General features: G+C 36.1%; 51 protein-coding genes and 4 tRNA genes (2 of these 55 cut by a window edge). 46 read left to right on the plus strand and 9 right to left on the minus strand.

Features of this window, described 5'->3' with window-relative positions:
* The 22 genes from tamL to A8L32_RS05460 all read left to right on the plus strand — a co-directional run.
* A protein-coding gene (tamL, locus tag A8L32_RS05355; protein ID WP_233145458.1) for a translocation and assembly module lipoprotein TamL crosses the window boundary here: on the plus strand, window positions 1–1,030 show its 3' portion. It extends 1,328 nt beyond the left edge of the window; the window shows 1,030 of its 2,358 coding nt (coding positions 1,329–2,358); the start codon falls outside the window, past its left edge; it ends in the stop codon at window positions 1,028–1,030.
* Window positions 1,031–1,319: 289 nt separating this feature from the next.
* On the plus strand, window positions 1,320–2,396 hold the full coding sequence (gene fbaA / locus A8L32_RS05360; RefSeq protein WP_066628564.1) for a class II fructose-bisphosphate aldolase: 1,077 nt from the start codon (window positions 1,320–1,322) through the stop codon (window positions 2,394–2,396).
* Between the two features lie 117 nt (window positions 2,397–2,513).
* Window positions 2,514–3,899 carry a sodium-dependent transporter gene (locus tag A8L32_RS05365; protein ID WP_066628567.1) on the plus strand — a complete coding sequence of 462 codons (1,386 nt, stop codon included), beginning with the start codon at window positions 2,514–2,516 and terminating at the stop codon, window positions 3,897–3,899.
* Window positions 3,900–3,999: 100 nt separating this feature from the next.
* Window positions 4,000–5,049, plus strand: a complete 1,050-nt coding sequence (locus tag A8L32_RS05370; RefSeq protein ID WP_083631194.1) for a ComEA family DNA-binding protein — start codon at window positions 4,000–4,002, stop codon at window positions 5,047–5,049.
* Window positions 5,050–5,249: 200 nt separating this feature from the next.
* Window positions 5,250–5,444 (plus strand): 30S ribosomal protein S21, encoded by a 195-nt coding sequence (gene rpsU / locus A8L32_RS05375; protein ID WP_066628573.1) that lies wholly within the window; start codon window positions 5,250–5,252, stop codon window positions 5,442–5,444.
* A 70-nt stretch (window positions 5,445–5,514) separates the two neighbouring features.
* Entirely contained in the window at window positions 5,515–6,393 is an 879-nt protein-coding gene (locus tag A8L32_RS05380) for a tyrosine-type recombinase/integrase (RefSeq protein WP_066628574.1), read from the plus strand.
* Between the two features lie 18 nt (window positions 6,394–6,411).
* Window positions 6,412–6,705 (plus strand): ribosome hibernation-promoting factor, HPF/YfiA family, encoded by a 294-nt coding sequence (gene hpf, locus A8L32_RS05385; RefSeq protein WP_066628575.1) that lies wholly within the window; start codon window positions 6,412–6,414, stop codon window positions 6,703–6,705.
* A 267-nt stretch (window positions 6,706–6,972) separates the two neighbouring features.
* Window positions 6,973–7,055: transfer RNA gene (locus tag A8L32_RS05390), tRNA-Tyr, on the plus strand.
* An 85-nt stretch (window positions 7,056–7,140) separates the two neighbouring features.
* Window positions 7,141–7,213: transfer RNA gene (locus A8L32_RS05395), tRNA-Gly, on the plus strand.
* A gap of 6 nt (window positions 7,214–7,219) precedes the next feature.
* Window positions 7,220–7,291, plus strand: a tRNA-Thr gene (locus A8L32_RS05400).
* A 61-nt stretch (window positions 7,292–7,352) separates the two neighbouring features.
* Window positions 7,353–8,540: an elongation factor Tu gene (tuf, locus tag A8L32_RS05405; protein WP_066628576.1), complete on the plus strand. Its 1,188-nt coding sequence runs from the start codon at window positions 7,353–7,355 to the stop codon at window positions 8,538–8,540.
* A gap of 47 nt (window positions 8,541–8,587) precedes the next feature.
* A tRNA-Trp gene (locus A8L32_RS05410) sits at window positions 8,588–8,660 on the plus strand.
* Window positions 8,661–8,755: 95 nt separating this feature from the next.
* A complete protein-coding gene (secE, locus tag A8L32_RS05415) occupies window positions 8,756–8,950 on the plus strand; it encodes a preprotein translocase subunit SecE (protein WP_066628578.1) in 195 nt (64 codons plus the stop codon).
* Between the two features lie 13 nt (window positions 8,951–8,963).
* Entirely contained in the window at window positions 8,964–9,515 is a 552-nt protein-coding gene (nusG, locus tag A8L32_RS05420) for a transcription termination/antitermination protein NusG (protein ID WP_066628586.1), read from the plus strand.
* A 111-nt stretch (window positions 9,516–9,626) separates the two neighbouring features.
* Window positions 9,627–10,070, plus strand: a complete 444-nt coding sequence (gene rplK / locus A8L32_RS05425; RefSeq protein ID WP_066628589.1) for a 50S ribosomal protein L11 — start codon at window positions 9,627–9,629, stop codon at window positions 10,068–10,070.
* A gap of 19 nt (window positions 10,071–10,089) precedes the next feature.
* The gene (rplA, locus tag A8L32_RS05430) at window positions 10,090–10,785 is read left to right on the plus strand and encodes a 50S ribosomal protein L1 (RefSeq protein ID WP_066628592.1); all 696 of its coding nucleotides are present in this window, start codon (window positions 10,090–10,092) and stop codon (window positions 10,783–10,785) included.
* 27 nt (window positions 10,786–10,812) lie between these two features.
* A complete protein-coding gene (rplJ, locus tag A8L32_RS05435) occupies window positions 10,813–11,331 on the plus strand; it encodes a 50S ribosomal protein L10 (RefSeq protein ID WP_066628599.1) in 519 nt (172 codons plus the stop codon).
* Between the two features lie 38 nt (window positions 11,332–11,369).
* Window positions 11,370–11,747 (plus strand): 50S ribosomal protein L7/L12, encoded by a 378-nt coding sequence (rplL, locus tag A8L32_RS05440; protein ID WP_066628601.1) that lies wholly within the window; start codon window positions 11,370–11,372, stop codon window positions 11,745–11,747.
* 105 nt (window positions 11,748–11,852) lie between these two features.
* On the plus strand, window positions 11,853–15,665 hold the full coding sequence (rpoB, locus tag A8L32_RS05445) for a DNA-directed RNA polymerase subunit beta (protein ID WP_066628603.1): 3,813 nt from the start codon (window positions 11,853–11,855) through the stop codon (window positions 15,663–15,665).
* A gap of 78 nt (window positions 15,666–15,743) precedes the next feature.
* Complete coding sequence (rpoC, locus tag A8L32_RS05450; protein WP_066628607.1) at window positions 15,744–20,018, plus strand: DNA-directed RNA polymerase subunit beta'; 4,275 nt, start codon at window positions 15,744–15,746, stop codon at window positions 20,016–20,018.
* A 90-nt stretch (window positions 20,019–20,108) separates the two neighbouring features.
* Window positions 20,109–20,432 (plus strand): DUF3467 domain-containing protein, encoded by a 324-nt coding sequence (locus A8L32_RS05455; protein ID WP_066628609.1) that lies wholly within the window; start codon window positions 20,109–20,111, stop codon window positions 20,430–20,432.
* 221 nt (window positions 20,433–20,653) lie between these two features.
* Window positions 20,654–21,835, plus strand: coding sequence for an exo-beta-N-acetylmuramidase NamZ family protein (locus A8L32_RS05460; RefSeq protein WP_066628612.1), 1,182 nt, complete (start codon window positions 20,654–20,656; stop codon window positions 21,833–21,835).
* A gap of 11 nt (window positions 21,836–21,846) precedes the next feature.
* Here A8L32_RS05460 and A8L32_RS05465 read toward each other — a convergent pair whose 3' ends face one another.
* Window positions 21,847–22,512 carry an AlbA family DNA-binding domain-containing protein gene (locus tag A8L32_RS05465; protein WP_066628618.1) on the minus strand — a complete coding sequence of 222 codons (666 nt, stop codon included), beginning with the start codon at window positions 22,510–22,512 and terminating at the stop codon, window positions 21,847–21,849.
* Between the two features lie 217 nt (window positions 22,513–22,729).
* On the opposite strand from A8L32_RS05465, the gene nuoE reads away from it, so the two are divergent.
* From nuoE to A8L32_RS05545, 16 genes are all read left to right on the plus strand, one after another.
* A complete protein-coding gene (gene nuoE / locus A8L32_RS05470; RefSeq protein WP_066628621.1) occupies window positions 22,730–23,227 on the plus strand; it encodes an NADH-quinone oxidoreductase subunit NuoE in 498 nt (165 codons plus the stop codon).
* A gap of 6 nt (window positions 23,228–23,233) precedes the next feature.
* Entirely contained in the window at window positions 23,234–24,415 is a 1,182-nt protein-coding gene (locus tag A8L32_RS05475) for an NADH-ubiquinone oxidoreductase-F iron-sulfur binding region domain-containing protein (protein WP_066628624.1), read from the plus strand.
* 18 nt (window positions 24,416–24,433) lie between these two features.
* Window positions 24,434–26,221, plus strand: a complete 1,788-nt coding sequence (locus tag A8L32_RS05480) for an NADH-dependent [FeFe] hydrogenase, group A6 (RefSeq protein WP_066628626.1) — start codon at window positions 24,434–24,436, stop codon at window positions 26,219–26,221.
* A gap of 231 nt (window positions 26,222–26,452) precedes the next feature.
* Complete coding sequence (locus A8L32_RS05485; protein ID WP_066628632.1) at window positions 26,453–26,701, plus strand: NAD(P)H-dependent oxidoreductase subunit E; 249 nt, start codon at window positions 26,453–26,455, stop codon at window positions 26,699–26,701.
* A gap of 11 nt (window positions 26,702–26,712) precedes the next feature.
* Window positions 26,713–28,566, plus strand: a complete 1,854-nt coding sequence (locus tag A8L32_RS05490) for a [Fe-Fe] hydrogenase large subunit C-terminal domain-containing protein (RefSeq protein ID WP_066628634.1) — start codon at window positions 26,713–26,715, stop codon at window positions 28,564–28,566.
* On the plus strand, window positions 28,556–29,749 hold the full coding sequence (locus A8L32_RS05495) for a SpoIIE family protein phosphatase (protein ID WP_066628651.1): 1,194 nt from the start codon (window positions 28,556–28,558) through the stop codon (window positions 29,747–29,749). Before A8L32_RS05490 ends, A8L32_RS05495 begins: the two co-directional genes overlap by 11 nt.
* Before the next feature lie 413 nt (window positions 29,750–30,162).
* Entirely contained in the window at window positions 30,163–30,507 is a 345-nt protein-coding gene (locus A8L32_RS05500) for a DRTGG domain-containing protein (RefSeq protein WP_066628655.1), read from the plus strand.
* A gap of 5 nt (window positions 30,508–30,512) precedes the next feature.
* Entirely contained in the window at window positions 30,513–30,932 is a 420-nt protein-coding gene (locus A8L32_RS05505; protein WP_066628660.1) for an ATP-binding protein, read from the plus strand.
* Between the two features lie 8 nt (window positions 30,933–30,940).
* A complete protein-coding gene (locus A8L32_RS05510) occupies window positions 30,941–32,311 on the plus strand; it encodes a [Fe-Fe] hydrogenase large subunit C-terminal domain-containing protein (protein WP_066628662.1) in 1,371 nt (456 codons plus the stop codon).
* Window positions 32,298–32,633 carry a DRTGG domain-containing protein gene (locus A8L32_RS05515; protein ID WP_066628664.1) on the plus strand — a complete coding sequence of 112 codons (336 nt, stop codon included), beginning with the start codon at window positions 32,298–32,300 and terminating at the stop codon, window positions 32,631–32,633. Before A8L32_RS05510 ends, A8L32_RS05515 begins: the two co-directional genes overlap by 14 nt.
* A gap of 9 nt (window positions 32,634–32,642) precedes the next feature.
* Window positions 32,643–33,398 (plus strand): PHP domain-containing protein, encoded by a 756-nt coding sequence (locus A8L32_RS05520; RefSeq protein ID WP_066628665.1) that lies wholly within the window; start codon window positions 32,643–32,645, stop codon window positions 33,396–33,398.
* Window positions 33,399–33,947 carry an ATP-binding protein gene (locus A8L32_RS05525; protein WP_066628667.1) on the plus strand — a complete coding sequence of 183 codons (549 nt, stop codon included), beginning with the start codon at window positions 33,399–33,401 and terminating at the stop codon, window positions 33,945–33,947.
* A 102-nt stretch (window positions 33,948–34,049) separates the two neighbouring features.
* On the plus strand, window positions 34,050–34,457 hold the full coding sequence (locus tag A8L32_RS05530; RefSeq protein WP_066628669.1) for a (2Fe-2S) ferredoxin domain-containing protein: 408 nt from the start codon (window positions 34,050–34,052) through the stop codon (window positions 34,455–34,457).
* Window positions 34,458–34,463: 6 nt separating this feature from the next.
* Window positions 34,464–36,257 carry an NADH-quinone oxidoreductase subunit NuoF gene (locus tag A8L32_RS05535; protein WP_066628675.1) on the plus strand — a complete coding sequence of 598 codons (1,794 nt, stop codon included), beginning with the start codon at window positions 34,464–34,466 and terminating at the stop codon, window positions 36,255–36,257.
* Between the two features lie 21 nt (window positions 36,258–36,278).
* A complete protein-coding gene (locus A8L32_RS05540) occupies window positions 36,279–38,054 on the plus strand; it encodes an NADH-dependent [FeFe] hydrogenase, group A6 (RefSeq protein WP_066628677.1) in 1,776 nt (591 codons plus the stop codon).
* A gap of 15 nt (window positions 38,055–38,069) precedes the next feature.
* Window positions 38,070–38,546 carry an NADH-quinone oxidoreductase subunit NuoE family protein gene (locus A8L32_RS05545; RefSeq protein ID WP_066628684.1) on the plus strand — a complete coding sequence of 159 codons (477 nt, stop codon included), beginning with the start codon at window positions 38,070–38,072 and terminating at the stop codon, window positions 38,544–38,546.
* 69 nt (window positions 38,547–38,615) lie between these two features.
* On the opposite strand, the gene A8L32_RS05550 is transcribed toward A8L32_RS05545, so the two are convergent.
* Complete coding sequence (locus tag A8L32_RS05550) at window positions 38,616–39,173, minus strand: hypothetical protein (protein WP_066628689.1); 558 nt, start codon at window positions 39,171–39,173, stop codon at window positions 38,616–38,618.
* Entirely contained in the window at window positions 39,163–40,755 is a 1,593-nt protein-coding gene (locus A8L32_RS05555; protein WP_066628692.1) for a hypothetical protein, read from the minus strand. The genes A8L32_RS05550 and A8L32_RS05555 overlap by 11 nt, the downstream gene beginning before the upstream one ends.
* A gap of 210 nt (window positions 40,756–40,965) precedes the next feature.
* On the opposite strand from A8L32_RS05555, the gene A8L32_RS05560 reads away from it, so the two are divergent.
* Window positions 40,966–42,558 (plus strand): M20/M25/M40 family metallo-hydrolase, encoded by a 1,593-nt coding sequence (locus A8L32_RS05560; protein WP_066628695.1) that lies wholly within the window; start codon window positions 40,966–40,968, stop codon window positions 42,556–42,558.
* 55 nt (window positions 42,559–42,613) lie between these two features.
* On the opposite strand, the gene A8L32_RS05565 is transcribed toward A8L32_RS05560, so the two are convergent.
* From A8L32_RS05565 to A8L32_RS05575, 3 genes are all read right to left on the minus strand, one after another.
* The gene (locus tag A8L32_RS05565) at window positions 42,614–44,509 is read right to left on the minus strand and encodes a methyl-accepting chemotaxis protein (protein WP_066628697.1); all 1,896 of its coding nucleotides are present in this window, start codon (window positions 44,507–44,509) and stop codon (window positions 42,614–42,616) included.
* A 477-nt stretch (window positions 44,510–44,986) separates the two neighbouring features.
* Complete coding sequence (locus A8L32_RS05570; protein WP_075590197.1) at window positions 44,987–46,309, minus strand: DUF3078 domain-containing protein; 1,323 nt, start codon at window positions 46,307–46,309, stop codon at window positions 44,987–44,989.
* Between the two features lie 253 nt (window positions 46,310–46,562).
* Window positions 46,563–47,042, minus strand: coding sequence for a methionine-R-sulfoxide reductase (locus A8L32_RS05575; RefSeq protein ID WP_083631195.1), 480 nt, complete (start codon window positions 47,040–47,042; stop codon window positions 46,563–46,565).
* Window positions 47,043–47,368: 326 nt separating this feature from the next.
* Here A8L32_RS05575 and A8L32_RS05580 point away from each other — a divergent pair, with 326 nt between their 5' ends.
* The 7 genes from A8L32_RS05580 to A8L32_RS05610 all read left to right on the plus strand — a co-directional run bounded on the left by A8L32_RS05580 (window position 47,369) and on the right by A8L32_RS05610 (window position 54,810).
* The gene (locus A8L32_RS05580; RefSeq protein ID WP_066628702.1) at window positions 47,369–48,241 is read left to right on the plus strand and encodes an electron transfer flavoprotein subunit beta/FixA family protein; all 873 of its coding nucleotides are present in this window, start codon (window positions 47,369–47,371) and stop codon (window positions 48,239–48,241) included.
* Window positions 48,242–48,331: 90 nt separating this feature from the next.
* Window positions 48,332–49,351, plus strand: a complete 1,020-nt coding sequence (locus tag A8L32_RS05585; protein WP_066628705.1) for an electron transfer flavoprotein subunit alpha/FixB family protein — start codon at window positions 48,332–48,334, stop codon at window positions 49,349–49,351.
* Window positions 49,352–49,353: 2 nt separating this feature from the next.
* A complete protein-coding gene (locus A8L32_RS05590; protein WP_066628708.1) occupies window positions 49,354–51,060 on the plus strand; it encodes an acyl-CoA dehydrogenase family protein in 1,707 nt (568 codons plus the stop codon).
* Between the two features lie 356 nt (window positions 51,061–51,416).
* Window positions 51,417–52,133: a DUF6261 family protein gene (locus A8L32_RS05595; RefSeq protein WP_066628711.1), complete on the plus strand. Its 717-nt coding sequence runs from the start codon at window positions 51,417–51,419 to the stop codon at window positions 52,131–52,133.
* Window positions 52,134–52,633: 500 nt separating this feature from the next.
* Window positions 52,634–53,356 (plus strand): hypothetical protein, encoded by a 723-nt coding sequence (locus A8L32_RS05600; RefSeq protein WP_066628714.1) that lies wholly within the window; start codon window positions 52,634–52,636, stop codon window positions 53,354–53,356.
* Between the two features lie 253 nt (window positions 53,357–53,609).
* Entirely contained in the window at window positions 53,610–54,515 is a 906-nt protein-coding gene (locus A8L32_RS05605; protein ID WP_143525023.1) for a hypothetical protein, read from the plus strand.
* Window positions 54,516–54,540: 25 nt separating this feature from the next.
* A complete protein-coding gene (locus A8L32_RS05610; RefSeq protein WP_075590199.1) occupies window positions 54,541–54,810 on the plus strand; it encodes a hypothetical protein in 270 nt (89 codons plus the stop codon).
* Window positions 54,811–54,919: 109 nt separating this feature from the next.
* On the opposite strand, the gene A8L32_RS05615 is transcribed toward A8L32_RS05610, so the two are convergent.
* The 3 genes in view from A8L32_RS05615 to A8L32_RS05625 are tightly spaced (at most 28 nt apart) and all read right to left on the minus strand, a layout consistent with a single transcriptional unit that may run on beyond the window.
* Window positions 54,920–55,810, minus strand: a complete 891-nt coding sequence (locus tag A8L32_RS05615; RefSeq protein ID WP_075590200.1) for a DUF1735 domain-containing protein — start codon at window positions 55,808–55,810, stop codon at window positions 54,920–54,922.
* 28 nt (window positions 55,811–55,838) lie between these two features.
* Window positions 55,839–57,557, minus strand: coding sequence for a RagB/SusD family nutrient uptake outer membrane protein (locus tag A8L32_RS05620; RefSeq protein WP_066628725.1), 1,719 nt, complete (start codon window positions 57,555–57,557; stop codon window positions 55,839–55,841).
* 20 nt (window positions 57,558–57,577) lie between these two features.
* A protein-coding gene (locus tag A8L32_RS05625; RefSeq protein WP_075590201.1) for a SusC/RagA family TonB-linked outer membrane protein crosses the window boundary here: on the minus strand, window positions 57,578–57,671 show its end. 2,708 nt of this gene lie beyond the right edge of the window; only the last 94 of its 2,802 coding nucleotides appear in the window; its start codon lies off the right edge, out of view; the stop codon is at window positions 57,578–57,580.

Below are 57,671 nucleotides of genomic sequence, written 5' to 3' on the forward strand. Positions count from 1 at the left end.
CCGTCAAAGATATAACCCTAAAACATCATTGTCGGTTGCGTATAATTATCAACAAAGACCTGATTATACCAGAACAATAGCTAATGCAAAAATTAGTTATTTATGGAGATCTAATCAAAAAGTATCCCACATTTTTACTCCTTTAGGTATTAATTTCGTAACTATCCCTAAGGTAGATAGTTTGTTTTGGTCTGAAATAGAAAATACTTATTTACGCTATTCATATGAGGATCACTTAATATCAAGCACCTCTTATTCTTATGTTTATAATGAGCAGGAACTTAATAAGCGTAAAAATTTCTGGTACTTTAATTGGACTATAGAGGAGGCAGGAAATTTTCTAAACCTATATGCAAAGGCAATTGGAAAGGATGTGGAGGTTGAAAATGATGATGGTAGCTCGGTTAGTTATAAGGAAGTGTTTGGGGTTAGATATGCGCAGTATATTCAAAGTGATATTGATGTAAGGTATCACCATTACTTAAACCAAATCAATAGTTTTGCTTACCGATTTTATTTAGGTGTAGGTTATCCTTACGGTAACTTGGATGTATTGCCGTTCGAAAAAAGATATATTTCGGGAGGGGCTAATAGTATTCGTGCTTGGCCCGTGAGAGGTTTAGGTCCAGGTTCTTTTTACGATCCTCAAGCAAGTTATTACAACCAAACTGGGGATATTAAAATTGAATGGAATGCAGAGTATCGATTTAAACTTTTTTGGCTGTTAGAAGGAGCTTTGTTTTTGGATGTAGGTAATATATATACCATTAGAGAGGATATTAGTCCAGATGAAAGTGCTTTATTTAAGTTTAAGGATTTTGGAGATAAATTGGCTGTTGGTACTGGTGTTGGTGTTAGGTTTGATGTTAGTTATTTTATTTTCAGACTTGATACAGGTATGAAATTAAGAGATCCTATTGATTATCCGGTTGGAGATAATGGTAGAAGGCCAAATAAATGGCTGATAGGTAATCGGTCATATACTTGGGATGATTTTGCATTTAATTTTGCCATTGGTTATCCGTTCTAAAAACCGCTATCGTTTAGCTGGTTTTAAGCGAATGAAGCTAGAGTAAAAAACTAACAATTATCATGTTTAGATATAAAACCCTTTTGATTTTGCGCTTATAAATTGGTTTTATTTTGTACTTTTGCGCAATAATTTTAAAATAAGTCATTGAAAGATGAGTTGATTTAAAATTGCAAGGTGAAGTTTATCAAAGACTTTGGTGCCTTATTGGAATTGAAATAGTATATTTTTAATAAATATTACCTGTTAACTATGACAGGAGGTCTCTAAATTTTAAATAATAGACGCAATGAAAAAAGTTTTGGATGTTGTTAAGCCAGGTGTAGTAACTGGTGACGACGTAAGCAAGTTATTCCAAGTTGCTAAGGAGAATGGTTTTGCATTACCAGCTGTAAACGTTGTTGGTACTGATTCTATCAACGGAGTTATTGAAGCTGCAAAAGTAGTTAATTCTCCAGTAATCATCCAGTTGTCAAACGGTGGTGCTGCATTTTACGCAGGTAAAGGTATCGGTCTAGAAGGACAACAAGGACAAGTTTTAGGAGCTGTTTCTGCTGCTAAGCACGTTCACATGGTAGCTGAGGCTTATGGTGTGCCAGTAATTTTACATACTGACCATGCTGCTAAAAAATTACTTCCTTGGATCGACGGACTTTTAGATGCAGGTGAAAAGCATTTCGAAGAAACTGGAAAGCCTCTTTTCAGCTCACACATGCTTGACCTTTCAGAGGAGCCTTTAGAGGAAAACCTTGAAATCTGTAAGCAGTACTTCGAGAGAATGAACAAAATCGGTATGACTATCGAGATTGAGTTAGGTATCACAGGTGGTGAGGAAGATGGTGTTGACAACTCTGAAGTTGATAACGCTCTTCTTTATACTCAGCCAGAAGAAGTAAATCAAGCTTATGAAGTATTAAGTCAAGTTGGACCTAACTTCACTATTGCTGCTTCGTTTGGTAACGTACACGGTGTATATAAGCCTGGTAACGTTGTTTTAACTCCAAAAATTCTTGATAACTCACAAAAGTTCATCGCTGAGAAGCATGGTTTGGGTTCTAACCCTGTAAACTTTGTATTCCACGGTGGATCAGGTTCTACTTTAGAAGAAATTCGTGAGTCAATCAGTTACGGTGCTATCAAAATGAACATTGATACTGATACACAATGGGCTACTTGGGATGGTATCCGTGTTTTTGAAGCTGAAAATCGCGATTACTTACAAGGGCAAATCGGTAACCCAGATGGTGACGATAAGCCAAATAAGAAATATTATGACCCTCGCGTTTGGTTACGTAAAGGTCAAGTTTCTTTAGTAGAGAGATTGAAAGTTGCATTTAGCGACCTAAACTGTATTGATGTACTATAGTACAAATCAATAATAATATATAACGAAGCCCTCATCATTTAGATGGGGGCTTTGTTTTTATGCCTTTTTTTTGTTTTTTAGCCCCGAATTTTATTGATAGTATTATTATAAGCTCAAATGGGAGATCAGAATAGAGATTTATTTACAAGTAAGTTTGGAGTAATTGCTGCAGCGGCAGGTTCAGCAGTCGGGTTGGGTAATATTTGGAAGTTTCCATATATCGCTGGAGAGTACGGTGGAGGTGCATTTTTATTTGTATATCTTGGTTTTATTATTGTAATAGGTTTGCCTATTATGATTTCGGAGTTTATGATAGGAAGAAAAGCGCAAAAAAATGCTTTTGGTTCTTTTAAGGCTTTAGCTCCTAATTCTTCTTGGAGAATAACTGGATTATTTGGAGTGATTGCGGCTTATTTAATTTTATCGTTTTATGGTGTTGTGGCTGGTTGGTCCTTTCATTATGCAGCCGAATCTTGTTTAGGAAATCTGGTGGATAAAACACCTCAGGAATTTGAAAGCTTATTTGTATCCTTTATCGAAAAACCTATACTGCCCGTTGTTTGGCAATCTATATTTATGATTGTTACGGCTGGTATAGTATTACTAGGTGTGCAAAAAGGAATTGAAAAATATTCTAAAATATTAATGCCATTGCTGGTTATAATTTTACTTGTTTTGGTAGTGCGATCAGTAACCTTGCCTGGCGCGGAGAAAGGGCTAGCATTTTTATTTAAGCCTGATTTTTCTAAATTCACTATGGATGGTGTTTTAAATGCATTGGGGCATGCCTTCTTTTCTTTAAGTTTAGGAATGGGTACCTTAATTACTTACGGTTCTTACGTGAAAAAATCTAATAACATTGGTAGGACTGCATTTCAGGTATCCATGGCCGATACTTTAATTGCAATTTTAGCGGCTATTGTAATTATGCCTGCCGTTTTTGCCTTCGATATTGCGCCTGGAAAAGGTCCAGGTCTTGTGTTTATAACCTTACCAAATGTATTTCAGCAGATGCCTGGAGGGCAGTTTTTCTCAGTGTTGTTTTTCGTACTTTTAGGTGTTGCGGCATTAACATCTTCTATCTCCATTCTAGAAGTTATTGTCACTTTCTTTGTAGAGGAGTTTAAGATGAAGCGTAAGACAGCTACGCTTATTGCAGGCAGTACGACTGCTTTAGTTGGTGTGTTTTGTTCTTTATCTATGGGTGTATTAAATACTTCAGTGTTTATGGGTAAAAACCTTTTTGATACACTCGATTTTTTCGCATCCAATGTATTTTTACCATTAGGAGGGTTGTTAATTGCGTTGTTTGTTGGTTGGTACTTTGGTAAGCAACGAACAGAAGAAGAGTTGTCGAGTGGTGGTCGATTCAAAGTTAACTATATTAATGTGTTGTTTGTTTCGCTTAGATATATTGCCCCAATTGCTATTTTTATAGTATTGGTTTATGGTATAGTTGAAAACTTAGAGATTTATTTAGAGTTGGATATCATGCCGTGGTAATGTGTTTTTTTAAACTCAACCCTACTTTTTCTTAATTAAAATACTTTTATTCATTCCATATAAATACTAAATTAGGTATGTCAAACATAATACCTAATTTATGTGGAAAAATTTCTTCCTTTATACCCGTAGTGAACAGAAAGGGATTGTTGTCCTTTTAATACTGATTTTTGTATTGCTAATGGTACGGTTTACGATGCCTTATTGGACCTGGTATTTTGTAACAACAACTACGGATGATGAATTTATTACTCGAGTAAAGTCTTTAAATGATAAATTAGTTTCCGAAAATACAGATGTAATTAAAGATACCTTGTTTTTCTTCAATCCAAATCAAGTGGGAGAGGGAGAGCTTGTTCTTTTAGGCTTTTCTAATTATCAACTTAAATCCTTTATGGGGTATAGAGAGAAGATAGGAGACTTCAAGACGAAATCGGATTTATTAAAAGTTTACGGGATGGATTCAACACTTTATTTGAGAGTTGAGCCATATATTAATATTCCTACTAAATCGAAGCGTATTGATCGTAATGTAACTAAAGAAATACATTGGGTTAATTTTAACAAAGTAGGGGATGGGTTTTGGTCTGAGCAAATTAGTTCTGCTGTTATTCGTAAAGAGGCTAAAGAGTTTATAACTAATTATTATATCAAAAAATCATTACCTCTATACAAAGTGGAAGAATATTCCGATACTCAACTACTAGGGTGGCTTCGTAAAAATGGAAGTAAGAAATATGAGGAAAAGCAAAGGGCTAAGTTGCTTATTGAATTGAATACTGCTGCTGTTGATGATTTAAAACGCTTACCAGGTATTGGTGATAAACTGGCAAATAGAATAATAAAGTTCAGGAATGCTTTGGGTGGTTTTCTTAATAAGGAGCAATTTGCGGAGGTTTACGGTATATCGGATGAATTATTTAAGCAGTTAGAGTCGAGCTTAACAGTGAATGGAGCTTTGGTAATAAAGCTGGATATAAGAAATATGAATTTATCGTTAATTTCGAAACATCCATATATCAATTATAAGCAAGCAAAAGAATTAAAAAACCTGTACAGAAAGAATGAAAATGTAAATGAAACCATGGTGCTAAGTCTGGGATCTATAAAAGAGTATGATTGGAGCAGGGTTAAGCCTTATCTGAAGTGAATGGTTAAGTCTTGTTTATAAGTGTTTTTGAGTGGGTTGAGAAAAAAAATAAACGATTATTTGTTGCTATCGATAATCTTTAGTTTCTTTGTACCCGCAAATAATTAAGGTGTTACCGTTTTAGTCTTTGGAATGTTTTGATTATTTGATGGTTAGTAAATGAATTTGTACGCAAATAAAAAAAATAAAAAGAGAAAATTATGATTGTTATTCCAATTAAAGAAGGCGAGAACATTGAGAGAGCATTGAAGAAATTCAAAAGAAAATTCGAAAAGACTGGTGCTATGCGCGAGTTACGTTCACGTCAGGCTTTTACAAAGCCTTCTATTGAAAGAAGAGAGGAAGTAAAGAAGGCTATCTACGTTCAGCAATTACAGCAAAACGAAGAAATGTAGGCTTTGTCTAGGTCGTTTTACTGTAATTTTTGTATATTCGTTTTTACGGAAAAGTAAGATGTGACCTTGGATGATTTCGATTCAATCGTTTTTAAAATATTTAGAGTTCGAGAAGCGCAGTTCGGAGCATACGCTTATATCATATCGCTGCGATCTCGAACAATTTTTATCTTTTTGTGAAGATAAAGAGGTAAGAGAGATAGGTTCTATCACAACAAAGTTTGTGAGGCGATGGGTGGTGAAGTTGGTAGATGATGGAATGGCACCCAAAAGTGTGAGTAGAAAAATTACAGCCTTAAAATCTTTTTTCAGATTTCAAATGAGAGAAGGTGTTGTTGAGGTAAGTCCTGTTGATGGAGTGGTCACTCCTAAGATTCCGAAAAAACTTCCTGTATTTGTACGTGATGCTGAAATGAATCATTTGTTGGATGATATTCCATTTGCAAACGATTTTGAAGGTGTTAGAGATAAATTGATTCTTGAATTGTTTTACGGTTCAGGTATGCGCTTATCTGAGTTGGTTAATTTAACCGATCGATGTTTTGATTTAAAACAAGGCTTGGTTAAAGTAACTGGTAAATTTAAGAAGGAACGTTTAATTCCGATGTATAAGGAGTTGGTTGAATTGGTGAAGAGTTATATTGGAGTACGAGATGCGGAGTTTGGTGAAGTTGGTGCATTTTTTGTAACGGCAAAAGGTGTAAAGGTGTATCATAAGTTGGTGTATCGAGTAGTGAATAAGTATTTAGGCTTAGTTACTACTTTGCATAAAAAAAGCCCTCATGTTTTGAGGCACTCGTTTGCAACTTCATTATTGAATGCAGGAGCAGATTTAAATGCAATTAAAGAGTTATTAGGACACTCGAATTTAAATGCGACAGAAGTGTATACGCATAGTAGTTTCGAGAAAATAACTGATATATATAATCAGGCCCATCCGCGGTCTTAAATAATTGGAGGATTTCATATGAACGTAACAATTCAGTCAGTAAAATTTGATGCGGCAGATAAATTAAAAGAGTTTATCGAGCAAAAAGTAAATAAATTGGATGTTTTTTTTGATGGTATTATTGATGCAGAAGTGATACTTAAGCTAGATAAGTCAGAATCATCAGAAAACAAGGTAGCGGAAATCGGTTTGAAAGTACCAGGTTCGGATTTGTTTGCAAAAAAACAAACTAAATCTTTTGAGGAGTCAATTGATCTTTGTTGTGGAGCTTTAAAAAAGCAGTTGATTAAGAAGAAGGAAAAGGTGAAATAATCTGGTTGATATCAGGTTTGAATTGCATTTTTGTTTGGTGGTAAGGTGTTGTGTGTTAGGATGATTATGGAGGTGGTTAATTATTTACATTGAAGGTGTAAAAAAAAATCTATTTTTATTGTTGTCTTTAAGAAATATATTATACATTTGCACACCGTTTTAGGAATGTAATTTTACTACCTAAAATAAGTTATAGAGTGGCTGGTTGTTGAAAAGTGATCAGCCTCTTGAGTGAAATAAAGTGACCTTTTAATGAAAAGGTGATTTGGGAAGATACCAAAGTGGCCAACTGGGGCGGACTGTAACTCCGCTGACTTTCGTCTTCGTAGGTTCGAATCCTGCTCTTCCCACAAGAACCGGAAATGTTTTAAATTATCCGGGGTTTTGCGAAGTTTTTGATTAATAATTCATTACCTTTGTAGCCCCGAATCAAAAGCGGGAGTAGCTCAGCTGATAGAGCATTAGCCTTCCACGCTAAGGGTCGCGGGTTTGAATCCCGTCTCCCGCTCAATCGGCCGACGTAGCTCAGGGGTAGAGCGTTTCCTTGGTAAGGAAGAGGTCATGGGTTCAAATCCCATCGTTGGCTCTATTCTGGTTCGGATTTTAAAAATATAAGTTAATATCTAATTGTCTAATTATTTCGAGTTATGGCTAAAGAACATTATGACAGGTCAAAGCCTCATGTGAACATCGGTACGATTGGTCACGTTGACCACGGTAAAACTACTTTAACAGCTGCAATCACTAAAGTGCTAGCAGATAAAGGATTTTCAGAAGCAAGAGATTTTGATCAAATTGATAATGCTCCTGAGGAAAAGGAAAGGGGTATTACTATTAACAGTGCTCACGTTGAGTATGCAACAGAGAATCGTCACTATGCGCACGTTGACTGTCCAGGTCACGCCGATTATGTGAAGAACATGGTAACTGGTGCTGCACAGATGGATGGAGCTATCATTGTAGTTGCTTCTACTGATGGTCCTATGCCTCAAACTCGTGAGCATATCCTATTAGCACGTCAGGTAAACGTACCTAAATTGGTCGTTTTCATGAACAAAGTTGATATGGTAGATGACGAGGAGCTTTTAGAGCTTGTTGAGATGGAAATTCGTGAACTGTTAGACTTTTATGAGTTTGATGGTGACAACACTCCTGTTATTCAAGGATCTGCTTTAGGTGGATTGAATGGAGACGAGAAGTGGGTTGAGAAAATCATGGAGTTAATGAATGCTGTTGATACATGGATTCCAATTCCTCCACGTGATGTTGAAAAACCTTTCTTGATGCCTATCGAGGATGTATTCTCTATTACTGGTCGTGGTACTGTTGCTACAGGTCGTATCGAAACAGGTACTATCCACACAGGTGATGAAATGCAAATCATCGGTTTAGGTGCTGAAGGTAAGAAGACTGTATGTACTGGTGTTGAAATGTTCCGTAAGATTCTTGATGACGGACAAGCTGGTGATAACGTAGGTCTTTTATTACGTGGTATCGATAAAGAAGAAATTAAAAGAGGTATGGTTCTTGGTGCTCCAGGACTTATTACTCCACATACTAAATTTAAAGCTGAGGTATATATCTTGAAGAAAGAAGAAGGTGGTCGTCACACTCCTTTCCATAACAAGTATCGTCCTCAATTTTACCTACGTACTCTTGATGTAACTGGTGAGATTTCTTTACCAGAAGGTACTGAAATGGTAATGCCTGGTGATAATGTAACTATCACTGTAGAGCTTATCTACCCAGTAGCTGTTGATCAAGGTCTTCGTTTTGCTATCCGTGAAGGTGGTAGAACTGTAGGTGCAGGTCAGGTAACTGAAATTATTGAGTAATCAATATATATTTAAGTGGAAGAGTTTACTCTTCCACTTTTTTTAATACGGGATTAGCTCAGTTGGTAGAGCACTGGTCTCCAAAACCAGGTGTCAGGAGTTCGAGTCTCTTATCCCGTGCAAAGCCGGATGAAAAATCGTTAAAGCGATTGTTATCCGGCAAAATAGTAAAAGAATCACGGTGCTTTTTTAGTGCCAGTTAAAGAAATAAAGCAGTGAGCAAAATTGTAAATTACTTTAAAGACGTTCAGAACGAGTTAGTGAACAAAACGTCATGGCCAACATGGGCTGAGTTGCAAAATAGTGCTTTAGTTGTAATGGTTGCTTCTGCGATTATTGCTGGCATAGTTTATGGAATGGACGTTACTTTTGATAAGTCTCTAGATTGGATTTATAAGCAACTTTACTAAGAAAGTCGTATACATGGGTAATCTAGATAAAAAATGGTACGTACTAAGAGCCATTGGAGGAAAAGAGAAAAAAGTAAAAGAGTACGTTGAAAATGAAGTTGAGCGCTTAAATCTGCAAGACTATATTGCTCAAGTTCTTATTCCTCAAGAAAAAGTATACCAAATTCGTAACGGTAAAAAAATCAGTAAAGAAAGAAATTACTTCCCTGGTTATGTTATGATTGAAGCTGCTTTAGTTGGAGAAGTACCACATATTCTTAAAAGTATTCCAAATGTTATTGGTTTTTTAGGTGACCGAGATAATAGTGCTGTACCTTTACGTATTGCTGAGGTAAACAGAATTCTTGGTAAAGTAGATGAATTAGCGGATTCTGAAAACGAGGAATTTGATGTTCCTTATTTTGTAGGTGAAACCGTAAAAGTTATCGACGGACCATTCAATGGTTTCAATGGTACTATTGAGGATGTAAACGAAGAGAAAAGAAAGCTTCAGGTAATGGTTAAGATTTTCGGAAGAAAGACTCCATTAGAATTAAGTTTTCTTCAAGTAGAAAAAGAACAATAGGTCACTTTAAGCTTGTATGTTTAAGCTTCCATAAAAGATTTATCTTTTATCACTGCAAGAACTGAAGCGACTGATTTCTTATATATATATTAATTAAATAAGAATTGCTACATGGCTAAAGAAGTAGAAACTTTTATCAAATTACAGATAAAAGGTGGAGCGGCAAACCCTTCACCACCTGTAGGGCCTGCATTAGGTGCTAAAGGTGTGAATATAATGGAGTTTTGTAAGCAATTCAATGCCAGAACTCAGGAAAAGGCAGGTAAAGTTTTACCAGTTGTTATTTCGGTGTATACTGACAAGTCTTTTGATTTTGTTATTAAAACACCACCAGCAGCTGTTCAACTTTTAGATGCCGCAAAGCTTAAAAGTGGTTCTCCTGAGCCCAACCGTAAAAAGGTAGGTTCAGTATCATGGGATCAAGTGAAAGCGATTGCTGAGGATAAAATGGCTGATTTGAATTGTTTTACAGTTAGCTCCGGTATGAAGATGGTGGCCGGAACTGCCAGAAGTATGGGTATTACCGTAAATGGTGATTTCCCTGGTGATAACTAATAAATACCATTTTGGAGATATGACAAAACTAACAAAGAGTAAAAAGTTAGCGTTAGATAAAATCGAAGCCGGAAAGCAATATTCGCTTGAGGAAGCAGCCAAATTGGTAAAAGAAATTACCACAACAAAATTTGATGCTTCGGTAGATGTTGACGTAAGGTTAGGTGTTGATCCAAGAAAAGCCAACCAAATGGTAAGAGGAATTTGTACTCTTCCGCATGGTACTGGTAAAGAAGTTCGTGTTTTAGTTTTATGTACTCCTGATAAGGAAGAAGAAGCTAAAAGTGCAGGAGCTGATTTTGTTGGATTGGATGAATACGTAGATAAAATCAAAGGCGGTTGGACCGATATTGATGTTATTATTACTATGCCTAGTGTGATGGCTAAAGTTGGACAATTAGGACGTGTTTTAGGTCCTCGTGGTTTAATGCCAAACCCTAAGAGTGGTACTGTAACTATGGAAGTAGGTAAAGCTGTAAATGAAGTGAAAGCTGGAAAAATCGACTTTAAAGTTGATAAGTACGGTATAATTCATACTTCAATCGGAAAAGTATCCTTTGATGAGAAAAAAATTGCTGAGAACGCGCAAGAATTTATTAATGTAATTAATAAACTTAAGCCAAGTTCAGCAAAAGGAACTTACATTAAGAGCATAAGTCTTTCAAGTACGATGAGTCCAGGTATTAGTGTTGAAGCCAAATCGGTTGAAGCCTAAACGTTTAACTAACAAAAAAAAGGAATCATGAAAAAGGAAGATAAAAGCTTACTTGTAAAAGAACTTACCGAAAATATAGCAGAGTACAATCACTTTTATGTGGTTGATGCTGGTGATATGGATTCGGGTAAGACGAGTGACCTTCGTAGACTTTGTTTTAACAAAGAGGTGAAGATGATGATGGTAAAAAATACCTTATTCACAAAAGCACTTAAAGAGTCTGAAGGTGATTACGACGAACTATTTGATACGTTAAAAGGTTCAACAGCAGTTTTCTTTTGTAATACAGGTAATGTGCCTGCAAAACTTATTAAAGAGTTTAGCAAAGCAAATAAAAAGCCAGTATTAAAAAGTGCCTATGTTGAGGAGTCTGTATATCTTGGTGCTGAGTCTTTAGAGGCTCTTGTAGGTATCAAGTCTAAGGACGAGCTTATTGGCGATATCGTTGCATTATTACAATCACCGGCGAAAAATGTTATTTCTGCGCTACAGTCTGGTGGTTCTACAATTCACGGTGTGTTACAAACACTAGCAGAAAAAGAGTAAATAAAAGAAAAATAACAATATTTTAATAAATAAATAAAATGGCAGATTTAAAGAAGCTTGCAGAAGAGTTAGTTAACCTAACAGTAAAAGATGTTAACGAACTTGCAGAGATCCTTAAAGAAGAATATGGTATTGAGCCTGCTGCTGCAGCTGTAGCTGTAGCTGGACCTGCAGCTGGTGGAGACGCTGGTGCTGCTGAAGAGCAAACTGAATTTGACGTGATTCTTAAGTCACCAGGATCATCTAAATTAGCTATCGTTAAGTTAGTAAAAGAGATGACTGGAGTAGGTCTTAAAGAAGCTAAAGAATTAGTTGACAAAGCACCTGCACCATTAAAAGAGAAAGTAACTAAAGAAGAAGCTGAAGCACTTAAAACTCAATTAACAGAGGCTGGAGCAGAAGTTGAACTTAAGTAAGTTATTACTACCTAATATAGGGAACGGTTTAGGGACTTATCATTGATAAGTTCCTAGACCTTTTTATGCATTTATGTTATAAGTTCAATTAATTTTTGTTGATAGATGACTCCAAATACCACAAGCGAAAGGATTAGCTTTGCTTCTATTCAAAATCAATTAGATTATCCTGATTTTTTAGAAGTTCAATTAAAATCATTCCGTGAGTTCTTTCAACAGGGAGCAACACCTGAGGAAAGACAAATTGAAGGTTTATATCAAGTATTTGAAGAAAACTTTCCCATCACGGACACAAGAAACAACTTTGTTCTAGAGTTTCTTGATTTCGGTATAGATCCTCCTAGATACTCTATTCAAGAGTGTACGGAACGAGGACTTACCTTTAGTGTACCTTTAAAGGCTAAACTTAAGTTATACTGTACCGACCCAGAACACGAAGATTTTGACACCGTCGTTCAAGATGTTTATCTTGGAACCGTGCCATATATGACAGATAAAGGTAGCTTTATTATCAATGGTGCTGAACGAGTAGTTGTGTCACAGTTACACCGTTCTCCTGGTGTATTCTTTGGTCAAAGTACACACGCAAATGGTACTAAATTATATTCTGCACGTATTATTCCTTTTAAAGGATCGTGGATAGAATTTGCTACTGACATCAACAGTGTGATGTATGCGTACATCGATAGAAAGAAAAAATTACCAGTAACAACATTGCTACGTGCGATAGGTTACGAGAGTGATAAAGAAATTTTAGAGATTTTTGACCTTGCGGATGAAATCAAGGTTTCTAAATCTGGATTGAAAAAAGTAGTAGGTAGAAAACTTGCTGCTCGTGTTCTTAAAACGTGGATCGAAGATTTCGTTGATGAGGATACAGGTGAAGTTGTATCGATTGAGCGTAACGAAGTTATTATTGATCGTGAAACAGTTATCGAAACTGAGCACATTGAAGAGATTGTTGATTCAGGTGCTAAAACAATTCTGTTACATAAAGAAAATCAGAATTTATCTGATTTCGCTATTATATATAACACACTTCAAAAAGATCCGTGTAACTCGGAAAAAGAAGCAGTGTTGCATATTTATCGTCAGTTACGTAATGCGGAGCCACCAGATGAGGCTACGGCGCGTGACGTAATCGATAAATTATTTTTCTCGGATAAACGTTACGATCTTGGAGAGGTAGGACGCTACCGTTTAAATAAAAAATTAGGATTAGAGACGGCAGTTGACACAAAAGTATTAACTAAGCCTGATATTATCCAAATCATCAAATATCTTATTGAATTAATTAATTCAAAAACAGAAGTTGATGATATTGATCACCTTAGTAACCGTCGTGTACGTACAGTAGGTGAGCAATTAGGAAACCAATTTGGTGTTGGTTTAGCACGTATGGCTCGTACTATTCGTGAGAGAATGAATGTAAGAGATAATGAAGTATTTACGCCAATCGAACTGATTAATAGTAAAACTTTATCATCTGTAATTAATAGTTTCTTCGGAACAAATGCTTTATCTCAATTTATGGATCAAACGAATCCATTGGCAGAGATTACGCATAAACGTAGAATGTCAGCTTTAGGGCCTGGTGGTCTTTCTCGTGAAAGAGCAGGTTTCGAGGTTCGAGATGTTCACTATACTCACTATGGTCGTTTATGTCCGATTGAAACACCAGAGGGACCAAACATTGGTTTGATTTCTTCTTTATGTGTTTTTGCTAAGATTAACGATTTAGGTTTTATTGAAACTCCTTATCGTAAAGTTACGGAAGGTAAAGTAGATCTTAGCCTAGAGGGAGTAACTTATCTGAGTGCTGAGGAGGAAGAGGAATTAACTATTGCTCAGGCAAATGCTCCTTTAACGGAGGATGGTAATTTCGCCAATCCAAAAATTAAGGCTCGTTTAGAAGCGGATTATCCGTTGTCTACACCAGAAGAGATTCACTTAATGGATGTTGCTCCTAACCAGATTGCTTCGGTAGCAGCTTCTTTGATTCCTTTCTTAGAGCATGATGATGCGAACCGTGCTTTGATGGGATCTAACATGATGCGTCAGGCCGTACCATTATTACGTCCTGAATCTCCGATTGTTGGTACTGGATTAGAAGGAAAGCTAATTAGTGATTCTAGAACAAACATTGTTGCTGAAAAAGATGGTGTTATTGAGTTCTGTGATGCTGAAGAAATAGTTATCCGTTACGATCTAACTGAAAACGAAAAATTTGTAAGTTTTGATTCTGAAACTAAACGTTATAAAATAACTAAGTTCCAGAAAACAAATCAAAATACTTGTATTGACCTTAAACCAATGGTTGTCACTGGCGAAAGAGTTAAAGCAGGACAGATCCTTACGCAAGGATATTCTACTGAGAAAGGAGAGCTTGCTCTGGGACGTAACCTTAAAGTGGCATTTATGCCTTGGAAAGGTTATAACTTTGAGGATGCGATTGTAATCTCAGAAAGAGTAGTTCGTGAAGATGTATTTACATCGGTACATATCGATGAGTATTCTTTAGAAGTACGTGACACAAAACGTGGATTAGAGGAATTAACTTCTGATATTCCAAACGTTAGTGAAGAAGCGACTAAAGATCTTGATGAGAACGGATTGATTAGAGTGGGTGCTCATGTTGAGCCAGGAGATATCTTAATTGGTAAAATTACTCCAAAAGGTGAAAGTGATCCTACTCCAGAAGAAAAGTTATTACGTGCTATTTTTGGTGAAAAAGCGGGTGATGTTAAAGATGCATCATTGAAAGCTTCTCCATCATTAAAAGGTGTTGTAATTAATAAAAAACTTTTCTCTCGTATCATTAAGGATAGAAAAGCAAGATCATCAGATAAACCATTAATTGCTAAAATTGATGAGGAATTTGATCGTTCAGTAGCTGATTTGAGAAACCGTTTAGTTGACAAATTATTTAGTATAACTAATGGTAAAACTTCTCAAGGTGTTCAAGATTATTATGATGTTGACATCGTAGCTAAGGGTACTAAGTTTACTCAAAAAATATTAGGTGATGTTGATTTTCACAATATCGACCCTAATAAATGGACTACTGATAAAGATAAGAATGAGTTAATTCAAAGATTAATTCATAACTATCTGTTAAAGTTCCAGGAATATGAAGCTAAAGAAAAGCGTCAAAAATACAATTTGACTATCGGGGATGAGCTTCCTGCTGGTATCGTACAATTAGCAAAAGTATATGTTGCTAAAAAACGTAAGATTACTGTAGGTGATAAAATGGCTGGACGTCACGGTAACAAAGGTATTGTATCAAGAATTGTACGTGTAGAGGATATGCCTTTCCTTGAGGATGGTACTCCTGTAGACATCGTTCTTAACCCACTTGGTGTACCATCAAGGATGAACCTTGGACAGATTTACGAAACTGTATTAGGTTGGGCTGGTAAAGAGCTTGGTGTTAAGTTTGCTACACCAATTTTTGACGGTGCTAAATTTGCTGATATGGATGAATGGACCACTAAAGCGAATGTGCCTGATTATGGTAAGAGTTACTTATATGATGGAGGTACAGGTAATAGATTCCACCAGCCAGCAACGGTAGGTGTGATTTATATGCTTAAGTTAGGTCACATGGTTGAGGATAAAATGCATGCTCGTTCAATTGGACCTTATTCTTTAATTACGCAACAGCCATTAGGTGGTAAGGCACAGTTTGGAGGTCAGCGTTTTGGAGAAATGGAAGTTTGGGCATTAGAGGCATTTGGTGCAGCTAATATCCTACAGGAAATTCTAACAGTTAAGTCGGATGACGTAATGGGTCGTGCAAAAGCTTACGAGGCTATTGTCAAAGGTGATCCAATGCCAAAGCCTGGTATACCGGAATCACTTAACGTATTGTTACATGAGCTTAGAGGTCTTGGTTTAAGTGTAAATCTAGATTAAAGCCTTACTATCATTGAGTAGTGCTCTGCATTATTCAATGATTGCCTTATTTGTTTTAAATTTAATAGACGTCGATATATGGCATTCAGAAGAGATACGAAAGTAAAGAGTAATTTTACAAAAATCTCTATCGGGTTAGCTTCACCAGAGGAAATCTTAGAAAGATCAAGTGGTGAGGTTCTTAAACCTGAAACCATCAATTATAGAACTTATAAACCTGAACGTGACGGATTATTCTGTGAAAGAATTTTCGGTCCTGTAAAGGATTATGAGTGTCACTGTGGTAAGTATAAAAGAATTAGATATCGTGGTATCGTTTGTGACCGATGTGGAGTTGAGGTTACAGAGAAAAAGGTACGACGTGAGAGAATGGGACACATTTCATTGGTGGTTCCTGTAGCTCATATCTGGTATTTTAAATCGCTTCCTAATAAAATTGGTTATTTATTAGGGCTACCAACTAAAAAATTAGATTCTATCATTTATTACGAGCGTTATGTAGTAATACAAGCTGGTATCAAAGAAGAAGATGGAATTAAATATATGGATTTCTTAACGGAAGAAGAGTATTTAGATATACTGGATACACTTCCAAAAGAAAATCAATATTTAGAGGATGATGATCCGAACAAGTTTATTGCTAAAATGGGTGCAGATGCACTTCATATGATTTTAGGAAGACTTGATTTAGATGGATTATCATACGATCTAAGACACAAAGCTAATACTGAAACTTCTCAGCAACGTAAGAACGAGGCTTTAAAGCGTCTTCAAGTTGTAGAGTCTTTCCGTGAGTCTGTTGGACGTAACCGTCCAGAATGGATGATTGTTAAAGTTGTTCCAGTTATTCCACCTGAATTACGTCCTTTAGTACCGTTGGATGGTGGTCGTTTTGCAACATCTGACCTTAATGACCTTTATCGTAGGGTAATTATCAGAAATAACCGTTTGAAGAGACTTATTGAAATCAAAGCTCCTGAAGTAATCTTACGTAATGAAAAACGTATGCTTCAAGAATCTGTTGATTCATTATTTGATAACTCTCGTAAAGCTAATGCGGTTAAAACGGATGCTAATCGTCCTTTAAAATCATTAAGTGATAGCTTAAAAGGTAAGCAAGGTCGTTTCCGTCAAAACTTATTAGGTAAGAGGGTTGATTATTCTGCTCGTTCGGTAATTGTTGTAGGACCGGAATTAAGAATGCACGAATGTGGTATTCCAAAAGGAATGGCCGCTGAGTTATATAAGCCTTTCGTTATTAGAAAGTTGATAGAGCGAGGCATAGTAAAAACGGTAAAGTCCGCTAAAAAAATCGTAGATAGAAAAGATCCTGTAGTATGGGATATTCTTGAAAACGTTTTGAAAGGACACCCAGTAATGCTAAACCGTGCTCCTACTCTGCACAGACTAGGTATTCAGGCTTTCCAACCTAAATTAATTGAAGGTAAAGCAATTCAATTACACCCATTAGCATGTTCTGCATTTAATGCGGATTTTGATGGTGACCAGATGGCGGTTCACTTACCATTAGGTAATGCAGCTATTTTGGAAGCTCAAATGTTAATGTTGGGTTCTCAAAATATTCTTAACCCAGCTAACGGTGCACCAGTTACAGTACCTTCTCAGGATATGGTCTTGGGTCTGTATTACATGACTAAAGCGCGTGAGGGAGCTAGAGGTGAAGGTTTAACTTTCTACGATTTAGAAGAGGTTAAAATTGCCTATAACGAGGGAAGTGTAGATTTACATGCTATTGTAAAAGTTAAGGGATACGATTTAAATGAAGATGGTGTACCTGAACTACAAATTATTGAATCTACTGTAGGTCGTATTTTATTTAATGAGTTTGCTCCACGTGAGTCAGGTTTCATTAATGAAGTATTGACAAAGAAAGCCTTAAGAGATATCATTGGTAAAGTTCAAAAGATTTGTGGTACTCCACGTACTGCCGACTTCTTGGATGATATTAAGAACTTAGGTTACAAAATGGCTTTCGAAGGTGGTTTGTCGTTTAACTTAGGTGATGTAATTATCCCACCATCAAAAGATAAGATGGTAGAAGAGGGGTATGCTGAAGTAGAAGAGGTATTGAATAACTATAACATGGGGTTCATTACCAACAACGAACGTTACAACCAGATTATTGATATCTGGACGCATGTAAATGCGCGTTTAACGAATACTTTAATGACACAATTGAGTTCGGATCAACAAGGTTTTAACTCAGTATATATGATGCTTGATTCTGGTGCGAGGGGTTCTAAGGAACAGATTCGTCAGTTATCAGGTATGAGGGGGCTGATGGCCAAGCCTCAAAAGTCTGGAGCTACAGGTGGTCAGATTATAGAAAATCCAATTCTTTCTAACTTTAAAGAAGGACTTTCAGTACTTGAGTACTTTATTTCTACTCACGGTGCTCGTAAAGGTCTTGCGGATACGGCTCTTAAAACGGCCGATGCGGGTTACTTAACACGTCGTTTAGTAGATGTATCTCAGGATGTTATTATTACTGAAGATGATTGTGGTACCTTAAGAGGGTTATCAGCTTCTGATATTAAGAATAACGAAGATATTGTAGCTACATTATATGAGCGTGTTCTAGGACGTATTTCTGTTCATGATGTATTTCATCCATCAACAGGTGATTTAATTGTTAATTCTGGTCAAGAGATTGATGAGCCTAAAGCAAAAGCATTACAAGATTCTCCTATTGAAAGAGTTGAAATTCGTTCTGTACTTACTTGTGAATCAAAAGTTGGAGTTTGTGCAAAATGTTACGGACGTAACTTAGCGACAGGTAACTTTGTTCATATTGGTGAAGCGGTTGGTGTTATTGCAGCTCAGTCGATTGGAGAACCGGGAACACAGCTTACACTTCGTACATTCCACGTAGGGGGTACAGCAGGTAACATTTCTACAGAAAGTAGTATTGTAGCCAAGTATGATGGTATTGTAGAGATTGAAGAACTACGTACTGTTCCTACGAAAGATGAAGATGGAAAAGCATTTGATATCGTAATAGGTCGTTTGGCTGAATTACGTATTATTGATAAAAATACAGGAATTGCATTAGTGAATCATCCAATTAGCTATGGTTCTAAATTATTCATTAAGAATGGTGTAGAGGTTAAAGCTGGGGATTTAATTTGTGAATGGGATCCTTATAATGCGGTAATCGTTTCTGAAAAAGGTGGTTCTGTAAGTTTCGACAACATGCTTGATGGTATTACTTTCAAGGAAGAGTCGGATGAGCAAACTGGATTTAAGGAAAAGGTTATCATTGAAACTAGGGATAAAACGAAGAACCCTGCATTAAAGATTCTTGCTGAGTCTGGTGAAGTTCTTAAAACGTTTAACTTACCGGTAGGAGCTCACGTTTCTGTAGAAGAGGGACAAAAAGTGAAGGTAGGAGAAATTGTTTCTAAAATACCTAGAGCAGTTGGTAAAGCAGGTGATATTACAGGGGGTCTTCCAAGGGTAACGGAGTTATTCGAAGCACGTAACCCATCTAACCCTGCGGTAGTTTCTGAAATTGACGGTGAGGTAGCATTTGGTAAGATCAAGCGTGGTAATCGTGAAATTATCGTTACTTCAAAAGATGGTCAGGTAAAGAAATATCTTGTACCACTTTCTAAGCAGATTCTAGTACAAGAAAATGATTACGTTCGTGCAGGTATTCCATTGTCAGATGGAGCAACTACACCTTCAGATATTCTTCATATTATGGGGCCAACAGCGGTTCAGGAGTATATTGTAAATGAGGTTCAGGATGTATATCGTTTACAAGGTGTGAAGATTAATGATAAGCACTTTGAGATTATTGTACGTCAGATGATGCGTAAAGTAAACATCGTTGATCCAGGTGATACTAAATTCTTAGAGAAGCAAATTGTTGATAAGCTTGAGTTTATGCATGAGAATGATGCAATTTACGCTCAGAAAGTAGTTGTTGATCCAGGTGATTCTGAAAGCTTAAGAGCTGGACAGATAGTATCTGCTCGTAGACTAAGAGATGAAAATTCTCAGTTGAAGCGTAAAGACCTTAAAGGAGTTGAATCTAGAGATGCCATTCCAGCAACATCTAGTCAGATTCTTCAAGGTATTACAAGAGCTGCACTTCAAACTAAGAGCTTTATGTCGGCTGCTTCCTTCCAGGAAACAACCAAAGTTCTTAATGAGGCTGCTATCTCAGGTAAGATTGACCATTTAGAAGGTCTGAAGGAAAATGTGATTTGTGGTCACTTAATTCCTGCAGGTACTGGTCAAAGAGCGCTTAAGAATTTAGTAGTAGGTTCTAAAGATGAGTACGATAGATTGGTTGAAAAACCAGCTGTAGAAGAAGAACAAGAATAGTTTATTCTATCATATAATGAAAAGGGAAGTATTTCGATACTTCCCTTTTTTTATTTCAAGAGGTATTATATTTTTATAAAAAAATACGAGATGGAAGATAAAAAAAATAAGAATCAGCTGAATATTGAGCTGACGGAAGAAGTTGGTCAAGGTGTGTACTCTAACCTTGCAGTAATAACGCATTCTCCTTCAGAGTTTGTAATGGATTTTATTAGAGTTATGCCTGGTTTGCCAAAAGCACAGGTTAAATCGAGGGTAGTTGTTACACCAGAGCATGCAAAGCGTTTAATGATGGCTTTACAAGATAATATCAGAAGATATGAATCGATGCATGGTCCAATTAAGAATATTGATGATGGAAATGCAGGAGGGAATATTCCTATGAACTTTGGAGGTTCTACTCCTCAAGCTTAATTTATATAACCTCAATAATCATCATTATTGAGGTTTTTTAATACCAATTTTTCTTTTGAGTTAGGTTTAAATAGTTTAATGTGTTTAGTATTTAATCAAGGTAAAAAGTTGATGTATAGCTAGAGCTGTGTTGAAGCTTTTAACGAAGAGTAAATGCTACAGAAGGGAATTATAAAGGTTATTCGAATGTAATATTGGTATAAGTATGGTAACTTTGTTTTATGTATAAGATAACTGCTATATTATTTATTGTTCTATTTATCGGACATTCATGCTCCTCGCAGGTTAAGGAAAATAAGACAGAAGTAATTACTCCTGCCGCATATCGATTTTCGGAGTACCTTCCTTTGTTAAAAGGCAAGAAGGTGGGATTGTTAGTCAATCACTCTTCTCTAGTAAACGAAATACACTTATTAGATACGTTATTAAGGCAAGAAGTTGATATCGTTAAGATATTTGCTCCGGAGCATGGATTTAGGGGTAAACACGATGCTGGTGAGAAAGTAGATAGTAAAGTGGATATTAAAACAGGTATTCCTATTGTTTCTCTTTACGGAAAAAATAAGAAGCCGAACGCAGAAATGCTAAAGGGTATTGATGTTGTTATATTCGATATTCAAGATGTTGGAATTCGATTTTATACCTATATCAGCTCCATGCATTATATGATGGAGGCTTGTGCAGAGTCTTCTAAGAAGTTGATTATTCTGGATAGGCCAAATCCAAATGGTGATTATTTTGATGGGCCTATTTTAAAAGATGATTGTAAATCTTTTGTTGGTATGCATCCAATTCCGATAGTGCATGGTTTAACGGTGGCAGAGCTGGCTTTAATGATTAACCAGGAAGGATGGCTAAAAGATAGCCTTAGTTGCGACTTAGAGCTTGTGAAAATGAAAAACTGGAATCATTCGATGCCGTACGATTTACCCGTAAAACCATCTCCTAACCTGCCCAATGCAACTTCTATTCGTTTATATCCTTCTTTATGCTTTTTTGAGGCCACAAATATAAGTGTAGGAAGAGGAACTTACTTTCCATTTCAGGTAATTGGTTATCCTGCAAAAGAAGCTGGAGAGTTTACTTTTAAGCCTGTAAGTATAGATGGTATGTCAAAACATCCTAAACAAGAAAATAAGTTGTGTTATGGTATCGACTTAAGACAGGAACCTTTAGCACATCAGTTTACACTGGAATATTTTATTAGCTTTTATAATAAGTTTTGTAATGATGAAGGTTATGGCCTGAATGAAAGATGGTTTCAGTTGCTTTCAGGGAATAAAAAGTTGTTAGCAGATATTAAGAGGGGATTATCAGAAGAAGAAATCAAACTCTCTTGGCAAGATGAATTACTAGAATATGGAATTTTAAGAGAGAAGTATTTATTGTACCCTAAGAAATAGGTTTGGTTTATCTATCCAAAATTTTTCGGTTCGCTTAAATCAGGATTTTCAGATAAGGTATAGTATATCTGTTTTTCTGTAATATGTATCTTTATAATATTCATACACAGTAGACTCACTAGTATGCGCTCTGCTTTAAATCGTGATATATTAGCCTGTTTATGAAAACGTGTATAAGTGATGCTATTATTCGTGGAAAGATAATCAAGTAAGAATTTCTCTGGTTTATTAAGTTTTAATAAGTGGTTTCTATTCTTTTTTTGAGCCTTCCAAAATTCCAATATTATTTTATTCGCCAGTAAATTTTGATCACCTACCCGCACGTATACCATAAATTTACCTTCCTTATTGGTCGCTTTATGTGGTTTGTCTACACTTTTAGGAACTTTTATTTCTAATACACTTTTGCCCTCGCTTTTCCATTCAAATGTTTCAAAATTAACAGCTGGTTTGCAATACATATTTGCAGCTGCTTCTATCATGTAAAATTCTTCCTCCGAAGATACTCCAACAAGTTTACCATTATCCTTTACCCCTAGTAACAGACTTCCTCCATCCGTATTGGCAAATGCAGCTAGCGAACGCGCAATCTTTTTAGAGTCATTGATGGCGTATTTAAAATCTTGCCTTTGATGTTCACCTTCCTCAATTTTTAGTTGGAGCTGTTTATTAAGCATGAATTATTTCTTTGTGTCAAAAATATATGTTTTGGGCTTTTTCTACAAGTTTGAGCTATAGCTATTGTAAATAAGAATAGAAGATGCGTAAGTGTTGAATATCAATGTGAAGAGGAGATTTGTGTGGCGAATTTATGATATTTATCATGTCTATTGAGGACTAAATATCGTAATTTATTAAAGAAATATTTCTCTAATTATCCTTAAAATACAGCTTATGACCGAAATGAAAAATCTGGTGAAGAGTCTGGCTGATAATTACGGCCGCTATCACGAAAGTTTGTTACCTATCCTTCAAGGGGTGGTAGAAAAAAAAAGGTTCTTGTCCGAAGAAGCCATGGTTGAAGTGGCTCGCGAGATAGATATATCTGCAGCACATGTGTTTGGTACAGCTTCGTTTTACTCATTTTTGAATACTAGCCCCATGGGAGAGTATGTAGTAAGAGTCTGTAAAACGATTACTTGTATGATGCATGGTAAAAATCTCATTATTCAAGAGTTAGAGAAGCAATTAAAAATTAAGTTAGGAGAAACTTCGCACGATGGAAAGTTTACTTTGTTAGAAACTAATTGTTTGGGGCAATGTCATAAAGGACCAGCAATGCTTATTAACGATACACCATACACGAATCTCACACCCGATAAAGTAAGGGATATAATTCAATCATTAAAACAAAATGATTTGGTTAGTAATGCTGCAACCCAAGTAAACTGATGCCTTATGTCAAAGAAAAACCTAAAACGTCTGGACCTCATTTTTAAAAATGAGAATGATGGGGAAGTGATTCTTGTTAAAACCATGGCAAGGCCAACACACGATTTAATCAATGATTTAATTATTTCGGGATTAAAAGGTAGAGGAGGAGCTGGTTACCCAACAGGACTAAAATGGAAATTAGCCTCCGAAGCCGAAGGTGATATGAAATATGTTATTTGTAATGCAGATGAAGGTGAACCAGGAACATTTAAAGATAGAGAAATTCTAACGCAGGTTCCGCATAAAGTGCTTATTGGTATGGCTGTCTGCGCTAAAATTATTGGAGCTCACGAGGGTTATATTTATTTACGTGGCGAGTATAAGTTTCTACTACCTTCTTTAAATGAGATGATTGATGATTTCCATGTGTTGATGAATAAAATTGGCTTTGATTTTAGAGTAAAGATATTCTTAGGAAGTGGAGCTTACATTTGTGGAGAAGAAAGCGCCCTGTTTGAAAGTATGGAAGGTTATCGTGGAGAGCCTCGAAATAAACCACCTTACCCCACCAATTCAGGTTATAGAAAAATGCCAACTGTGATTAATAATGTGGAGACATTGGCACATACTTATTCTATTTTTAAATATGGACCAGAAAAATTTAAGGATTTAGGAGTTCAGGATTCCAGAGGCTCTAAAGTGTTTTCTGTTTCAGGAGATACGCCAAATCCAGGTATATACGAGTTGGAGTTTGGTATGTCGGTTAAAAAGTTTGTAGACGACTTTGGCGATGGTGATGCTAAAGCAGTGCAGGTTGGTGGTGCATCGGGTTTTTGTGTTCCTCGAAAAAAGTTCGATAAAACCAAAATTGGGTATCAAGGAAAACTTACTGGGGTTTCGTTACCAACTGGTGGTTCAATGATGATTTTTAACTCATCCCGTAGCATGTACAATGTGTTACATAATTATCTCGACTTTTTTGTAGAAGAAAGTTGTGGTCAATGTACACCATGTCGTGTGGGAACGCAACAATTATTGTTGGGAATAGAGGCGGTTAAAAAAGGGGAACGTTCCTCTGAATATTTGGATAGATTGCTTGGCTTGGCCGAGAATATGCGTGTTACTGCGAAGTGCGGCTTAGGTCAATCTGTAGCTAATTCGTTTTCGTCGATAGTGGAGAATTTTAAGGAAGAAATGATTTACTAACCACCAAAAAGCACTGTAATGAATAATATTAATCTTACCATAGATCATATAGAAGTTAGCGTACAGCCAGAAACTACTTTGTTAGAAGCCGCTAAAAAGCTAAAAATTAAGATACCCACTTTATGTTACCACGAAGATTTATGCGTGGCTGGTAATTGCCGCGTTTGCGTTGTAGAGCAGGTGGGGGCTGATCGATTATTACCTTCTTGCGCCACGCCCGTTTCTGAGGGGATGGAAATACTCACCAATAGTTTAAAAGTAAGGAATGCACGTAAAAGTGTAATAGACCTTTTGGTGTCGGAGCATAGAGCGGACTGCACACGTTGTTATAAAAGCGAAGGTTGCGAACTACAACATTTATCCTCTGAATATTTAATAGGAGAAGATAGTTTTATCGACTTGGTTCCGCTTAAAGAATACACTATTGATTACTTTTCTCCTTCAATCATTAAGGATGATTCTAAATGTATACGATGTCAGCGTTGTGTGCGTACTTGTGATCAATTGCAGGATATTGGAGCTCTAACCGTAGCTTATAAAGGTGAAGAAATGAAGGTGTCTTCATTCTTTGAAAAGCCTATGTACGAAGTGGTTTGTACCAATTGTGGTCAGTGTGTTAATCGCTGTCCTACGGGAGCTCTTATTGAGCGCAATTATATTGATGAAGTGTGGACAGCTATCAATAATCCTAAAAAGCACTTGGTAGTGCAAACAGCTCCTGCTGTTCGTGTGGCATTAGGAGAGGCTCTAGGAATGGAGGCAGGGCTTGTTGTTACAGGTAAAATGGTAGCGGCCTTGCGTCGATTAGGTTTTGATTCGGTTTTAGATACTGATTTTACTGCGGATTTAACCATTATTGAAGAAGGTAACGAACTACTTCAGCGTTTAAAGGGAGCTTTAGTAGATAAAAACCCAGATGTCAATTTACCGATGACCACATCGTGTTCGCCAGGTTGGATTAAATACATAGAGCATATGTATCCCGAAATGCTTCCAAATGTTTCTACGGCCAAATCACCACAGCAAATGTTTGGGGCTTTAGTGAAGACGTACTATGCCAATAAAATTAAGGTGGAGCCAGAGAATATAGTTTCAGTTTCAGTAATGCCTTGTACGGCTAAAAAATATGAGGCCAATAGACCCGAGATGCATGCCAGTGGATATAAAGATGTTGATTTGGTTCTGACTACAAGAGAATTAGCTAAAATGATTCAGCAGGCAGGTATTGATTTTGAAGCATTGGAGAATGAAGAGTTTGATTCGTTTATGGGAACTTCTTCAGGAGCAGCAGTTATTTTTGGAGCAACGGGTGGAGTGATGGAAGCTGCATTAAGGACAGCATACGAAGTGGTCACGGGTAGAGAGGTGCCGTTTGATGGTTTAAACATTACGCCGGTGCGTGGTATGGAAGAAGTGAAAGAGGCTACTATAAAAATAGAAGATACCTTGCCTGAATGGAGCTTTTTAGAAGGAGCCGAATTAAAAACTTGTGTAGCTCATGGTTTAGCCAATGCCAAAAAGGTGATGGATAAAGTACGAAGTGGGGAGGCTTCTTATCATTTTATTGAAGTGATGGCATGTCCTGGAGGATGCCTTGGAGGCGGAGGACAACCTATCCCAACCAATGCGGAAATAAGAGCGCAACGAAGTAAAGCTATTTATGAAGAAGATGCGGGTAAACCCATTCGTAAATCTCACGATAACCCAGAGGTAATTAAGCTTTACGAAGAATTTTTGAAAGAACCACTGGGACACAAATCACATGAGTTATTACATACCAGCTATGTAGAACGAAATAGGTATTGATTTAATGTCGATTAGTTTAATATGGAACTGGTATGCACTATATCCATCTATCATGAATAATCGTTAAGAATATAGATACCCTAGGATTCAGTTCTTAGGGTATTTTTTATGAGATATATATCCATTCTATATTAGACAAATTACTGCGGTAACTTCTTAAAAAAAGCTGTAGTCACAAAATTATTTTCGATATTTAAACAGTTACTAAAACTCCGACAAAAATTATCATATATGCAAAGTGAACATACAATAACTATATGCTTAGGGAGCTCATGTTTTGCTCGAGGAAATAAAGAAATACTTGCTATTGTTAAGAAATTTGTATCTGAACACCATTTAGAAGAGTCTGTTTTTTTTAAAGGAGAATTGTGCACAGGTAATTGCGAAAAGGGTCCAGTTTTAAAGATAGATGAAGAGCTACATGGTAATGTGGATCCCGATAAGGTTTATGATATTTTAGGTGAATATTTTAATATTTAAACTGCTGTTTTATGTCACAATTGATAGAAGTAGATAAAGATAGATGTAACCTGAGTTTTACATGTATTAGGGCTTGTCCTGCAAAGGCCATTAAAATAGCAGATAGTTCAGCTAATATAATTGCAAGTAAGTGCATTGGGTGTGGTAATTGCGTTGTGGTATGCGCTCAGGATGCCATTAGTTTTAGACACGAGATAGATGTGGTGAACGATTTAATTAGTAGTGATTCAAAAGTAGCTGCTATTTGCGATCCAGCTATTTCGGGTGAGTTTAATGATATATCAGATTACCGAAAGTTTGTAGCCATGATACGCGAGCTAGGCTTCGATTTAGTTGGTGAGGTAGCTTTTGGTGTAGATTTAGTTGCACAAAAATATAGGGAGTTGTTGGAGGATTTTCATGGTAAATATTATCTAACTACTCACTGCCCTCCAGTTCGTTCTTTTGTTGAAAAATATCGACCAAACTTGGTGGAAAATTTGGCGCCAATTGTACCTCCATTTGTGGCAATGGCCAAGGTAATGCGTAAAAAGTATGGTGAAGATATTAAAGTAATTTATATAACATCTTGCGTTTCGGCTAAAGATGATGCGCGTTCGTTTTCAAAGACGGATGGCAAGTTAAACGGAGTGATTACTTTTCAAGAATTGAGGCAGATGTTCGATATTGCTGCTATTAATGAGTACTCAGTGGAGTTTAGCGATTTTGATCCGCCTGTAGGAAGAAAAGGTGGTTTGTATCCTATTAACCATGGTTTGTGGCAGGCAGTAGATATGCAGCAAGATCTTTTAAACAGTAGTATTATATCGGCCGATGGAAGAAATAACTTTTTGCAATCCTTGCGTGAGTTTTCTGTTGAAAGTACGCTTAATCAAAATATAGACCTGTATTATTGCGAAGGTTGCGGAATGGGACCAGGAATGAGCCCTGGCGATAAAAAATATACAAGACAGTCAAACATCATTCAGTATGTAGAAAAGAGGCTGAAAGTAATTGATGAAAGCAACTGGAAGAATGATATGGCTGCGTATAAAGATTTAGATTTAAGTCGCAGCTTTAAGGTGACCGATAAACGATTACCTCAGCCCTCTGAGGAAGAAGTGGATCGTGTTTTACACGATATGGGTAAAAGTAAGGTTGAGGATCAACTGGGATGTGGCGCTTGTGGTTACCCTAGTTGTAAAGAGTTTGCGGTAGCCTATTGTCAAGGTTTAACAAACTTCGAAATGTGTTACTCCTATTCAATCAAGACTTTGCATACTTATATTAATAAGGTGCATGCGGCTAACGAAAATCTGAAAAATACCAAGGAGGCATTAAAAGAAAGTGAAGAAAAAGCGCGTAAAGAAGAGGTGGCAGCAAGAGAAGCCGCGGAAACAATTACAGCCATGCTCAATAAAATTAGGGCAGGAATTGTAATGGTAGATGCAGATTTAAATATCATTGAAGCAAACTTAAGCTTTGTTAAGATGATGGGAGAAGATGCTAAAATGCTCAACGATGTTATTCCTGGTTTAAAAGGTGCAGATATTAACACTTTACTACCTTTTGGAAAGTTGTTTAATACGGTGCTTCAAACGGGGCAGGAGATTATTAATAGAGATACTACTGTTGAAGATGTTATTTTAAATGTGTCCGTTTTCACCATCAAAAAACATCAGATTGTAGGAGGTATTATTCGAGATTTAACCGCTCCAGAGGTTCGTAGAGAGGAAATTATTAATAGAGCACGTTCTGTTATTCGAGATAATCTGCAAACCGTTCAGCAAATTGCCTTCTTGTTAGGCGAAAGTGCCTCTAAAACCGAAAAGGTGTTGAACTCAATTATTGAAGCACAAAAAGTAGGAGAGAGCCATGGAAGTTAAAGAGCCTGATTTTTTTCTGGATATAGACTGCAAGCAAAATAATCACCATGGCGAGTTTATTTGTGGAGATGTGTTTATTTCACGCCGAATAAAAGAAGATGGCAGAACCATCATTGTACTTTCCGATGGAATGGGGAGTGGCGTAAAAGCCAATGTGCTGGCTACCTTAACAGCATCCATGGCAGTTAACTTTACCATTGAGCACAAAGAGGTTCAGAAAACGGCCGAGATCATCATGAATACGCTTCCAGTCTGCAGTGTTCGTAAAGTAAGTTATTCCACTTTTACTATTATTGATATTGATGATGAAGGCAGTACTACTATCGTGGAATACGATAATCCACGCTGTTTAATTATGCGCACGCATCGCCCTTTCGATCCTGAGTGGAACGAAATAACATTAGAGAGTAAAAAGAATAAGGGTAAGAAGTTGTACACTTGCCATTTTAAGGCTCGCAAAGAAGATAGAATCTTCTTTTGGTCGGATGGAATTGTGCAATCCGGTATGGGTACTAAAACCTTGCCTTTTGGCTGGGGGCGAGATGAAGCAGAAAAGTACGTGGTGAAAAGTGTAAAAAATACCCCTTATATCTCTTCCGCAAAGTTGTCCCGAAAAATTGTTAATATGGCTTCCTTAAATGATGGAGGAAGCCCTTTAGATGATACTTCTTCAGGTATTATTTATTTGCGCGAACCACGAAAGCTTTTGTTTGTAACAGGTCCTCCATTTGAAGAAAAAAATGATGTGGATTTTGCTTTAAAAGTTCAGTCGTATGGTGGAAAGAAAGTAGTGAGCGGAGGTACAACGGCCGAAATTATTGCACGTGAATTAGGATTAAAGTTTTCTGCAAGTATAGAAATGACCGACCCAGATTTACCTCCAGCTGCCCAAATGGAAGGCATTGATTTGGTTACTGAGGGTATTTTGACTTTAGGTAAAGTGGTGCGTGTACTCGAAGATTACGATAAGGATTATACGCCTGGGGCGGGTCCTGCACATCAAATTATTAAACTTTTTTTAGAAAGCGACAAAATTCATATCGTCAATGGTACTAGAATTAATGTTGCCCATCAAGATCCTAATTTACCGGTTGAGTTAGAGATACGACGAACTGTAGTAAAGCATATTGCATTATTGCTGGAAGAGAAATTACTAAAGGAAGTCACTATTGAGTATATTTAGTTGATTATTAATATTTAAGCGTGCTGGTTGTTGTAATATAAATATCTTTTCGCTTTTATTTTACTTTCTTTATTACTGAATATTCCTGATAATTATCATGATAATGGGGCGTTACTTTAGCTTGTTATTTATCATTCCAATTGAGAGGAGTGCACCTTTTTGTAATTTAGATGTATTATGCATTGAAACATAGCATATTTGTAATGATCTAATATGCCTTAACTTCTGCCTGTAAGCTTTATTTAGACTTATTATGTATTGCTCTAATCATGATTTTCCACTTTTTTTTTTCATTGGATACACCGTATTTTGCATTTAATTCTAGAAATATTTCTTTAATTGGGTTTGTGTACTGATTATTAATCTGTTGAGGACTCGTTAGTTGTTTTTAGAATAACTTAAGCCCCATGTGAATGAAAATAAGAGAGATTGTAGATACTTTGGATGCGGAAGTTGTTTGTGGCGAAAGTCATATAGATGAGTTTGTTACGCGTGGTTTTGCCAGTGACTTAATGAGCGATGTATTGACTTTGGATACAGACGAAATGGTTTTAATTACTGGTTTAGCTAATATGCAAACCATCCGAACGGTAGAGATGGCTGATGTAAAATGCATTTTATTTGTTCGTAACAAGCAAGTTACACCGCAAATGCTCGAATTGGCGCAAGAGGAAGACTTAGTTTTAATCAGGTGTAAGTATTCAATGTTTAACGCGGTAGGCAAATTGTATACTGCTGGTCTTTCACCTGTATATTAAGCTTTATGGAATTTGTATATGAAGTAGAGGGTGGAAATTTTACCAAAGCAGGTAATGCGTCCAGTGCGGTTAAAAAAACAATGAAACAACTCAATGTTGATCCTAAAATTGTAAAAAGAACCGTTGTAGCGTTATATGAGGCCGAAGTAAATATTGTGGCACACGCGTATGGTGGAGTCATCACAGTTAATGTGAATGCAGAACATATTCATATTGTTTTGGATGACAACGGCCCCGGGATTCCAGATATTGACTTAGCGATGCAAGAAGGTTTTTCTACGGCATCTTCAAAAGTTAGAGAAATGGGCTTTGGAGCTGGTATGGGTTTGCCTAATATCAAAAAAAATGTAGATGAGTTAAAGGTTTCCAGTGAAGTAGATAAAGGGACAAGAGTTGAAATGAAAACCTATTTAAAAAATCAGTAAGCGACTGAATGAGTAAGCAGCAAATATATCATGCCTTAAAAATAGATAAGGATATTTGTTACGGTTGTACGCACTGTATGAACGTGTGCCCAACTGATGCCATTCGAATAAACGACGGCATTGCTCGAATTTTAAAGAAACGCTGTATTGATTGTGGAGAATGTTTAAAAGTATGTCCTGTAGATGCCATTTATGTAGAGCAGGACGATTTAGATAATATATTTGATTACGAGTATCGTGTAGCGTTGGTACCAGCTGTTTTTACTGGTCAGTTTCCTACTTCAATTACGGAGGAGGAGGTTTTTAGCATGATGAAAGAATTGGGTTTTACCCATGTTTTTCAGGCTGAATTTATGGTGGATATGCTTAATGAACTGATCGATGATCAGATGGAGATGAATGAAGATAAACCGCTCATCTCTACCTTTTGCCCATCGGTGGTTCGATTGATTCAGGTTAAGTTTCCTTCTTTAATTGATAACATTGCATCAGTAAAACCACCTGTTGATGCTTCTGCAGCATTTTATCGTAAGTTATTACAAAATCAGGGTGTACCCGATAAGCAGATTGGAATTTTTTACGTTACCCCTTGTGCGGCAAAAATAGCAGCGGTTAAAGGAATTGATGATGAGTACGCTGCCATAAATGGAGTTATTAATATGATGTATCTCTATAATAAACTCTATACTAAAATAAAAAATAATAAAGATTCCGAGCGAGAATTACCGGTGTTACCTCACCTATCTAGTAAATCCATTCAGTGGAGCATAACGCGTGGAGAAGCGGATAATATGAAAGGTAGATGTTTGGCCGTAGATGAAATTCATAATGTTATTGAGTTTTTAGAGCGGCTGGAGAATGATGAAATTCCTAAAGTAGATTATCTCGAGCTGAGAGCGTGTGATCAGGGTTGTGCAGGCGGAGTATTACTTCACGGAAATCGTTTTTTAACGGTAGACAGGATGAAGCGAAGGGCTAAACAGCTCGAAAGTGAAACGGGTGATATTAATTGGAAAGAGCATAAAGAAATTATTGAGGATAAGGATTTGTTTATTAGTAAGGTAAATCCTCTTCCTGCCATGTCTTTAGATCAAGATTTTGCTGAGGCATTGAAGAAGATGGAGCGAATTCGTAACTTAATGTGTTATTTACCCGGAATCGATTGCGGAGCTTGTGGCTCCCCTAGTTGTCAGGCTTTGGCAGAGGATATAGTGCAACGAAAAGCAAATCTTTCGAACTGTGTTTTCTTGCAACGAATGATGGAAAAGAGTAAAAAGCTGAGTAGCGAGCATGCTATCCGAATTATCGAAAGAACATGGGGTAAAGATAGATTAGATAAAGACTGTAAAAAGATAGGAGCAAAAAATGAAGGTATGTGATTTGGTTGAGCAACTCAACTTAAAAGTTTTTTGTGGAGAACAGGGTTTAGATAACGAAGTAGTTGGAGGATACACCTCTGATTTACTAAGTGATGTGATGGGGAATGTGGATGAGAACCAAGTTTGGATAACATTACAAACCCACAAAAATATAATGGCAATTGCCTCTTTAAAAGAAGTGGCAGCAGTAATTTTGGTAAAAGGATATAAGCCAGAGCAAGCTGCTTTAGAGCAAAGCAATGAAGAAGGGATTCCAATTTTAGGTACGGATTTGGAAACTTTTGAGATGTCTGGTGAATTGTTTGGCTTGTTGAAGAAATAGACATAAGCGATGAAAGAATATCGGGTTGATTTACATATTCATACTGTGTTATCGCCATGTGCGACCTTGGAGATGAGTCCCGATGTGATAGTTCAACGAGCAAAAGAAGAAAAGATCGACATGATAGGAATTGTTGATCATAATACGACCAAGCAATGTGAGGTAGTAAAGGCATTAGGAGAAGAAGCAGGTGTTTCTGTTTTGTGTGGTGCTGAAATAAATACAAAAGAAGAGGTGCATGGTCTTGTGTTCTTTGAAAATTTGGATAAGCTAAATGAGTTTCAAAACTATTTAGATAAGCATTTACCTGTAGTTAAAAATAAACCTGAGTTATTTGGAGATCAGGTTTGGGTAGATAGAGATGGAGGTATATTAGGAGAGGAAGAGCGCTTGTTGATTGTAGGCTTGGATGTAACATTGGATGAAGTGGCTGATGAGGTAAATAAACGTGGAGGAATTTTTATTCCTGCTCATGTAGATAAATCAAGGTTTAGCGTAACCAGTCAGCTTGGTTTTTTATCGCCAGACGTTGCTGTAAATGGTGTAGAAGTGAGTACAAATGTAAATATAAGGGAATTTGAAACTAAGCATCCTTGGGTGAAAAATTACACTGTAATTGCCAGTTCAGATGCCCATATGCCAGAGCAAATAGGAAGTACATATACTTCAGTTTGGTTAAAAGAGGCATCATTTAGCGAAATGAAAATGGCTTTAAATAATGAAGCAGGAAGAAAAGTTTTAAAGCTAAACCTAAAAACGAAATAAATGCGTGACATATCAATGCATATACTCGATATCATAGGTAACTCTGTAAGAGCAGGAGCTTCTTTAGTAGAAGTTTCTATTGAAGAAAAATCGGCAGAGGATCAATTGATATTAGTAGTTAAAGATGATGGGTGTGGCATGGATGAGGAGACCGTAAAAAATGCTTTAGATCCATTTTTTACCTCGAGAAAAACAAGAAAGGTAGGGTTGGGTATTCCGTTATTGCAGCAAAATGCAGAAATGTCGGAAGGAAATCTAAAAATAATATCAGAACTGGACAAAGGAACTACGATAACGGCAACCTTCGTTCGTTCACATATTGACAGACCTCCATTGGGAGATTTGTCAGGAACAATTAGCTTGATGGTATCAGGAAATCCAACGGTGGAATTTCTTTATATCCATCAATTAAATGATGAAGAATTTAAGTTTGATAGTAGAGAAGTGAAAGATGCACTGGATGGTGTTCCTATAACAGAACCCGGTGTAATAAACTTCTTAAAACAAATGATTGGCGAAAACCTCACGGAAATTGGGGTAGAGCTTTAGTTCATCATCGGTGTAAAGTAGAAATTGTAGGTGCTCATACTTATGTCTTGTACTTTATATCTTAAAAATAAGAAACGATTTACAAACTATAATAAAAGCAAAATGGCAAAAGTAAAAACCTTAGACGATCTTAAAAAGATGCGGGCAGATCTTCAGTCGAAGATTACCTTGCGTGAAAATAGCGATCGTCCTGAAAAAATGGTTCAGATCAAGGTTTCAATGGCAACTTGTGGAATTGCTTCAGGTGCTAAAGAAACAATGAATTATCTGATTGAAGAGCTGGATAATAGAGCTATCGATGCAGTTGTTACCCAAACGGGCTGTATGGGATATTGTCACTCAGAACCAACTATTGAAGTTCATCTTCCAGGTAACGACCCAGTTGTTTACGGAAATGTAGATGTTAAAAAAGCTGGTGAAGTAATTACAAAGCACATTGTTGGAGGTGAGCTACTAGATGGCATTATTCCAACAAATTATACAACTCCTGACGAAGATAACCAAAAGTAATTGAGCATGGCACATTATAAAAATCACATTTTAGTTTGTGGCGGTACGGGTTGTCGTGCTTCACAAGGTGAAGAGATTGTAGAAAATCTTAAGCAAGCTGTTGCTGATAACAGTTTGGAAAATGATATTCAAGTAGTACGTACGGGGTGTTTCGGTTTTTGCGAAAAAGGCCCTATCGTAAAAATGATCCCAGATAACACCTTTTATGTTTCTGTAACACCAGAAGATGCTGGTGAGATAATTTCTGAGCATTGTGTAAAAGGGCGTAAGGTAGAACGTATGTTATTTACCGACCCAGAAACCAAAGAGCATGTTTCAGACTCTAAGGATATGGGTTTTTACAAAAAGCAAATTCGTATTGCTTTGCGTAACTGTGGTTTTATCAACCCAGAAAATATTGATGAGTATGTAGCGCGTGATGGGTATGGGGCTCTTGGAAAAGTGCTGACTGAAATGACGCCTGAAGAAGCTATTAAAATAATTAAAGATTCAGGACTTAGAGGTCGTGGTGGTGGAGGTTTCCCAACAGGATTAAAATGGGAAATTACCAATCAAGTAGAGAATGACGAGAAGTATGTGGTTTGTAATGCCGATGAGGGTGACCCAGGTGCATTTATGGATCGTTCTATCCTAGAAGGAGACCCGCATTCTGTACTTGAGGCGATGGCTATCTGTGGATACTGTATTGGCGGAAGCAATGGTTTAATCTATATTCGTGCTGAATATCCTTTGGCTATCGATCGTTTAAAAATTGCCATTGAGCAAGCGCGTGAACTTGGCGTTTTAGGTAAAGATATCTTTGGAACTGGTTTCGATTTTGATGTTGAACTTCGTTATGGTGCAGGTGCATTTGTTTGTGGAGAGGAAACTTCATTGATTCACTCTATGGAAGGTTTGCGTGGTGAGCCTACTGTAAAACCTCCATTCCCATCGGTAAGTGGATATAAAGGAAAACCAACCAACGTAAATAATGTAGAGACTTTTGCGAATATTCCAGTAATCATTAACGAAGGAGCTGAGTATTTTGCTTCTATTGGAACGGAAAAAAGTAAAGGTACTAAAGTGTTTGCCTTGGCAGGAAAAATCAACAATGTTGGTTTAATCGAGGTGCCAATGGGTATTACTTTACGCGAGGTAATATTTGATATTGGTGGTGGAATTAAGGATGGTAAAAAGTTCAAGTCTGTTCAAACAGGAGGTCCTTCGGGAGGATGTTTAACGGAGAAACACCTGGATATTCCTATCGATTACGATAACTTATTAGCATGTGGTTCTATGATGGGATCGGGTGGTATGATTGTGATGGATGAGGATGACTGTATGGTTTCTGTAGCTAAGTTTTATCTTGATTTTACCGTGGAAGAATCTTGTGGTAAATGTGCTCCGTGTAGAGTGGGTAATAAACGTTTATACGAAATTTTAGATAAAATTACACAAGGAAAAGCTACCGAAGAAGATTTGGGTATCCTACGTAACTTAGGTAATGTAATTAAAGATACTTCGCTTTGTGGATTGGGACAGACGTCTCCAAACCCTGTACTTTCTACCATGGATAACTTTAAGGATGAGTATATGGCTCACGTTAAAGATGGAAAGTGTCCTGCAGGTCAATGTAAAGACTTAATGGAGTATGTAATTAGCGAAGAAACTTGTGTGGGATGTACATTATGTTCTCGTGTTTGTCCTGTTGATGCCATTGCAGGAGACAAAAAGCAGCCACATGTAATTGATACAGTAGCTTGTATTAAGTGTGGAGCTTGTATGGATAAATGTAAGTTTAATGCGATCAGCATCCAGTAATTACCAAAAGAATTTATAACAATGGATATTGTAAAATTAAATATAGATAACAAACCTGTAGTAGTCGAAAAGGGTACTACATTGTTAGATGCGGCAAAATCGGTGGGTGTTGATGTACCTACTCTGTGCCACATGAAACTACACGATCTAAACGTTGAAAATAACCCTGGAGGTTGTCGTGTATGTGTAGTTGAAGTTGAAGGACGAAGGAATTTAGCACCGGCTTGTAAAACGGAATGTACAGAAGGAATGGCTGTGAATACGCATTCTTTAAGAGTAGTGAATGCACGTCGTACTGTGATGGAATTGATTCTTTCTGATCACCCAGCAGAGTGTTTAACTTGTGTTAAAAATGGTAAGTGCGACTTGCAAACGATGGCTCAGGACTTGGGTATTCGTGAAATTCCTTTCGAGGGAGAGCAGTCGTGTTATAAAGAAGATAAATCTCCAGCTATCATTCGCGATGTTGATAAATGTATCATGTGTCGCCGATGCGAAATGATGTGTAACGAGGTTCAGACTGTTGGTTGTTTATCGGCTATTAATCGTGGATTTGAGTCGGTTGTAGCACCAGCTTTTGAAATGGATTTAGAAAAATCTACTTGTACGTATTGTGGTCAGTGTGTGGCAGTTTGTCCTACAGGAGCACTTTCTGAGGTAGATAATTCCCGTAAAGTGTTAAATGCTTTGGTGGATACAACAAAAACGGTGATTGTACAAACAGCTCCCGCGGTACGTGTTGCTTTAGGTGAAGAGTTTGGTATGGAGCCTGGTAATATTGTTACGGGTAAAATGGCTTCTGCGCTTAGAAAGCTTGGTTTTGATAAAGTATTTGATACAGACTTTGCTGCCGATCTTACCATTATGGAAGAAGGTACTGAGTTGTTAGGTCGTTTACAAAAGCATTTAGCTGGCGATAAGGATGTAAAACTTCCTATCCTAACATCATGTTGTCCTGGTTGGGTTAACTTCTTCGAAAGTAATTTCCCAGATATGTTAGATATTCCATCTACAGCTAAGTCTCCACAACAAATGTTTGGAGCAATTGCTAAAACGTATTTAGCCGATAAAATGGGTGTTAAGCGCGAAGATTTAGTCGTGGTTTCTGTAATGCCATGTTTGGCGAAGAAATATGAGTCTGGTCGTGATGAATTTAAGGTGGATGGTAATCCTGACGTTGATTTATCAATTACGACTCGTGAATTAGCTCAAATGATTAAAGGAGCCAATATAAACTTTGGCGATTTGAATGATGAGGAGTTTGATAACCCAATGGGTGAATCTACAGGAGCTGGAGTAATTTTTGCCAATACAGGTGGAGTTATTGAGGCTGCTGCTCGTACTGCTTACGAAGTACATACCAAAAAGAAACTTGAAAAAGTGGAGTTTGAAGCTTTACGTGGTTTTGATGGTATTCGTTCTGCTACGGTTGATTTTGATGGTCTTCCTATTAAAATAGGTATTGCGCATGGTTTAGGGAATGCACGTAAGCTTCTTGAAGATGTACAAGCAGGGAAATCAGAATTTCATGCGATTGAAATTATGGCTTGTCCTGGAGGTTGTATTGGTGGAGGTGGTCAGCCTTATCACCATGGTGATACCGGTATCTTAAAGAAAAGAGCTGCTGCCATCTATCGTGAGGATGAAGGTAAAGAAATTCGTAAGTCGCATGAGAATCCATTCATCGTTAAGTTGTATGATGAATTCTTAGGAGAACCATGTGGTGAATTGTCGCACAAGTTACTTCATACCCACTATTTTGATAAAAAGAAGAAAGTAGAAATTAAAAACGACTAACGGGAGGCTCTTATAATGGCAGAAATAAAATTAGCTGATAGCAAAGTCCAAGAATTAAAGGATGTTTGCAAAAAGTTTGAATACGATAAAGGCGAATTAATTAATGTATTACATGCAGCCCAAGTGATTTTTGGTTACTTGCCTGCAGAAGTACAAGAGATTGTTGCCGACGAATTAAAGGTAAACATTGCTCACGTATATGGAGTGGTAACGTTTTACTCATTTTTTACAATGACACCTAAAGGAGAGCATCCTGTTTCTGTTTGTATGGGAACAGCTTGTTATGTTCGTGGTGCCGAAAAAGTATTGGATGAATTTAAGCGTTTGTTAGACGTGAAAGTTGGAGAAACTACGCCTGATGGAAAATTCTCTGTTAGTAGTTTACGTTGTGTAGGAGCTTGTGGTTTAGCTCCTGTGGTAACTGTAGGCGAAAAAGTTTACGGACGAGTTGCACCTGAAGATGTAAAAGATATTTTATCTGAGTATAACTAAAATACTTGGCTAAAAGTATAATGGAACCCGTTCTGCTTAAGTGGAACGGGTTTTTTTTGTTTTATTACCTTACTTGTTCCACCACGGTTTAAGAGTGTTTATATCTACATTAGGGGGTATGCCGAGCGGAAATCTCGCATATTTTGAATAAAACATCATATCATTTCCATCGGTTGGGTAAGTGAGTATTTGGTTTTTTCTACCAGATTCAATTACGACGGCCAATCCCCCTGCTATAACAGTAATGCATCCCACAGCAAGGAAACTTTCGGCATATTCAGGGTGGATTAAAGCTCCAGCCAGTGAGGGAATTAATGAATATCCCAATAGTTTCGAATATGCTTTAGTTTTTTTCTTTGTCAAAACAATATTGAATTGCTCTAAATCCTGTAAGGGGTTATTGCGTACGCCACTATCAGTGAGAATCCAAACTTGAACGTTGTCAAATGCGATCAATTCTCCGTAGTAACTATCATTTTTAAGCTTTAATTCAATAAATGAACCATAAGGGTGTGTTCGTGCCTGATACTTATCGTTAGGTATCAGGCCTCTTCTTGAACTACAACCAACTAAGGTTATTAAGTAGGACAATAATAATAATAATATTTTTATCCAATTAGTGTACATGTGCGTATTTACTTGACCAAAACAATCTTTCCATTTCTGGCTCAATAGTTTTATACTTAGGTGCCATAAGTTTTAACCACTTGTTTGGATTATGCATCATTAAAGAAACCATCTTTTCATCTTCTTCAGCCAGCCATTCCCTTCTCATCCATTCTGTGTAAAAACCTCTGGATTTTAAAAATACGGATGCGCTTTTGTATGGTGGTAGACGATAAGTTAATGTATAGGATGTTCCAGGAAGATTAACTATTATTTTTTCTTCGTGATTTATTTTCTCCAAAAGATCGCAGTTCTCTACATTGAGCTTCTTTAAACTTGAAGCTTGAATAACAACCGGCTTTTCTTTTCTGTATATTTTACAAACACCAATTTGATCTATACGCCATAAGCCTTGCGTCATTGTTAACCTAACTTTTGTAATTTTTCCTTCTTTACGAATAGGAAGTATGTGCTTGTCATTTACAATGGGCCCTTGTTCCTTAATACATCCTATGTTTCTCCATTTACCATTTATTAACACCTCTACCTCTACCCCGCCAAGAACCTCATTAATTGATTTGTAAGCATCTTTAAGAAACATAGAGCTTCGTTCATACCTAGCAAGTAATTCTCCAGCTTTAGATCCCATATATGCCATTGATTGATAAAAAAGAAATGTAGTCATAAACGATTGTCGTTGCACGATAACAATTCCTGAATTTTCTGCGTCGAATTCATCAAATTCAACTATTACAGATTGTTTTGTATTTAAGTTGTCTTTATCACAAACGGGCAAGTATTCTTTATTATCATCGTACAGCAATAGGTCTAACACTTCGGAGTTTGTATCATTAACACTGATTGGTTTCGATAGATCAGAAGTAATAAAAAAACTATGGTCATTATAAAAGACGTGCTCGCCAAAATCTTTAGGAACCACTAATAAATCACAACTACGAATATAGTGTGTCTCATAAGCTTCATTCATCAACTCTAGTTTAAAATCCCTATTTGAGTCTGTTGTTAAAATATCTTGTAAGTAATCAATGTCAGTTGCCTCCATCGACTTTGTTATACTTGAAGAAAATCCCTCTGCTTTTAGTACTTTTTTATTGTCATTATAAATGTAAAAGGTTGGGCAAGATCCAAAACAAGCTTTAGGATCAAAAAGACAAGGCACTGTTGCAGTACTTGTAAAAGTAGAAAGAGACAACAGTAGTGGTGAAATAACATTAAATCCCTTGTATTCATTTGTCTCCACAAGTATACATTCTTCATAGGGAATTACTAATTCTTTATCGTGATAAAACTTGTTTGTATTTTTTGATGAGTTAAGAGGATGCTTTTTTGAGATCCATGGTATAAGTTCTCTTTCGGGTGTATATAGATCGCCATACCCTATGATATACTTTTGTTGTTCGTTAAAACTAAATTTGCTTAAAACAGCCAGCTTTCCATCATTAAGATGAACTTTTATATAATTGTCAGGAATGGAATCAGTATTAAGAGCTTCTATTCTAGAGACTTCTTTTTTGTTGGTTATTTTATAACTGCACGTGCAGGTAATTATCATTACAATAATATAAACAACATAACGATACATGACTTTATTTTATTAAAAATGTACATATAAAGTTAGTAGTAAAATGATTGAATGTCAATTCGACGCATTATTAATTTTGTCTACAATCTAGTATTATCTTAGACCATAATACAAATGCTTCAACATATTAATTGAGTGAAAGCATCTAAATTTCTTAATCTCCCAAATAATTGCAATATTTATGCGCTATAAACATTCTTATCTGACAAAATGAAACTCCTTACACTAACCTTAGTAGTGCTGATTATCTCAGCAGGCTTATTCGCACAAGAAAAAATGAAAGGTTACCAAGCCATAACCGAAAGTAGAGTTAAAACTCAACTTGAATTTTTAGCCTCAGATTTTACTGAAGGGCGCGAGCCAGGAACTCTGGGTATAGAAATGGCTGCACAATATATTGCTTCAATGTATCAGTATGTTGGATTGGAGCCATTTAGTATCGACGATAATCGTCCCTCATTTCTTCAAACGTTTCCATTAATAAAATTCGGACAAGAGGATAAAGTTAATATTGAGATTATTGAGACTTCAGGAAGTATATCCTTAAATCATAAAGTTGATTATACATGTAATGTTCGTTCGGATATTGGATTTGATATTGAAACGGAACTGGTTTTTGCTGGCTACGGTATATCTGATCAAGAAATAGGGTATGATGACTTAAAAGGTTTGAATGTTAAAAATAAGATTGTGGTAATTTTAGGAAGCTATCCCGGAGTTCATGATCCGGAATCTGAATTAGCCAAAAAGTTCTTACCTAATCCTAAAGACTATAAGCCTTACCGAAAAATATATAGAGATAGAATTGATAATCTGAAAGCCAAAGGAGCAAGAGCAATTTTTGTAATTGGAGAGGATGATCAGGAGATGCTTTATTCCGCAGAAAACAAAAAACTTCGATATAGAAATAAGCATATGGAGTCGGATGCTCCATTAGATTCATACTATAATTATCAACTTAAGTTAGTAGGTGAAGTTGACGATGTATTACCATCGGTATATATATCGCGAAGAATAGGAGATTATTTACTTAAAGAATCTGGTAAAACAGTTAGTGAGTGGCGAAATTTGACCGTAAATACTCAAAAACCAGTAAAAGCTAAGATCGAAAAAAGAGTTGCTTTTTCTTATAGCAGTCAATCTAATGTAATTCAATCGAGCAATGTGTTGGGAATGATAAAAGGAGAGATTGAAGATGAATATGTAGTTGTAGGTGGGCATTATGATCATTTAGGAAAATACAATGGTCAAATATTTAATGGTGCTGATGATAATGCTTCAGGTACTGTAGGTGTAATGATGCTAGCCAAAGCTTTTAAAGAGAGTGGAGTAAAGCCTAAGAGAACTATGGTTTTTGCTGCGTGGACAGCAGAAGAGAAAGGTTTATTGGGTTCAAGTTATTTTGTGGAGAGCATGGATTCGAGTCAGATTAAATATTATCTAAATTTTGATATGATTAGTCGTAATGGGAAGAAGGATTCATTAAAAAATAAGGCTCATTTTATTTACACCAGTGGTTACAATCGGTTAGAAAAAACTATAGCCAACTCTGTTAAGGAAAATGATGTTCAGCTGGATATTACGTTTAGACCCAAGGAAAAGCCAACAGGAGGAAGTGATTTTGCTCCCTTTGCGAAAAAAGGAATTCCAATAGGATACTTTTTTGCTGGTTGGCACGATGAATATCACCAACCGCAGGATGAAGTTAGCAAGGTTGATTATCATAAAACTACAGAGATAATTAGAGCTGCTTATTTTAATTTATGGGATATTGCTTACGAAGAAGAATTGGAGAAAAAGTAAAAGACTGAGTAAATATTTAACCCCGTTTTGAATTGCAAAACGGGGTTTTTTGTGACTATTTTAGTTGAAAGTATGTTGTTAATTTTTTTAGGTTATCGGCTTGGGCCTTTAATGCTTGAGCACTAGCAGAAAGCTCTTCGCTGGATGAGGCTGTTTTTTGAGTGATGCCATTTAAACCAGTAATAGTGTGGTTTATTTGCTCAACGCTACTTAGTTGTTCCGAGCTTGATAAGGAAATCTCTTTTACCAAGGCTGTTGTTTCTTCCATATCCGTCATCATCTCATCCATTCTTTGCTCGGTGTTAGAAGATAATTCCAAACTATTTTCTGATAAATCGATAATTTGACTGGCAGCATTTTTACTATTGTCAGCTAGCTTTCTTACTTCTCCTGCAACTACGGAAAAACCTTTCCCAAATTCTCCAGCTCTAGCTGCTTCAACGGCTGCATTTAATGCTAATATGTTAGTTTGAAAAGCAATGTCATTGATGATGCTAACCCTGTTCGAAATATCTCTTGTTGCTTCTGTTGCTTTTTCTGCATGAGAATTTACTTCAGAAATTCCTTGCATTGCTTTGTTAGAGATGTGTTCTGTTTTCTTTGTGTTTATGGTGTTTTGTTTAATGTTACTTGCCATCTGCTCCATGCTCGAAGATACTTCTTCAATAGAAGTCGCCTGCTCCACCGAAGCTTGTGATAATTGAATAGAAGTGGAATTGACCTGTGAGCTTGCCGATACAATATCTTCAGAGCTGGTGGTTATTTTACCAACAATATCTTTCAGTCCTGTTGCCATTTGGTTCAAGGCAGAACCTAACTGACCTACTTCGTCCTTTTGAGTAATATTTAAACTAGATTGTAATTGCCCATTGGCGATATTTTGGGCAAAGTTAATGGCCAATTGTAAGGGTGCAGTAATAGATTTACTAATAAAAAAATTAGCCAGTATAAAAAGGCCAATAATGATGATTAAAGCAATGCCAATGGTTGTTTTAATAGATGTTACAATTTGCATTAAATCCGATTTGAATACCGTTACAATAATATAAGCATCAATGTATTTCGAATAATTATAGTAGAAAATACTTGTTTCGCCATTGTTTGTAATGGTAAATGAACCTTGGTTGTTCTCTTGTGAGGTAAGTTTTTTAAAAAGTTCTGTTTCGCTGATGTTGTGTCCTTTAAGTTCAGGGTGTAAAATGTAGGTTCCATCTGAATTTAGTAATGATGGGTAACCATTTTGTACATATTTTCTTCGATTGAAGGTAGCTGTTAGGTAGTCAAGGTCTTTTTCTTTAACCGAAGAGCAAATTAGTCCAATTATTTCCCCATCGTAATAAAAAGGATTATATGCTGATATATACCATTCGTTTTCAATGTAATCTCTACTGCTTGTGTATGATCCCTTTAAGGTGGCTTCGGCAATAGGTGAATTATTGGTTATAAATGTATTTAATACGCGTTTTCCATCTTTGTTTTTTACATTGGAAGATATGCAGACAAAGCCATCTGGAATGCGTTGAAAGATTCTGGTGGTGCTATAGGTTAAAAACTCCATTTGATCAACAAAATTAGAATCGTTGTATGCGTAGTGGCCATTGAAGTATAGAGTAGGTAAGTTAATATTTCTAATGAATTGGTTCTTTTCGTTGATAATGGGTGTTTGTTGAAGCTTGTTCTTATCTATGGTAATGTTGATGGTTGTATGAAGTTGTCCCACTGCAATTCTAAAGGCGGAACTTAAATTGTATTTTTTGTCAATAGCTTGTCGCGAAATTAATTCACTTAAGTCTTCTGACTGCTGCGACATAAAACTGTCGTTATTACTTAGGATTTGATTCTCTTGAATATTGATAATAAATACTCCAAGTATAAAAATTGAAATGGCAACAATGGTACTCAAAACGAAATTGAGTCTTTTACCAATGTTCATATTTGTAATTAATTTCATCAGCTCTCCTTTTTCCAAATGTTAATTCTCTGTTCAGAATGCCTACGCTATCATGTCTTTAAGGTTTTATATTTATGTAGGGGTGTTTGAATTGATACAGGGGTGTTTGATAAGTTGTTGATGTGTAAGGTGCAGTTATTCAGTATGTAGTAGTTTTTTTATTTCTTTCTGCAATATATCGGTGGGGGTAGATTTAAGATCCGTGATCCCCTTTTTCGGTAGTGATTTTGATACGGGATTAAGTATATGAAATTAGAAAGCCGCTATCGAATTACTTCAACAGCGGCTTTCAATCTTTAACCAAACCTAACCCTAAACTATGAGAAAATTTAAGCTCTTAAATATCTTGTCGAACTTTCGTTCTGTTGTTATCCTTATGATTACGTTACAAATATAAGTGGCTTTTTTAAATCGCCAAAATATTTACACCAAAAAAACGTTAAAAAGTATTAATATGCTTATTTATTTGATAAACGACTAAAATTTGTAGTTAAAGTTAATGGAGAAATATTCTCTAAATTGAACTTTGTTAGACTCATTACTAAAGTACCTTAACTGTGTGTTAACTCTGGTTGATAAAAATCGATTAATACGCATATCAAAGATGATTTCCCAATCCACCTGTTTAAGTGCTTCTCTTTCGGATTGCGCAGAGAAGCCAATAAAGGCATCTAATTTTGATTTTAAATTTAGTTCAGTAGATATTTTCCAATTAATAACATTAACTATAGAAGCTCCTGTATTATAAGCAGTTTTTTTATCCAATGCAACATTATATGTTGTCTGGTCTACCTTTGCTGTATCCATTACATAAGTCATTTTTGAGGTTAAGGGAGATAATAAAAGGGTAAAATCTTTATTTCTCTTATAATCCATACCAATCGCAAAAGTTAAATAAGCTGGAGACATAAAACCCGAGATGGTATTCTCTCTTTCCTTACCATCGTAACCATTAAAAAATTGTGATTTAAAGTCGAATACTCCAGAGTAATACCATTTTTTTGAGGCTTTGATACCATATTTAGTATTCAGATTGATTTCATCCGAATTAATTTGCACTGGATAGCTCTCTGAACTAATAATTCCAACTTTATGGCGCGCATAATTTTCCCACTCGATTTTATCTTTTTTATAATTAGCTTTCAGTAATAAATCACTTTGTAGGGCAACAGAGTTTTCTCCCCCTTTTGTCCAGTTAGATAAATAAGCTTGAGAAAACTGAACGCTTTCTAGCCCACTAAGTGTCCAAGGGCCTTTCTTTTTTATACGTTTATCTAATTTATCGGGGGAGGTTACTTCTTCATTTAATAATCTTCTAATTCCTTCATTGGCCGAACGTCTTTTTAAATGCTTTCTATCTGTTATTAATCGATGAGGTTCTGGAATTGTTTTTAATACATGTTTAACCAGATGAGGTCGGTCTATAAAGAACTCTTCGTTTTTTCTTTTTGTATCAAAGGTGTAAGGAACATAGCTACTAAAGTCGCTACCTATATTCATCTGTTCCAGATAACCTCGTTCGTCATAAAGTAATTGTTCTTTTACTAATGTGGGTTTGTACTCAATTTTTAGGTCGTTACGAGGGTAAAACATTAATCCCATGGTAAACTCTTTATACTTCCAGTAGTTTGTATTTAAAGTAAGTACTTGGTTGGTATAGAACTCAGTTGAGTCAACAATAAAAAACTTGTGGTTTAAATCCACCGAAGTCCAATACTGGGTTCTTTTCTGAATGCTATCACTATAGCTTTCTGCATTAATGATATTATCAATGGCAATGTCAAAAGATTGATCAAGCATTTGTGCTTGTGTCTTGTTTGCATTAACTAGCAGAAATAGAACAAGAGGAATGCTCAATGAACTAGTTTGAAGATAAGAAATAAGCTTCATAGTAAAAATACAGCTAATGTGTTATGTTTATCGTTTTTAGGTTATTAAGCCTTTATCACGAAAAATCGTGCCATTGTGCACAAAAATAGTCTGTTTTTTTACTTTTATAAATAATATAAGGTTTAAATGTTAGTGTCTTTTTTCAGAAAAAGGAATTTCTAAGTTATTCTTTTTCTACTTCCTTTGTGCGTTCTTTCTTTTCTTCCTTTTCGGCATTGTTTTCTGCAGTAATAAAAAGTAAGGAAATTGAGTTTACGCAATGACGTGTATTTTTGTTAGTAAAGCCTTCGCCAATAAAAACATGGCCTAAGTGCCCCTTGCAATGGTTACAAACGATCTCAGTTCTTCTACCATCCGCATCAGGTATACGTTGCACCGCACCTTTAATCTCGTCATCGAAACTAGGCCATCCGCAATTTGATTCAAATTTGTCGTTGGAATGATATAAAGGAGCCTCACATTGCTTGCATACATATGTGCCTTTCTTTTTGTTGTCATTATATTCCCCACTGTAGGGCATTTCGGTTCCTTTACTAATAATTACTCGTTTCTCATCAGGACTTAGTTCGTTATATTTTTGCTTCTGTGCGTTCATATTTATTACTGTTGATATAATTAGTATGGTAGTTATCAGTGTTTTCATGATTAATAACTGTTTAAGTAAAGTAAACTCTTTAAATAAAAACAGGTATATATGTGATTTGTTTAGGAGATACCATAATTGTTTAGACTTTTTCTAAATAGAACTCCATAATGCATATTACGTTTCTTAATTATTGCTTGGTTGTATAGGGCTGTATGTCCTAGTATAGCCTTGTTTTTAGAAGAAATAATAGCTTTTGAATGTGGGTTGTGTTTAAATACTAATGTCCTTAAATACACTTGTATAAAGTTGGTTTTTTCAGTTGTTTTTCTAAATTTGTTAGCGATCAATTGAAAAATTTCTCACCCTTAAAAATCAGTTAAAAAATGGGATTAAAGATTATTGTCCTTGCCAAGCAGGTCCCCGACACCAGAAATGTTGGGAAAGATGCTATGAAGGCAGATGGAACGGTAAACCGTGCCGCATTATCGGCTATTTTCAACCCTGAGGATTTAAATGCGTTGGAACAAGCTTTGCGGTTAAAGGATCGTTATAAAGGATCTGAGGTTACCATATTAACGATGGGACCAGGTAGGGCAGCCGACATTATTCGTGAAGGATTGTACCGTGGTGCCGATAAAGGCTATTTGTTAACCGATAGAGCATTTGCGGGTTCGGATACATTAGCCACTTCCTATGCTATATCATGTGCTATCAAAAAAATTAAATCGTTCGATATTATTGTTGCTGGTCGTCAGGCCATTGATGGTGATACCGCTCAAGTTGGTCCACAGGTGGCCGAAAAATTAAACTTACCACAAATTACTTATGCCGAGCATGTAAACTTTGCTGAAAATGGTAAAATATCTGTTTTAAGAAGATTAGAGCGAGGTGTTGAAACTGTTGAAGCTCCGTTACCATGTGTAATAACTGTAAATGCATCAGCACCAGATTGTCGTCCAAGGAACGCCAAAAATTTGATGAAGTACAAACATGCAAAAACAGTTACAGAAACCCAAGATCAAAGCGAAGATTACATTGATCTTACAACGGATCGACCATACTTACAGATTGAAGAATGGAGTGTAAACGACATTGAAACTGATGCCAAATGGTTAGGACTAACTGGTTCTCCAACTAAAGTGAAGAAAATCGAGAACGTGGTTTTCCAAGCGAAGGAATCCAAACGTATTTCGAATAATGAGGATGAATTAGAAGAACTAATTGTTGAGTTAATCGAAAATCACACCATAGGATAGGCTTGGTTATCGATATCAGTTTTATTTAAAGATAAAGGGAAAACGCAGCTTTGGGCTACGATCTTTTTATCTAAAAATCTTAAAGAAAAAATGGGTAACGTATTTGTAATTTGCGAAATAGAAGAAGGCAAGATAGCCGATGTAAGTCTTGAGTTACTTACCAAAGGCCGCTCACTTGCCAACGACCTAAAATGCAAACTCGAAGCAGTTGTTTTAGGTCATCAAATAAAAGGAATTGAAAAACAAGTGTTTCCTTTTGGTGTAGATGTTTTACATGTAGGAGAGCATAAAGAATTAGAGGTATATAGAACTTTGCCTTTTACTTCAATTATTGTTGAACTATTTAAACAAGAGAAACCTGATATATGCTTGTTGGGTGCTTCAACATTAGGGCGTGATTTAGGTCCACGCGTATCTTCCGCACTTCAAAGTGGATTAACAGCAGATTGTACTTCTCTTGAAATAGGTGATCATACCGATAAAAAAGCAGGTAAAGACTATAAGGATTTATTATATCAAATTCGTCCTGCATTTGGAGGTAATATTGTAGCTACTATTATCAATCCAGACTGTCGTCCACAAATGGCCACGGTTCGTGAAGGAGTCATGAAAATGGAAGTGTTCTCTGAAGCACACAAAGGAAAAATCAAAACCATTGACGTTGAAAAGATACTTAAACCAGAAGATTTGTTGGTTAAGGTGCTTGAGCGTCACATGGAAAAATCAAAAGTAAATATTAAAAACTCATCTATTATCATAGCTGGAGGTTATGGTATGGGTTCTAAAGAGGGGTTTGATCAGTTATATCAATTGGCCGAGGTTTTAAGTGCCGAGGTGGGGGCCTCAAGGGCTGCCGTAGATGCAGGTTTTGCCGACCACGAGCGCCAAATTGGACAAACAGGAGTTACCGTGCGACCAAAACTTTACATTGCATGTGGTATCTCTGGCCAAATTCAGCATACGGCGGGTATGGAAGAATCGTCTATGATTATTGCCATTAACAATGATTCTAATGCGCCCATCAACAAAATTGCTGATTACGTGATTAATGGCGATGTAAATGACATCGTTCCTAAACTGATTAAATTATACAAGAAAAATACGAAATAGTCATGGCTAATTTTTTTACAGATAACCCCGATTTAAAATTCCATTTGAGTCACCCTCTGATGGAAAAGATTGTGGCATTAAAGGAGCGTAATTTTGCCGATAAAGATAAGTTTGATTACGCGCCTATGGATTTTGAGGATGCCATGGATAGCTACGAAAAGGTATTGGAGATAGTGGGTGAGATATGTGGTGATATTGTTGCTCCTAATGCCGAAAGTGTGGATCAGGAAGGTCCTAAAATTGTTAATAATGAAGTGATTTATGCCAAAGGTACACAGGAAAACCTGGATGCTTTGGTAAATGCAGGTTTAATGGGAATTACACTTCCTCGTAAATATGAGGGATTAAATTTTCCGATTGTACCATATATTATGGCAGCCGACATTGTTTCGCGTGCCGATGCTGGTTTTGTAAATATTTGGGGGCTTCAGGATTGTGCTGAAACGATCAATGAATTTGCAGATGAAGAGCAAAAGGCAAAATATCTTCCTCGTATCTCTAACGGAGAGACTGCTGCAATGGACTTAACAGAGCCTGATGCAGGTTCCGATTTACAGGCTGTTCAGCTAAAAGCTACTTTTAACGAAGATGATGGTAAATGGTATTTGAATGGTGTAAAACGTTTTATTACCAATGGTGATGGACATGTTTCACTGGTTTTGGCACGTTCTGAAGATGGAACACAAGATGGTCGTGGTTTATCCATGTTTATTTATGACCGAAACGAAAAAGCAGTTATCGTTCGTCGTTTAGAAAATAAAATGGGTATTAAAGGTTCACCAACTTGTGAGCTTGTATTTAAAAATGCGCCTGCTGAATTAGTTGGTTCTCGTAAAATGGGACTAATTAAATATGTGATGGCATTAATGAATGGTGCTCGTTTGGGTATTGGAGCTCAGTCAATTGGTGTTTGTGAGGCCGCTTATCGCGAAGGATTGAATTATGCTAAAGAGCGTAAACAATTTGGCAAATCTATTATTGAATTCCCTGCGGTATATGAAATGCTTTCAACCATGAAAGCTAAGCTAGATGCTTCACGCACGCTGTTGTACGAAACATCGCGTATGGTGGATATATATAAAACTTACATGCATATTAGCGATGAACGTAAGTTAGAGCCATCGGAAAGGAAAGAGATGAAACGTTACCAAAAAATGGCCGACTTCTTTACGCCATTACTTAAAGGTATGACCAGTGAATATAGTAACCAATTGGCTTACGATTCGCTTCAAATTCATGGTGGTTCTGGTTTTATGAAGGATTATCCGATTGAACGTATCTATCGTGATGCTCGTATTACATCTATTTATGAAGGAACTACCCAATTGCAAGTAGTTGCTGCTATACGTGGTGTTACAACGGGTGGATATGTAGATAGAATTCGTGAATACGAGGCCATGGAATTAAAGCCTGAGTTACACGGTTATCGTCGTACTTTAATTGGAATGACAGAAGAATATATTCATGCAGCAAAAACGGTAATTGATGTGAAAGACAATGAATATATTGATTTTCATGCACGTCGTTTGGTCGAAATGGCTGGACATATTGTAATGGGATACCTGTTGTTACTAGATACGCAACGTGAGGAGTCGTTTAAAACTTCAACCGAGATTTATATTAATATGGGTAAAGCCGAAAACTATGCTAGAGCAGAATTTATTCATAGCTTTAGTTTAGATGACTTAGGTGCCTATAAACATATTTAAAAAGAAAGCTTATCTTATAAATATAGCCGAATCAAGTTAGTTGGTTCGGCTTTTTTAATGCCAATATCGGTAGTATTTTCTTAAAAATGTTAGTTTGCTTTTTATAGATGTGTTGATGCGTTAATGTACATATATTTAATAGGTTATGGTTTGTCACGTTTTTGTCACGCCATATTTTTTGATATATGCTTTGGTTTGTATTACTTCATATTGGAAAACAGATGACTATTTATAAAATGAGAGGCTTTAGGAATTTTAAGCCTACAATTTATAACTAGCTACATTACTTTTTTTTAGATGTTTTTTTTCATCTAATACTAATTAATTAAGCATTAACAAACCTTAAACTATTGAATATGATTGAGAAACTTAGATGCGATAGTCGAATTGCAGATGTCAATACGGTATCGATGCAAATATTAGGAATTCTGCAGACAAACGATTGGAGTTCTGATTCTCACTTAGGTTCTATTATTAATGAATTGAGGCAATTGCAAATGCAGCTTAACCTTACATTTAATCAATCTAAAACAGAATTATTGCTGGATGATAAGGATATAGAACGTGCATTCAAATTAAGATCGCTTTTATATTTGCTTCAAGGATTCATTCATCATCCTGATTCTACCATTAATGAAGCAGCCAAAGAGGTAAAGGCAGTTTTTGATGTTTATGGCATATCAATTTCATATGAAATAAGCAATGAAGAACTATCTCTAATGAAATCTTTGTTAAACGATTTATATACCACATCATTAGTTGAGGCTATGAGTGTTTTGTCAGGTTGTATGACCTTGCGAGATGAGTTAAAAATAGCTCAGAATAATTTTGAAAATCTCTTAGTAGCGCATCAAAGCAAAAATGATATGGGAGAAAAAAGAGTTAGTGCTAACTCCTTTAAAAAGAAACTTGTGTATTTAATAAATAAAAAACTGCTTGTGTATTTGATAGCTATGTATCAGGTGGATAAGGCTGTGTATGGCGACCTTTGTATAGCAGTAGCTCAAGTGATAAATAGTAATAATAATGAAATAAAAGTAAGGTTAGATCAAGCAGTAATGGCTAATGTTTAATAAAAGACAGTTTTTTACATACGGGCCGTATAGGTAATTTTAAAAGTAATTTTTTATGAATGTGAGCTGACGGATTGATGAGGAATTACCTATTGTTTTTTCTATACGTAAGTCGGATTATTACGTTAATTTAAAATTATCGATTTTTTTGTTAAAAATGTCTCTTGAATTAATGCATGTTTATGTGGTTTAAAATATGATTTGTCAAAGTATGACCTATGTCACGTTTTTGTCACGCACGATTCTTGGTGGTTTTTATAATATTCTTTTACTTGCATCAAAATACAACCAGAGATTTTATTCTCGACAATTATTTAAGCAGTAATATTTTAATAGTAACACAATTCAAATATTATTGAAGTGGGGCATACTTTATTAATCATATCACTCTAATGAGAGTGTGTAATAATAAAGCTTTATAATACGAAATATTGGAGTAGAACTTTACTATCTATAGTGAAATTCAACTTTTTATTATTAACAGACCCTAATAATTTACCATGATTGAGAATTTAGGTTATAACAATCGAATACAACAACTTTTTGATGTTGTAAGGCAGATAAATATTCTTTCTAAACGAGATAATTGGAATTCGGATTATCATCTGATAAGCATTCTGAAATCTTTAAATCAATATACAGAAGCGCTAGGGCTTCAGGTGAAAAAAATAAAAGTAGACGGACCGTTCGAGCAAAGTGCATTGCTAAAACTTCAGCATTTGGAAGCTTTGCGTGGATTATTAACAGGGTATACTTTCCATCCAGATGAGTACGTTAAAAATTGCGCCATTAAAATTCGCTCTATAGTAGATCATCATTCAATTGCCATCGAAAATGACAACTGTTTTATTTACTCTAAAGGTATTAAAGCATTGCTAAAAGATTTAGTAAAACCAAGTATAGTTTCATTAATGGATCCTTTGCCTGGTGTGATTGAACTTTGTGATAAGTTTTACCATGCACAATATAATTTTAATCAATTATTAAATGATTCTTCGACTCAAGATATTAATCATGAAGATTGGGAAGCTTTATGTAAGTTGAAAAAAGTAATTGTGGATTTAATAGATCAGAAATTATCTATCTATTTGAAAAGTAGAATTAAAGGAGGTGATGTGTTTTATGCAGATGTTGCTCTAGGTTTGGCTAATATAATTACCGAAGTACGTAATCCTAATACAAATTTAAAAACACAAAATAAGCTACAAGAGGCTTATTGTTAAAAGAGAGATAATAATTTTAATACTAAAGGGATAATTTAAGTCGTAAGGTTTAAATCATCCCTTTTTTGTGTAATACCAAATTTATTTTGGAATGAGCCTTAAATTGTTTTGAGGATATTATATTGAGTTAAAAGGACAAAATAATAAAGCTCACTTCAAGGTAATATTGGTAGTATTAAAAAAAGATGAATTGTTTTATGGAATTAGGCTCAGGAGTGCATCCTACCAGAAAGAAAACCTAAACAATACATTTATGCACTACAGAATTCTAACCTTATTGCTGCTGGTTATGGCGAGTTGCACAGCTATACAGGCCAGCGATTTACCACACTCCCGAACATCAAGTTATTATAAATACATCTATCAATTAAAACCTAAAGAAGCCAAGTCTATTTATAAAAAAGGACTGGCTGAAGTGGATGGTTCGTACTTTCATAATTTGATAGATTCGGTACCTAATGATTCTGTTTTTAATACCAAGTTACCACAGGGTACTTATTTATTGGTTTGGGCGCAGCAAAATGAGCTTAAATTCGAGTTGAGGTCTTATTCTGACCTAGAGCTATTGGTACATAATAATTACGCTGATTTATTTTTAACAATCTCGGATACTTCAGGCGTTGAGATTAAAGATGCCAAAGTGAAAATTAACGGTAGTATTATTCGTTATAAACCTCAAATTAATGCCTATCAAAAACATAAGACCAATAAGCGAGGTTGGCTCGAAATAATGCATAAAGGCTTTACTAGCAATCACTATCTGGGTAATAATGTAGACAAAGGGGTTAAAACTCGAAAGATTACAGGAAGCGTGCCGATCAAGTATCTTTATGTGCCAGTACGTTTGCTGGTTTATTTACCGTACGATTTAGTTCGGAGTGTCTACAAATTAAGACCTTGTGGACTGTTTTATTATATCTACAAACCATTTAGAGATGTGTATTATTCTATTTTTGGATATGGCACTACTGGTTGGGTAAGGGGCGTTGAGCAGAAATGGCAAAAGACTTTTTATAAAAATTATGCGGGGTATTGGGTATATAGTAAACCCAAGTATAAGCCTAACGATACGGTTCGTTTTAAATCGTTTGTTACCTATGAAAACGGGAAGCCGTTAAAATTAGAGCCCTTAGAAGTTGAGCTTAGTAGTCGATCTTGATGTGAAAAAAGAATCTAAATTTTTAATGTTAGAAATCTCAATTCCTTCTGTTTGTTCGTACCATAATAAACCGCTGACTTGGTGGGGTAGGGAGCATAGAGAATACCATAAGGAGAAAGTGAGTATTTATTATGAAACACTACCTGAAGGTAAAAAGCAAATTTTAATTGATTTAGTGCCAAGATATACAGGTAAGGTTGTGTTAAATCCTGCATTAATGGAACATATGTATTTTCCAGTGTTTCATGGAAATAATGAAGTGAAAAAGGTGCGTGTAGAAAACTCTGAAATGTAGATAAAAAAAAAGGCGGCTGTTTTTAAAACAGCCGCCACAACCATAAAAATGGTGATTAAAGCGTACTCCCTATATAAGGAAGCGAATTAATATAAAAAATCAATTGTTTTTAATTTAAACCTAATTCTGTCATCCACGACTCTACTTTCATCGGGGTGTCAAAATAATACAAGGTATCTTTAACTAAATGCTTAACACCTTCATCTTCGTAGGTATACTCAATAGTGAATGTTCTATCCTCTTTATTGTATGTTCCTGTGCCAGTTACATTGGTATAAGTATTAGATGCCTCGTCGCCTAAAACTTCTACGTTAGTACCATCAATGTGTAGTTTAATGGCATTGTTTTGCTTATCTGCTCCTAAATAATCAACACGTGAAGAGTCGCTAGATAAGGTTTGAAAAGTTTTGTAGGTGTTATCTACTAAATCCTCATTGGCATAGGTAAATGTATCAACAGGTGCTTCACTTGCATCAAGTGTGTAATCCACTCCTTTTATCCAATATGCACCATAGTACGAATTGTGATATTTAATGGCTACAACAGTTGAGTCTTTATCAGGCGCTATAGAGTCAATGTTATTTTTATTAGTGATTCTTATAGGTAGTGCATAGTTTATTGTATGCGCCTTTGGATCATTAATAAATTGCTCATTCAAGGTTACTTTAACGGTACCTAAAATTTCACCTTTTTTAATAACAAATTCTGTATTAGATATATCATAATAGTCGGTAGGTAATAACTCCAAGTCAGGATAATGATCTAACATTGAAGGTTGAATTTCAAAGTTAACTACTTCTTCTTGGTCGTTTACATATTTACCAGCTAATACAACACCTGTTTCAAAGCTCAATTCTTCACCATCTTCTAAAACAAGAGTACGTAATGGCGTTTGAAGTGCAAAATATGTAGAGGTATAATCAAAATCTGCCTTGTATTCGTCGTAGCACGACTGCATCAAAAGTATTATACCGATACAAGCTAATAATATCTTCTTCATATCTTAATTTTTAAAAATTATCGATTTATTACCATCCTTGGTTTTGGGTAATAAACTCTGTTTTATTCAACTCATTTAAAGGTATTGGACAATAGAACTTGCTATTATCATACGCTAAATCGAACATGCTAATTCGCTCCATCACAAATACTCCTTCAGTAATTTGTTCAATGTCTATCTTTTCAATGTTTGAATTCAATTGGTCTTTCCAACGTCTAAGATCAAAGAAGCGATGTCCTTCAAAACACAGTTCTATACGACGCTCATTTTTAATTAGAGCTCTCATACCTTCTTGTGTTGTTATACTAGCCAAGTAATTATCTGGTTGAGTAATACCCGCTCTTCTTCTAACTTCAGCCATAGCGGATCTGGCAGTTACTCCGTTGATCGCAACATCAGGTCCGCCAGCTTCATTAGCTGCTTCAGCAAAGATTAAAAACATCTCGCCTTTGCGGAATAATGCGTTGTAATGTTTTGCTTTAGACTCGTTACCCGGAACCATGCTCACCTCGTCGCTTAACCATTTGCGCACATAATAACCCGTTCTGGTAGAGTTATCGATGGTTGCATTTGCACCACCAATCATATCTTTACCTCCGTTGTAAGTTTCAACTGCTTCACCTTTAAAAATAGCACCATTGTATAAAATGCTCATATAAAATCTAGGGTCACGGTTTTCGTACATGTTGGCATCATTTGCATCGTCATATGGATAACCATCTGCCATTGGAAAGGCATCTACCAAGTTTTGAGTAGGATTACATTTTCCATTTCCATAATAAGATGGAGGGAAGTTGCGATCTTCAATACCATTATCACCTTGTTGATTACCTTGCATCTTACGATATATGATTTCATCGTTTTGAGGATCATTAAAGTAATCGTTCAAACCATTTAAGTTGTACACATTAGGAAGTTGCCATGAACCTTCTGTTACTGTTTCTATTACAGCATGAGCTGATTCTGCTGCTGTATTCCAACTGATACCTGAACCATTGTATGCCGGACTTGCTCCGTATAGGTTTACTCTAGCTTTTAAAGCTAAACAAACAGGATCTGTTGGTCTACCTAAGTTAAGCGTATTGGTATACGGATCGTTAGTGTCATCCCACTCTAGAGGTAAATAAACCATCGCAGAGTCAAGGTCAGTCATAATTTGTTTTACACAATCCTCGTACGAATCTCTTGGTAGTTGTTCGTAATTTGTAATGTCAAATACTTCTTTTACAATTGGAAAACCAAGTAAATCTCCGTTAACATCAATACCGCCAAAGCGTCTTAATAAATCGAACTGAGTCCAGGCTCTTAAAAAATAAGCCTCACCAATAATATTATTGGTATAATTCACATTATCAATAGAGTCTGATTTTCTAAATAAGATATCATGGTTCTCAATGATTTCAAAAAATTCATTGATGTTTCTGATGTTTTCATATCTGCTATTCCAAGTACTAACAGGATTATTAGTTGAATTCCAGAATGATGAAAAAGTAATCATCTTATTTAAAGGGTCAGTTAATTCGTTGGTAATAGCATTATCGGTTGCTACATCCAAAAATTGTCCTCCTTCATTGTCATATACGCTTGGTATAGCGCTGTATGCTGAAGTTACTAGCCCTCTGATCATTTCAGGTTGGGTAAGTATCTCCTCATAGGTCCTTTCTTCAGTTATTTTAGGGTCTAAAAAGTCCTCACAAGAAACCAACCCTAGCAGAAGAAATGAAATGATATATATATAATTCTTCATAATTGTCTTAATTTTTATATTTAAAACGCAATTTTAGCTCCTAATGAAACTGTTTGATAAAGCGGGTATTTTGAAATACCTGCATTAATATCTTCAGGATCTAAGTCTTTGATT

The organism is Labilibacter marinus (assembly GCF_001659685.2).
In the GTDB taxonomy this organism is placed as follows: Bacteria; Bacteroidota; Bacteroidia; order Bacteroidales; family Marinilabiliaceae; genus Saccharicrinis; species Saccharicrinis marinus.

What these genes read in the sequence shown, in the direction of transcription:
- rplL (WP_066628601.1), top strand. Translation starts at nt 11,370, where the DNA reads ATGGCAGATTTAAAGAAGCTTGCAGAAGAGTTAGTTAACCTAACAGTA.
- A8L32_RS05540 (WP_066628677.1), top strand. Translation starts at nt 36,279, where the DNA reads ATGGATATTGTAAAATTAAATATAGATAACAAACCTGTAGTAGTCGAA.
- A8L32_RS05485 (WP_066628632.1), top strand. Translation starts at nt 26,453, where the DNA reads ATGCAAAGTGAACATACAATAACTATATGCTTAGGGAGCTCATGTTTT.
- A8L32_RS05380 (WP_066628574.1), top strand. Translation starts at nt 5,515, where the DNA reads ATGATTTCGATTCAATCGTTTTTAAAATATTTAGAGTTCGAGAAGCGC.
- rpsU (WP_066628573.1), top strand. Translation starts at nt 5,250, where the DNA reads ATGATTGTTATTCCAATTAAAGAAGGCGAGAACATTGAGAGAGCATTG.
- A8L32_RS05530 (WP_066628669.1), top strand. Translation starts at nt 34,050, where the DNA reads ATGGCAAAAGTAAAAACCTTAGACGATCTTAAAAAGATGCGGGCAGAT.
- A8L32_RS05480 (WP_066628626.1), top strand. Translation starts at nt 24,434, where the DNA reads ATGAATAATATTAATCTTACCATAGATCATATAGAAGTTAGCGTACAG.
- A8L32_RS05595 (WP_066628711.1), top strand. Translation starts at nt 51,417, where the DNA reads ATGATTGAGAAACTTAGATGCGATAGTCGAATTGCAGATGTCAATACG.
- A8L32_RS05495 (WP_066628651.1), top strand. Translation starts at nt 28,556, where the DNA reads ATGGAAGTTAAAGAGCCTGATTTTTTTCTGGATATAGACTGCAAGCAA.
- rplA (WP_066628592.1), top strand. Translation starts at nt 10,090, where the DNA reads ATGACAAAACTAACAAAGAGTAAAAAGTTAGCGTTAGATAAAATCGAA.
- nuoE (WP_066628621.1), top strand. Translation starts at nt 22,730, where the DNA reads ATGACCGAAATGAAAAATCTGGTGAAGAGTCTGGCTGATAATTACGGC.
- A8L32_RS05605 (WP_143525023.1), top strand. Translation starts at nt 53,610, where the DNA reads ATGCACTACAGAATTCTAACCTTATTGCTGCTGGTTATGGCGAGTTGC.
- A8L32_RS05455 (WP_066628609.1), top strand. Translation starts at nt 20,109, where the DNA reads ATGGAAGATAAAAAAAATAAGAATCAGCTGAATATTGAGCTGACGGAA.
- rpoB (WP_066628603.1), top strand. Translation starts at nt 11,853, where the DNA reads ATGACTCCAAATACCACAAGCGAAAGGATTAGCTTTGCTTCTATTCAA.
- A8L32_RS05590 (WP_066628708.1), top strand. Translation starts at nt 49,354, where the DNA reads ATGGCTAATTTTTTTACAGATAACCCCGATTTAAAATTCCATTTGAGT.
- nusG (WP_066628586.1), top strand. Translation starts at nt 8,964, where the DNA reads ATGGGTAATCTAGATAAAAAATGGTACGTACTAAGAGCCATTGGAGGA.
- tuf (WP_066628576.1), top strand. Translation starts at nt 7,353, where the DNA reads ATGGCTAAAGAACATTATGACAGGTCAAAGCCTCATGTGAACATCGGT.
- A8L32_RS05570 (WP_075590197.1), bottom strand. Translation starts at nt 46,309, where the DNA reads ATGCTTGATCAATCTTTTGACATTGCCATTGATAATATCATTAATGCA.
- A8L32_RS05575 (WP_083631195.1), bottom strand. Translation starts at nt 47,042, where the DNA reads ATGAAAACACTGATAACTACCATACTAATTATATCAACAGTAATAAAT.
- A8L32_RS05600 (WP_066628714.1), top strand. Translation starts at nt 52,634, where the DNA reads ATGATTGAGAATTTAGGTTATAACAATCGAATACAACAACTTTTTGAT.
- fbaA (WP_066628564.1), top strand. Translation starts at nt 1,320, where the DNA reads ATGAAAAAAGTTTTGGATGTTGTTAAGCCAGGTGTAGTAACTGGTGAC.
- A8L32_RS05615 (WP_075590200.1), bottom strand. Translation starts at nt 55,810, where the DNA reads ATGAAGAAGATATTATTAGCTTGTATCGGTATAATACTTTTGATGCAG.
- A8L32_RS05610 (WP_075590199.1), top strand. Translation starts at nt 54,541, where the DNA reads ATGTTAGAAATCTCAATTCCTTCTGTTTGTTCGTACCATAATAAACCG.
- A8L32_RS05370 (WP_083631194.1), top strand. Translation starts at nt 4,000, where the DNA reads ATGTGGAAAAATTTCTTCCTTTATACCCGTAGTGAACAGAAAGGGATT.
- A8L32_RS05475 (WP_066628624.1), top strand. Translation starts at nt 23,234, where the DNA reads ATGTCAAAGAAAAACCTAAAACGTCTGGACCTCATTTTTAAAAATGAG.
- A8L32_RS05580 (WP_066628702.1), top strand. Translation starts at nt 47,369, where the DNA reads ATGGGATTAAAGATTATTGTCCTTGCCAAGCAGGTCCCCGACACCAGA.
- A8L32_RS05565 (WP_066628697.1), bottom strand. Translation starts at nt 44,509, where the DNA reads ATGAAATTAATTACAAATATGAACATTGGTAAAAGACTCAATTTCGTT.
- A8L32_RS05545 (WP_066628684.1), top strand. Translation starts at nt 38,070, where the DNA reads ATGGCAGAAATAAAATTAGCTGATAGCAAAGTCCAAGAATTAAAGGAT.
- rplK (WP_066628589.1), top strand. Translation starts at nt 9,627, where the DNA reads ATGGCTAAAGAAGTAGAAACTTTTATCAAATTACAGATAAAAGGTGGA.
- A8L32_RS05550 (WP_066628689.1), bottom strand. Translation starts at nt 39,173, where the DNA reads ATGTACACTAATTGGATAAAAATATTATTATTATTATTGTCCTACTTA.
- A8L32_RS05465 (WP_066628618.1), bottom strand. Translation starts at nt 22,512, where the DNA reads ATGCTTAATAAACAGCTCCAACTAAAAATTGAGGAAGGTGAACATCAA.
- A8L32_RS05525 (WP_066628667.1), top strand. Translation starts at nt 33,399, where the DNA reads ATGCGTGACATATCAATGCATATACTCGATATCATAGGTAACTCTGTA.
- A8L32_RS05490 (WP_066628634.1), top strand. Translation starts at nt 26,713, where the DNA reads ATGTCACAATTGATAGAAGTAGATAAAGATAGATGTAACCTGAGTTTT.
- A8L32_RS05460 (WP_066628612.1), top strand. Translation starts at nt 20,654, where the DNA reads ATGTATAAGATAACTGCTATATTATTTATTGTTCTATTTATCGGACAT.
- A8L32_RS05520 (WP_066628665.1), top strand. Translation starts at nt 32,643, where the DNA reads ATGAAAGAATATCGGGTTGATTTACATATTCATACTGTGTTATCGCCA.
- A8L32_RS05500 (WP_066628655.1), top strand. Translation starts at nt 30,163, where the DNA reads ATGAAAATAAGAGAGATTGTAGATACTTTGGATGCGGAAGTTGTTTGT.
- rplJ (WP_066628599.1), top strand. Translation starts at nt 10,813, where the DNA reads ATGAAAAAGGAAGATAAAAGCTTACTTGTAAAAGAACTTACCGAAAAT.
- A8L32_RS05535 (WP_066628675.1), top strand. Translation starts at nt 34,464, where the DNA reads ATGGCACATTATAAAAATCACATTTTAGTTTGTGGCGGTACGGGTTGT.
- A8L32_RS05515 (WP_066628664.1), top strand. Translation starts at nt 32,298, where the DNA reads ATGAAGGTATGTGATTTGGTTGAGCAACTCAACTTAAAAGTTTTTTGT.
- A8L32_RS05510 (WP_066628662.1), top strand. Translation starts at nt 30,941, where the DNA reads ATGAGTAAGCAGCAAATATATCATGCCTTAAAAATAGATAAGGATATT.
- A8L32_RS05555 (WP_066628692.1), bottom strand. Translation starts at nt 40,755, where the DNA reads ATGTATCGTTATGTTGTTTATATTATTGTAATGATAATTACCTGCACG.
- A8L32_RS05620 (WP_066628725.1), bottom strand. Translation starts at nt 57,557, where the DNA reads ATGAAGAATTATATATATATCATTTCATTTCTTCTGCTAGGGTTGGTT.
- A8L32_RS05365 (WP_066628567.1), top strand. Translation starts at nt 2,514, where the DNA reads ATGGGAGATCAGAATAGAGATTTATTTACAAGTAAGTTTGGAGTAATT.
- A8L32_RS05505 (WP_066628660.1), top strand. Translation starts at nt 30,513, where the DNA reads ATGGAATTTGTATATGAAGTAGAGGGTGGAAATTTTACCAAAGCAGGT.
- A8L32_RS05585 (WP_066628705.1), top strand. Translation starts at nt 48,332, where the DNA reads ATGGGTAACGTATTTGTAATTTGCGAAATAGAAGAAGGCAAGATAGCC.
- rpoC (WP_066628607.1), top strand. Translation starts at nt 15,744, where the DNA reads ATGGCATTCAGAAGAGATACGAAAGTAAAGAGTAATTTTACAAAAATC.
- hpf (WP_066628575.1), top strand. Translation starts at nt 6,412, where the DNA reads ATGAACGTAACAATTCAGTCAGTAAAATTTGATGCGGCAGATAAATTA.
- A8L32_RS05560 (WP_066628695.1), top strand. Translation starts at nt 40,966, where the DNA reads ATGAAACTCCTTACACTAACCTTAGTAGTGCTGATTATCTCAGCAGGC.